Below are 56,239 nucleotides of genomic sequence, written 5' to 3'. Positions count from 1 at the left end.
TATTATTGCACGAAAAATCAATAAATAAACATCTCTATTTTTTCATCTAATCCCACTTTTCCTGTTACAATCTCATATGCCTGAATTTATTGGCTTTGATCCGTCAAGATTATTTGGTCAGGAAAATCGGGAAGCCGACAGAAACCAGGTAGAAGTAATTCTTATACGTGGATAAGATGGATTAGAAGACCTTCCCGAGGGCATTGTCAATACTATTGTCAATACCATGGACAAGGTTTTTGATGTCAAAGTTTTTGATCCTCGGTGGAGGACTGATGAAGATTTGGATGAAAAAGCCAGACGTCTGGATATCGTCGTTCAAGAAGCCATCGACGGAGGAAAACAACCCCTAGTCGTTGCAGTAAGCGCCGGCGCGGCCTTGATGATGGCTTACTTGCTCACGCCGGAATACCACCACAAAATCCGCCACGGTTATTCAGTTTCTGGTTTATTAAACCCTGATTTAAATAGCCTGGACTTATCCCATCTAACCACTACAAGCCCCGGTTTTGAACAAGTTGCCAGATTTTTAACTAAAAATCTCACTCAAGAGGTCATAGAAGCCCTTCACTTACCTGAAAAAATTAGTGCTTACAATTCTCCGGATGATACTGTTGTCCCTCAACAAGCCTCCCATCCGTCTTGGATAAAAAATGAAAATTTCCACAATATAGGTAGGGGGGATCATCTTGAGTCGATAGCCAGAGCCCTCATTCCCGACATTGTCAGCCAAGTTCGGGAGTTAAAACAAAACGCCAGATTTGATTAGTGAAATCATAATAAACAAGCTAATTAATCTCATTTTACCTCAAAGTCCCTATAGGTTTTAATCCAAATTTTTCCACTTCAGTCTCAGCGAATTACTTACCACCGAAACACTACTCAAAGACATCGCCATCCCTGCAATTCTTCAGCCAATCTTATCTGACTATTATGTCCCCATGGGGGATACCCATAGCACAAGTGACGGGATATGTTCCGGGGGTTTGAGGAGTGAATTCAAAAACATTAACCTGGCCTTTTTTAAATGACTGAATTTGGTTGTTTAGTCTTGGTATAGTAATGCTGCCCATACAGCCCCGACCGTCCTCGGTCGCTTCTACCTCCAACCTGACGGGCTGACCCGCCTTAACCGTCATCTGGATAGGGACAAACCCAAACGGTGGGCCGTAGGTGGCTTTTACTACTTGGACAGGACCAACCGACTCTGCTTTCTCAAAAGAGTGAGACAAAACAAATCCGCCGATAGCAATCGCCGCTAACAAAAAGAATATATAAGTAATTTTCATATTTTTTATTTGTTAATTAGAGTTTGATAATTATTTTTAAAGATTTTTGGTACAAAGTGCATCATGTCCAGACTGGTCAGTGTCTTTTTTGGCAGTCCGGCAATGATAATATTGTTGCCAAAGAACCCCTTAATAATGTCAAACTTTTTTTGAATTAGTTTCTCTGCCATCATCATTCTGGCCTCATCATAGCCAACGTAGGTCGAAAGGTACTCAACCCCATCAATAATATAGGTAGTCTTGGCCGGGTTAATTAGTGTATTCAAGGATTGGGGAATATTATTTCCATCATAAAAATAGAAAAGTTTTAGGTCTTCCAAGGGGGTTTCGGCAACCAATAGATCATTATTGGCTTTTGTCAAACCATCAAAGTTGGCTTTGTTAAAAATATGGTATTCATCCAAAATGGTTCCGGTCGGTGCTAATATGCCAACGACTTTTATTTTTGGTAGTCCAAAGAAATCGGGTATTTCAGAGCCGATGCCTTTAATAAGACCTTCTTCCTTCATCATTGCCGCCTCTTTAGCCCCCAAAACCACGCTCCCTTCTCCCGAAATATCCGATGAACCTTCAGAGAGTCTAATCGATTCGGCTAACACATCTACCCCCAAAAACAGTTTTGGGAAATTTCCGTCAAACGCAATCTTTGAAGAATTTTCGATAAGCACGCGGTTTATTATTGTTCTAACTTCCGGTTGTTCCTGAACATATGCCGCCAATCCGGATCTGGCCTCTACTTGCGTCCCTCCCATTTGGGAAGAAAATCTGGCAAATTCAATAAAAACACCCACAAAAACTATCACCATAACAAAGGGCGCCAAACGGGAAATCCAATTGAATTTACCGGGCTTGAAAAATTTCAGAGTCAAAGAATTGGTAACTACCGACACCGAGGACAAAGCCATGGCCAATCCGGCTAGTTCAGGTTTAAGAATTAGTCCCATAAAAGCCAATGCCCGCGCCGCAATCGGTATACCCAAAACATTATAAAAGAGGGCGAAAAACATATTTTGGCGAATTTTCCCGACGGTTTCACGGGATAAGCTTATAGCCGTTAAAACTCCGTTTAAGTCATTAGACATAATCACAATACCACCCGACTCCATGGCGATATCAGCCCCACTTGCCATTGCCATCCCCAAATCTGCCTGAATAAGAGCCGGAGCGTCATTTATCCCATCTCCCACCATGGCCACCTTAAGGCCCTTGTCTTGAAGTTTTTTGACCTCTTCTGCCTTATTCTGAGGCAAAACCTCTGCCAAAACTTTAGTAATTCCCACCTGTCGGGCGATAGCCTCAGCAGTCCGGCGGTTATCCCCCGTAATCATATAAACTTCTATGCCCATATTGGCCAATTTAGAGACCACTGAGGCAGAAGACTCCTTAACCTGATCAGCCACCGCAATTAATCCAAGCACTCTTTCTTTGTTGGCAATTACCATTGCCGTTTTACCGTCGTTCTCCAGTCGCTCCATATCATAGCCGGAGGTCAGCGGAATCCTGTTGACTTCAAGTAGTTTCCGGTTTCCCACAAAATAAACTTGACCGTTAACTATCGCCCTGACTCCATGCCCGGGAATTGCCAAAAAATCATCAACGGCAAAATTTATTGCTCCGTTGTTTTGTCCATAACGGACAATAGCTTCTGCCAAAGGATGCTCTGATTTTTGTTCAATCGAGTACAAAATTGAGAGTACCGACTGATCACCCGGGAGGCCTGCTTGACCGGTAGGCAGGTAGTTAATAAAGTCGGTCACCTCGGGTTTTCCTTTTGTCAAAGTCCCGGTTTTGTCAAAAACAATCGCTTTTATTTTTTCAGCCATTTCCAAAGGCTCACCCCCCTTGATAAGAACTCCGTATTCGGCCCCTTTACCTGTCCCCACCATAATAGATGTTGGAGTGGCCAATCCAAGGGCACAAGGGCAGGCAATAACGATGACGGCCACAAAAGCCAGAAGTGAAAAAGTCAGCGAAGCTCCGAGTAAAAAGTACCAGGTGACAAAAGTCAAAAAAGCAATGATGATCACCGTGGGTACAAAAATAGAGGAAATTTTATCAGCAAAACCCTGGATTGGGGCCTTGGAGCCCTGAGCATCCTCGATTAGTTTTACTATCTGGCTTAAGGCTGTATCGGCCCCGACCTTGGTAGTTTTAAATTCGAAAGAACCGGTTTTATTAATCGAAGCTGTGTAAACCTTAGACCCAATTTGTTTTTCAACCGGCAGGGACTCCCCGGTCAGTATGGATTCATCCACGGCAGAATAGCCGCTTATAACCTCACCGTCAACCGGAATCCTTTCCCCCGGACGAACCACAATTGTGTCGCCCACAACTACCTGTTCGACAGGAATGTCGATTGGTTGGCCGTTGCGCATTACCCGGGCTGTTTTTGGCGCCAATCCCATTAGTTTTTCAATCGCTTCCGAGGTTTTTCCTTTGGCTTTGGCTTCCAGGAATTTACCCAGAGCCACAAACGTGACCAAGAATGCGGCCACTTCAAAGTAAAGGTTTGGAATCTTGGTACCATTAAGTCCGACAGCCGATCCGGTTTCAACCAGGTATTTAACGAATTCATAGATACTATAAACAAAAGCAGTACCGGTACCTATCGCAATCAGGGAATCCATGGAGAAGGTCCGCATCTTTAGCGCCGACCAAAACCCGGCAAAAAAATTAGCCCCAACATAAAAAAGAACGGGGGTTGTCAATACCAGCGAAATTATCCCGGCATAAGGCATGATTACCGACTTTAGAGGAATTGCATTAGTAAAATCATAGGCCATAAATAAAATCATAGGAATACTTAGAATAAAACCCATTACTAATTTTTTAAGCCAATACCGGATTTCATGAGCTCGTTTTTCTTTTTGATTCGTTTCTTTTTCCCCGGGAAGTGACGCATGATAACCAGCCGATTCCACCCCTTTGATTAAATCCTCGACTTTAGTAATGGAAGGGTTATAAACAATTCGGGCTTTTTCTGAGGCAAAATTAACATTGGTCTCACTTACCCCCGGGACTTTTTTAAGCGACCTTTCTATTAATCCGGCACAGCTGGAACAGTGCATACCACTCAAACTTAACAGAGCCACTTGAGTATTAGAGACGGTAGCCGGTGTATCCACCTTTTGGGGTCCGTTCATAGCTTCCGTGGGCAATTCTGATGGTCCGCTACTTTTAACAGGAACTGGTTCGCTCCCCTGGGGAATTGCCGTATATCCCGATTCCTTTATATTAGCCACCAAATCAGTTATTTCAATTTTTGCAGGGTCGAAATCGACAATTACTTGTTTTTTTTCCAGTGAAGCGGTTACCGAATTAACCCCCTTTTGATCTTTCAGTCCCAAAGCAATCAATTTAGGGCACGTTGGGCAATGCATACCGGGAACCGATAAAATCACCTGCTTTGATTTTATTTTCGGCATCATTTTATTTAAGACTGGCCGTATAGCCTATTTCCTTAATGGAACTAATAAGTGCTTCAGTAGACGTTTTTCGTGGATCGAAACTTACCACTACAGTTTTACTATCAAGTGAAGCAGAAACTTCCTCAACCCCTTCCATTTCCATCAGGGTTATTTTTATCAACTTGGGGCAGGAATCGCAATGCATATCGGGAACGCTAAGGGTAATGTTTTCATTTATCATATGTTTTTTGTAATTAATTTAATAATAATTATCTTCCTCCACAAGTGCTGTTACCAGCAGATCCACCACCACACCCGCAACCCTTGGCCCCGGAGCCCACCGGTTGAGTATTAACATCGGTTCCGGTTGATCCGGATGCATCCACCACCTCCACCGTGCCGGTCACCATCCCCATCCAGCAGCTGAATTTATAAACCCCGGGCTTAGGAGAAGTAAATTCTTTGGTTGAAACCTGGCCGTCAACCAAATCAATTTGCCCATCAAACAATCCGCGGGAAATAATAGCGTTAGTACAGCCGCTGATATTGTTTGTTGAAACCTCCCATCGGGTGGGGGTATTAGCTCGAAGGCGGATGCGGTTGGGGGTATAACCGCTTGATGAAGCATCAATTTTGACGACCTGGGTGCCGTTAACCAAAGGAGGTAATTCACCCAAAGATTTACCCACCTGGGTAGTTGAGGGGCTAGAAATAAGATCATCTACATTAGATACCCCCAAAACCGAAAGCTGAGTGTTGATATTAAAAGCCGCAAAAAAGAGAACCAGCATTCCGGCAATCAAAGAAAACTGCCTGGCTGATTTAGGATTACTACAGAACTTAACACTGCTTAGACCTATTGCCAATAGACCAGGTACTGTACCCAAAGCAAATATCCCCATAATAAGTGCTCCCTGAAGTGGGTTACCGGAAGCCAATGCCAAAGCTTGGGTAGTAATTGTAAATCCACACGGTAAAAAGAAAGTTAATGCCCCCATTAAAAAAGGCCCGAAGCGGCCACGAAAGTTCGACTCATCCGACAACTTTCCTGTTAAAGATTTTGGCAGGCGGATTTGAAAACGCTGCAAGGCCTTAACCCCGATCATTTGTAGTCCCAACAAAACCATCACCAAAGAAACTGCGATAACCAGCATGGCCGAAAACACTGGTGATAACCGAAAAAAATTACCGGCTGCCCCCAAAATCCCCCCAAAAGCACCATAACCCACAACTCGGCCAAAATTAAAAAGAAAATGAGGCTCAGCCTTTTTTAAAGTTGAATCATTTTGGCTATATATCGAGAGCCATTGCTTACTTAAAGACAAAATTATACCACCCACCAAAGCCGCACAGCTAGAGATTCCGGCCAATAGTCCAAACAAAAAAAAGACGGGCAAAGAAGATTGCCCATTAACTGAAATCAGAGAAGAAAAACCAGTTTTAGACAAGAGTATATAACCAATTATAAAAGCTGCCGCAATAACTATTGGAGTATAGGAATTGGTGGTGGTTTCATTTGGAACAACACATTCGCCGTCAGCCGCCGCTCGCTTTGATTTTTTAAAAGGTATCGACGAAAAACAATATCCATCCTCCTTAAATATTTTATTCAGGTATTCCGGTGTAATTTTGCTATTGGCACGATGCTTAATAACCACCGCTCCCTCAGAAAGGGAAGCGTCAACTGCCTCCACCGAATCTTCTTTGATGATTTTCTTTTCAATCAATATCTCACAGGAGGCGCAATGCATCCCCTGAACGTAGTATGTGGAGGTTTGCAACGAAGTTTTTGATTTTAACATACTACATAGTGTAGTATGTACTAAAAATACTGTCAAGGGGTAAGTTTATTGACAGTGATCCGAAGGCGAAAAGGTGTTGTTTTGGGGGCTTACTACGCTAAGAAGAGGCTGGTTATTGGAAGTCATCAGTATCTCCACACATTTAAGCAAATGCTGGCAATCAAAAAAGATATTTGAGTTTTTTACCATTAATACTCCCGACAACATAACCACCAAAACAAGAGAATAATAGGCCATCGGAATCTTTATAAACTGTTTTTTTTGGCCAACCAATATTTTAATTCTTTCACTTTGGCTGTTAAAATAGCTGACTCCTGCCGCAGCTGGCTCAAAATTTCGGTTTTGAAATTTCAATAAAGCCGAAACCAACGGTAACTTGTTATTTATTTTATTTTCAGAAAACAAGTCGGAAGACACCTCAACCAAAGTCAAATAATTATCAATCAACCAATTTTTTAAAGGAATTATCGGCAAAATAGATTTAACAAAATTAGCCGTAAAAATTTTAAAGGGGTGTAGGTTATTTTTATGATTTACTTCGTGTTGAACTATGGCAGTAATTTCTTCCTGGCTGTGAGTTTTAAAAAGGCCTGAAGAAACAAAAATTTTTGGTTTTAAAAACCCGCAAGTAAAAACAAGACCATCGTCTGATTTGAATTTAAAAAACTGTTCGGTTGACTCAATTATTTCTAAACCTTTAAACAATAAGTGATTAGACGAAATACTCTTTAAAGACTTTATTAATGTTTTGCCGAATCGTACCATCAGCCCTATTAAAAAAATCCCGGGGACAACATTCAGCAAAAACAGTCGGGAGGTGATTAACCCCACAACATTATTGTCGAATTTAATGGCATCCAAGAAAAATATTATCTGCATTATTAGTGCCGGAACAATTTTTTGCGAGGCAGTAATCAATAATGCCGTATACAGCAACCCCGAAAACAAAATCAAAAAAAAGTAAACATTGGAAATAAGGTTTAATCTCTTGTAATTCATTCTTGAGACTCAAGATATTTTTTTAACAAAACCACATCTTCTTTGTTGTTTTTTACCACGTCCACAAAATTTGCAATTGCCGCTTCACCGTAAGAATTCACCAGCCCTCCGATAATCCCCGATAGGTTTTTTTTAATAAATTTTTCTTTGCACGAACACGGCGAGTAGAAATATACTTTTCCCGTCATTTTCCGCACCACAATTCCCTTATCGGCCAATCTTTTTAAAATTGTCATCACTGTAGTGTAGGCATAGCCATTTCCCAATTTACCTAAAACCTCTGCCGGTTTTAACGGTTTTTCTGCTCCCCACAAAACATCCATTACTTTGGTTTGCAGTGAACCAAGCATTTCTGCCCCCTTTTGTTTCATATACTACATAGTGTAGCACTAGATTTTAAAACTGCAACCAAGAGCTATAATTGCTTATGGCAAAAATAAAAATCACCAAAAATGGCCCTTACTTAGTCTCCGACCATTTACCATTAAATCAAGATATTGTTGAATACGACCAAGATGGAATTCCTCTAAAAACCAAAAAAGGAAAAATTATTCCCACCGGGGAAACATATGCCCTTTGCCGCTGTGGACAGTCCCAAAATAAACCTTTTTGTGATGGTTCTCATCATAGCACCAAATTTGACGGCACCGAAAACCCTGAGGCCAAAGAGAAGTATGACAATCAAGCCAATCAAATTACCGGCCCGGATTTAATATTAAAAGATACCGCTTCTCTATGCGCCGGTGCGGGTTTTTGTGATCGGGCTAGTGGTACCTGGAATCTAACCGAAAATTCCGATGACCCGGAATCCAAAAAAACCGCCATCAAAGAAGCTTGTTGTTGCCCCTCCGGCCGCCTGGTTGCCTGTGACCGACAAAACAACAAATCGATCGAACCAAAATTAAAACCTTCCATCGGAATTTCCAGTGGTGGTCCGCTTTGCATCAAGGGGGGAGTCCCCATCGAATCTTCTGATGGTTCCACTTATGAAATCCGCAATCGGGTCACCCTTTGTCGTTGCGGTAAATCAAAAAATAAGCCCTTTTGCGACGGCTCTCACTTCGACTAATTACCTCCTATCTTCTCTTTTCGATCAAAATTATTCTTCCTCTACCGTAAAAACGACATTAACAAAGCTTTTCCCTGCTTGTTCCTTCGTACTATTTTCGCCGATATTAACTGCCACGTTCATCTTCTCTTTGTTAAAGCCAAGCATAATTGCCCCGCTTATATTAACCTCGCTTTCTTTTTCCCATCCCTGCCCCGTTAGCCCTCCAATATATTTTTCCGCAATTACCGCCTGCTCGTCATCTGTGATATAAGAAACAGTGCTACTTTGTCCCGACGAAGAGGACATAATAATTTTGGCATCATTACTTACAATCAATTCTTTGGGAAAATTATCAGGTAACTTAGCCTGCCCTCCGGCTGAATACTGTGTTTGCCCTTCTTCTGTTTTTATGGTAATATCCTCGCCCTGCGAATCAATATCCACCTTTGCCCCTGTTTGTGCCTCGAATGCTCTTTCCGCCATTTCTTCACCGATTTTTTCATTAACCGTTTTTCCCGGGGTACAGCCAGAAAGGGCTGCTACCGACAATATAACCAAACCCAAAACAGTTACTTTTTTCATATCAATTTGTTTAATTACTAACACTAAATTATAAAAGTTAGCGGGTAATAGTCTTTGTTGGTCCTGCCTTGGCCGCTTGTGCCTTATAAAGGCTAAACATCACCAAGCTTGACACCACCACTATCACCAGTAAAAACGCCACCACTATCATTCTGGTTTTTTTATTTTCTTCCATCACCTTATTTTATCCCCCTCATCCCAAAAGTCAAAAACTCAAAAACCGCTATCCCTTGAAATCAGCCACTCTTTGGGCGATGGCCATGCTCACTTTTTTGTCCAAAACACTGGGGAGTATTCTGTCCACTGCCAATTCGTCTTTGCGCAAATAATCTGCCAGTACTTTTGCTGTCGCAATTTTCAGTTCATCGCTAATTAGTTTAATTCTATTATCCAGCACTCCCCGAAACAGTCCCGGGAAAACCAGTACATTATTTATTTGATTGGGAAAGTCACTTCTACCGGTCCCGACAATAAACGCTCCGTTTTTAACTGCCTCATCCGGCATTATTTCCGGAATTGGATTTGCCATCGCAAAAATTATTGGTTTATCCGCCATCGTTCCAATAAACTCCGGCTTCATTATTCCGCCGGTACTTACCCCGATAAATACATCCGCATTTTTTAATACCTCCTCCAGGCTGCCTTCAACATTTTCCGGATTAGTCATTTCCAGCATTTTCATTTTTTCCTCGTTTAAATCACTTCGGTTCTTGGCTATCGCCCCCTTAGAGTCGACCAAAATTATATTTTTAATACCGTATTTAACCAAAAGTTTTGTGGTTGCCATTCCTGCTGCTCCCGCCCCGGCAATAATTACTTTAATATGTTCCGGTTGTTTTCCAACCAGTTTTAAGCTGTTAATTAGTGCCGCCAAAACTACAATGGCCGTTCCGTGCTGATCATCATGGAAAACCGGAATGTCCAATTCCGCTATTAGCCTTTCCTCAATCTCAAAACACCGCGGCGAAGAAATATCCTCCAGATTTATGCCTCCAAAAGTCGGAGCAATTGCTTTTATTGTCTTAATAATTTCTTCTACATCCTGAGTTGCCAAAACAATCGGATATGCGTCTACCTCACCAAACTCTTTAAACAACAGCGCCTTGCCCTCCATTACCGGCAAAGCCCCCAAAGGCCCGATATTACCCAATCCCAATACCGCCGAACCATCCGATATCACTGCGATAGTATTACCCTTTATCGAATATTTACCTGCCTCACTTGGGTTTGCCGCCAAAAAAGAAGACACTGCCGCCACCCCCGGGGTATATGCGACTGCCAAATCATCCTTGGTTTTTATCTCCGGAAACTTGCTTCTAATTTCAATTTTGCCCCCAAACTTCAAATGTTGTTTTAATGCTTCTTCTTTATAGTCCATCGCGGAAATAATTTCTAACATACCCGGCCAAGACCGAGAAGATTAATTCTACCAATTCCCGGGCAATTAAATCCAACTGCCATCTACTTTGGTAATTCTTTTAATTTCCATATTCACATTTTACAGCAAAGAAACGATAAATTTAATCGTCACGACGTTGACCAAAGCAGGTGAGTCCGGGATTTTTCTGTCCTAATAACACTATTTAACAATATTTTTATTTCTATTTATCACAATATGGTCAATATTTATTGAATCAGGTCTTTCCAATATAAAAACAATTATTTTTGCAATTTCATTTGGATCCATAAAGCTTGAAGTATCTTTCTCTTGTCCGTTTTTTGAAAAAAATTCAGTCTTCATTCCCCCCGGATAAAACCCGATTACTTTAATATTATTTTTCTCTGCTTCCATTTCTTTTTTTAACCCTTCACTAAAACCGCTTACTCCGTATTTACTCGCCATATAAACCGATTCGCTCCCGTATCCACCGGTCATTAGCCCTGATGTCGACGACACATTTAATATCGTTCCTGAGTTTTGTGAAATCATTTTCGGCAAAATTAGTTGAGTCATATATATGGTTCCAAGTAAGTTAGTTTTGATGATATCTTCAACATTTTCCGGATCATGCTCCTCGAGCTTTTGGTGAGCGCCTATTCCGGCGCAGTTAATCAATATATCGACCTTATCTATCTTTTTTTCTAGTGCTTTAATTTGTTTATAGTCCCGCAAATCACAAATTAAGTCAGAATTCTTCCTTCCTACTACAATTACCCGACATTTCTTTTTTTTTAATTCTTTTACTATCTGTAACCCTAACCCGGAATTTCCTCCGGTTACAATCGCTGTTTTGTTTTTTAATTCCATAATACTTGATTTTATCAAACCATTTAATTCGTGCGGCGAACCATTCACGCAGTTAAACCTATTTTAACGAACTTTATCCGAGTTGCAACGCTCCCCAAATCATGGTTCCAGCCGCAACAAACCGAACGAAATAAACTTTTAAGGAGTGTTTTTCTAAAAGTGTTGGTTTCCAAATCGAAAGAATAAAAACAATAATCATAGAAATCGGTAGGGAAATAATCACCGAAGACAACCCGACATTGCTTTCATAAGCTTTGAAAGCGGCAAGATCGCCAACTCCACCAATAATGGCCAACACCCCTACTCCCAAGTAATCTTTAGTTTTAGTCCGTCGTAAGTCATGTTTGAATTTTGGATAAAGAAAGACAAAGGAAAAAATGACAGCCATAATGCTTATCCAAAGTATCGCCGTCCAATAAGTGGTTTGGTCTATGGCGCGGTTAATAAATATCGATTGGATGGAAAGAACCAACATAAAAAAGAGGCCCAAACCAATATTTTTAGCAAAAAATGACTTAATGGAAAACTTTTCATCCATTGAAGAAAAAAATCCTGCAATAAAAATAACAATGATTATACTCAATGATTTCAATGAAAAAGTCTCTCCCAAAACGAGAAACCCAAGCAGAGCTGTACTGTCAACCCGTAAATTGAAGAGTGGAGACATAACCGAAATATCTAAAACTTTTAGTGCGGACAAGTAAAGAGCATTTCCGAGCGCCAGGAACATAGCGGCAAGTAGAATATAGGTCCAGTTAGAAGGGATTCTTCCGCCGTAGATATAAGATACAATCGCCATAACAACACCACTAAAAAAGGTGACAAAAAATGAGAATTGATAAGTGTTTTTAAGTTTATATTCACCGATTAACTTGGCGACAATAGAATAAAAACCATAAGCGATAGCGGCAACCCAAGCAAAAAATATTGACGACACATTCAAATTATACCAGTCAAAACTACTCTGTTTGCCCCCTTTTAGCCCTATAACCGAGATTGCTTTCTTTTAAGAAATACAAACCCACCTATTCCGAAAACTACCAGACCGGCTATCGGTAGAGTGTAGTTTTTCCCGTCGGATTTATCAACTGTATTTTCAGTCAAAGTCGATCCAATGTCAGTGTTCTTGTTTGTCTCCGCTGTCGGCTTGTTACTTTCCCACAAAGCACTTTCACTTGCCACATCAAATGTCTTTATTTCTCCAAGCCCGGCACTGGTAGCCGACAGCATTTCCCCCGGATTGACCGATTTTTCATCATTTGTGACTTTAGACTTAAAAGCCACCCCCCCCTCAATCACCTTCAGAGTTGACATATTTTCTCTTTCTTCCAGCACAAAAGTCGTCCCCTTAATTCCCGCCACCGCCTGACCCATATGGACCTCCATCGTCCCGTCTTTCACCATTTTTTTAACATTCGCCCATATATTCCCGGCCAAAAGTTTTAATTTAGAATCTTTTTCCGGAGGAGTGTCCAAAACTATTTCTGACTCCGGCTTCATTTCAAAAGTGGTCATATCAGGGAAAGATATTACCGCCTTGCTGTTTTCTCCTGTTTTAATATGACAATCAACATATAGAACCCTGCCCATTTTCAGTACATCCCATGCCTCAAGGTCGGGAGGGCAGGCGATTTCTACCTGGCCTGATACATCAGACATTCTTATTCCCGAATCTCTGGGCGGTTCTCCAGCCTCCTGTTTTTCCTCTTCCGCCTGTACCACCCATTCACTAGTTCCAAACTCTACTTTCTTTACCCAAGGAACATTATTAGAAGAATTATTATCCACATGCTTGTCATTTGCCTCAGAGACGGACTCGCCCGATAGTTTTCCCTCAAAAGACAGTACTACCTGATTATCGATAACTGTTCCCTTGGCCGTGCCCACAAAAACAGAAGTACCACTACCCACCCGTATTCCGTTACCTGTTTTTCTTTCATAGGAGTTTTCATTGCTTTGAGTGAAATTTGCACTGATGACACCGGTTTCCTTGTCATAGTTCCCCTTCAAACTAAGCTCCATTTTGCCGACAAAGTGCTGACTACCGCTCTCCAAATCGATTGGTCTGGTATTAAAAAAATTAATTTCTCCGTCTTTTACCGGGACAATGATTGATGCAAAAAAAGTCTTATCGATTCTTTCAAACGGGTCAGCCTCGTCCGTCATCCGGATTTTGCCCCCCGCCAAAACAAAATTACCCTGTGGGTGATCAACCGCATGTACGGAGTTAGCAACCAGTACAGATAGCACGCTCAAAATTATCAACACCAATTTCTTCATATCCTCAAAAGCCATTGTATCAAATTAAACAATCAATTTTGAAGCCTCACCGAAAGTTACCACAGCCCTGATAATATATGAATCTATTTTTTGCTTCCCAAAAGTGAAACTATCTCCTCTGCCACCTCCTCTGCCGATTTATTTTCAGTTTGAACTTTAACCTCAAACTTTGGTGACCGATGAGATTTTAAACATTTATCCACTCTCTCGTGTACCCACTTAGTCACTTCCAAAGAATCATTTCTATTGCTATGCCTTTTTAGGATGGTTTCCCTGTCGGCCACCAGGCAGAAATGATAAACATATTTGTCTATAGCTTTTAAGCCAGAAACAATTTCATCAATGTACATTTCATTCCAAACACACAGAGGCATTATTAAATTTTTGTTGTACTCTTGCTTAAGGAGTTCAGCTGTTTTTACCGTAAGTATTCGCCAGGCCGGTAAATCTTGAAAATCTTCAGGAAAGCCCATTGGTTTGCCTATCTTTCGGAGCATATACCCCACCTCTTCCGCATCATACAAGAGACTGTTGGGGATCTTTTTTGCCAGAAGTTCGGCAACCGATGATTTACCAACCCCAAAAGAACCATTAATAAATACGATCATCGCCATTATTATACTAAAACCAACAGATCCTCTTCTTTTCTACAGCTAGAACTTTCTCCGCTCAATCAAATTATCTACTCTTTCCTTTATCACCCTAAACGAGTCTTCTGTTATTTTAATTTTTTCTAAATGTTCTTTTATGTTTCCATCAAGGTCAGCAATCTCCCAAATTTCAAAATTATCCGAATTAAATCCAAAATTTTCAACACAATATTGGTAGTACTTATTATCAAAAAATATGGTTAGGTCAGCCGAGTCAAGTAAAACCTTTGAGGTTTGCGCCCAATTAGATTTTTGAAAGGGCACTAGTTTATAGACTTCATAAAGTCTCTGCGTTAACCAAGAAATTGGTCGATTATTATTTTCGGACGCGCTTATGCCTGAGGAGATAACTGAGACATTGGGTAATTTTTTTGAGTTAAGATATGCCTCAGCCAATCGACTTCTGTAAATATTTCCCAAACATACGAAATGAATTATCATTAGATTATTATATCAGTGTGGCGAACCATCGATTTATAGTGAACCTGTTGAATTACGTAATTAAAACCTATTTAATGAGTTCAACTTTGGTAGCAACTCCTTGTAATATCTGATTTTTTCTAATTTTGTCATCGCTGCATATCTTGGAGAAGATGAAGGCAATGTCACAAAATTAATTTGAGGGAACTTTATTTTTATTTCTTTGAAATTATTCTTAAACAATTTTTCCGCCATCCGACTGGAAAAAAAGATCGTTTCTATATTGTTTTCCGTAATAATCTTATTTATAACTTTTACATTAAAAACCATATTGATCAAATTATTATCAGCGTTCGTATTTTCGCTTCGCTCACATTGAAGAATAATGTCAGTTATCGCCATTTTTAGCTCTGTAAATAGATTTTCCTTTTCTTTTTTGTTTGTCAATTTGATCCCGTAAACTTCTGTCATTATTATCCAAAATTGGTTTCTTTTCGATGTAAAAAACCAATCATATGATGGGTCATCTACTTTGGCTGTAAAAGTTCCCAAAAACAAAAACTGACAATTCTTAGGCACAAAGCTTCCAAACGGATGAGTTTCAACCATGGCTAATTATATCTTGTCGGTCTACTTATCATCCAACCCGTAAACACATTTTTACGGTGATATACTTCACTCGTCATGAAATGCTATTGGTTAATTTTTACTAGCACACTTCAAAGAGCACTGATTTATCGGGCTAGAATTTTTACATACGCTTTCATCAACACTTCTACTCCTCTGGTCATGATTGCTATCTGGAGTAAATATTATGCTTCCGGTGGAAAAGTTAGAGGATTCACTTATCAGGAATTACTCGGCTACTATATTGTTACCGTGATAGTTACCCTTATTAGTTCCCGGGTCCAAGTCAATGTTACTGATGATATAAAAGATGGCGAATTATCTAATTTTGTAATCAAACCTTTTAATTATTTTGCTTATCGTTTATCTTGGGAGATAGCCTGGCACACCGTTAAGTTATTGGTTTTTGCTGTTCCTCTCATATTAATTCTATTGATCGCCAAAGTTGATATTAAACTAGCCCCGGATATCTTAACTATCTTATTAGGTCTTGTTGCTGTCATCGGCTCTTATTTTCTCAGTTTTACCATGTCGATATTAATTGGAACACTGGCTTTTCATCTTACTGAGACAACTGGCATAAGCAACTTATCGGATATGATTAGAATTCTCTTTACCGGTTCCGCTTTCCCTTTAACATTTTTTCCATTAGTTGTTCGTCAGATCATTGACTTTACTCCACTTAAATACACTATCTATTTTCCAGTCCAGGTATTAATTGGAAAATATGCTCTCCCCGATATCTTAATTGGACTGGGCATTCAACTACTTTGGACCATTATTCTGTTTTTTCTTTATAACCTAAATTGGCAAGCAGGTATAAAAAAGTTTTCCGGAGTCGGGCTATGATTAAGCAGTTTTTAAAAGACGGTAAAACCCACCTAAAAATATTTCTTTCATTAGCCAAACACTCGATCCAAAGAGACATGGCCTATCGTTTGGACTTTATTAGTAACTTAGTTTCCAGTGTTGGATGGGTCAATTATTCTCTGGTTTTAATCTTAGTCTTAAACTCAGTTACTGGCGGTTTTGGCGGCTGGGACAAAAGCCAAATGTTGTTACTTATTGGTTCCTGGATGATTAATAACGGTCTGGCTTACTTTTTCTTTTATCGCAACATGAAACAGGTGGTAAATGATGTTCACAAAGGTGACCTTGATTATGTGCTTATTAAACCACTAGACAGTCAATTCTTCGTTTCTTTCCGCCGGGTTATTCTCAATGCTATGTGCGGGGTGATTGAAGGTTTCATTGTTGTTATCTATGCCTTGACCGCTATGAATGTTGCTCCATCACCTTTTGATGTTATAAAATATTTTATCCTCACCGCTGTTAGTTTATCCCTTTATTATTCCATTTGGTTCTTTGCCGCCTCTCTAAGTATTCACTTTATTCTTGCTGACAATTTATTTTATGCGGTACCCGATTTGGCTGAAGTTTCCAAATTTCCTGGTAGTGCTTATCCAAAAAATTTGGAATACGTCTTTTCTTCACTTATACCCATAATTTTGTTTACCACTTTTCCTGCCGAAGCTATCATGGGCCAACAATCTACTCTTAAATTTTTCTATGCCATCGTTGTTGGAATAATCTTTTTCTGTTTCACGCGGTGGTTCTGGTTTTGGTCGCTTAAACGTTATACTAGTGCCAGCTCATAACTATGCCAACTATTAAAGTAAATCATTTAGTCAAAACCTATCGAACCGACAAAAAGGAACCCGGTTTAATTGGCTCATTAAAGTCCTTTATCAAGAAAAAAACAGTTTCGGTCGAGGCCGTTAAAGATGTTTCATTCGAAATTGAAAAAGGTGAGTTGGTTGGTTTTATTGGTCCCAATGGGGCCGGCAAAACCACCACCCTTAAAGTCTTAAGCGGTTTACTTTATCCAACATCAGGACAAATCTCAATCTTGGGCTACACCCCCTGGGAAAGAAAACGGGATTACTTAAAAAGGATGAGTTTAGTTATGGGTCAGAAAAATCAACTTTGGTGGGATCTTCCTGCCCAAGAAACTTTTCAGCTTAATAAAGAAATCTATCAGGTTCCTTCTGATTCTTTTAACAAGACACTAAATCGTTTATTAGATATGCTCGAGTTTCGCCACCTCATGGACATCCCGGTTCGAAAATTGTCATTGGGTGAAAGAATGAAAGCCGAATTGATCGCCGCTCTGATTCATTCTCCTGAAGTTTTATTTTTAGATGAACCCACTATTGGGTTGGATGTCGTTATGCAGGAACGTATTCGTAGTTTTGTAAAAGATTTTAATCAGGAATTTAAATCAACTATTATCCTGACTTCTCACTATATGGAAGATGTTAAAGCCCTGTGTAAACGGGTGATTATGATCAATAAAGGCCAGATTGTTTTTGATGGCTGTCTAAAAGATCTGGTTAAAAAATATACTTATCATAAAACTTTTGAAATTACCTTAGAAAAACAAGTTTCAAGAAAAGAGCTCGAGCTGATCGGGGAAGTAAAAGAACTAAACTACCCTCGAGCTATTATCCAAGTTCCAAAGGAACTCGCTAAACAAAAAGCCATCGAAATTTACTCACATCTTCCGGTTGAAGATCTAAACATTAAGGAACCCGATTTGGCTGATGTAGTCAGAGCCTATTTTATGGCTTCATCGACTATTAAAACACTTTTCCCTTCCGGTCCAAACACCGCTTCGTGAACTTGTAGTTTGTTAATACTGGATTGCTTTCCGACCAATCGTTCTCGATATTCATTTACGATTTGTTGACATACGTCTAAATCCCTAATCCGGGCTATTGTCACATGTGGTTCATAGCGATCAAGAACATAGATATGGCCATATTCTTTTAACTTTTTCTGTTCATCCTTCTCCAATGTTTGGACAAAACTTTGATTTCGGTATTTTTCTCTTACCAACCCCTCCCGTAGGGGATTGAACAAATCCAGGGACTGGCAATGATAATCATATATCTGTTTATTGTCATTGAACTTAATCATAACTAATCCTGATTGATTGAAAAACAAATTCTCAATGGTCACGTCAACTTTACTCAAACTTTTCAGAAATTTTTTTGAGATTTCAATAATTTTTCGCTCATTCTTTTTGGGAGCGGCAAATAGGTAAAGTGGATGGTGAAGAAAATATCGTTGGTCATCTACAAACCAGTCTGAACCATACTTATCTCTGATTTCAAGTGAAATTTCCACTATGTCATCATGCAACGGATTCTCAATATTGAAAACGACATTTACAACAATGGTGTCATCCATGGCCAATTATACCTTGCCGACAACACGGGCGAAAAGTGTGAAACGATGCTCGAACCTTTTTTTGTTAAAAGCGAGGTGTACAATTAACTTAATTATGTGGCTTTTTTTTGCTTTACTTTCCGGTTTACTTTACACGGGGTCTAATTTAATCACAAGGCATATCCTCAAAAAAGATAATAACGATGCTTGGGCTTTTTCTTTCTTTTTTAGCGCGGTGGGGACCCTGGTTAGCTTGCCTTTTATGCTACTTCAGCCAAGATTTGGCACTCAGTTTCAATCATGGCTGATCATATTGGTGGTAGGGATTCTGATTGTGATACAAAATTTGCTAAATTTTGTTTCCTCAAAATATATTTCCCCATCAGTGGGTGGATCAATTACAAAGTTTAGGCTGGTATGGGTAATGCTACTGGGGATTATTATCCTTCATGAATCTTCCAATTTGTTTAAGATTATGGGAACTTTATTGACGGTAATATCGGGAGTTATTATTATGAAAAAGTTTTTGAAACCAAAAGATATGCGAGGTGTGGCATACGCTTTTGGGGCCACAATATTTTATGCAACGGTTATTATTTTATACAAATTTTTATTTTCTTCATTCAACTCTCAGAGTCTGACGTTTTTTATTTTTTTTATACCAATGGTAATAAATTTACTGATTATGCCAAATTCAATCAAAAGGATTGGTACACTGGCCAAAGGTAATTTTAAGATGGTATTTGTAGGTTGTGCCCTGGGCGGACTAGCAAATCTGGCAATGAATCAGGGGTTATCCTTGGGAGAAGCCAGTAAAGTGTTGGTGATAATTGAGAGCTTCCTCGTGATTACATTAATAGGTGAGCATTTTTTATTGAACGAACGTGAGAATCTCGTTACAAAGATAATCGCGGTTATCTCTGCAACTGTCGGCGCCATATTGATTAGAATAAGTTAACTAAAAAATCCCTAAGACCCCGGGGGGTTGATTGAGCGGCGAACCATTGACTTGTAGTGAGCCTGCCGAACTACATAATTAGAACCTATTTTATTTTGAAAACACCCCTTCAAATGTTTTAATAATAAATCCGGAAGGGGATATAATTTCTATCACCCTATGGTCGTTAAGTTTTAAAGTGTTGAAAATACTTTTTAACTCATCAATCGTATAGTGTTTCACTATTCTGCTTACCAAATCATTAGCCAGTGCTTGTTTTAATTTAGCCTCAGTGTTAATTTTTTCAGCAAGTTCCTTATCCTTAAAAACATATACACAATGAGGCTCGTCAATAAATTTGGATGCTAAAAGATATCTTCGTCGGTAGCTTTCTGAAACCAAAGGTTCAAGAATCCACACTTTCCCTGTCGGTTTCAATATTCTATTAATCTCCACTCCCAATTCTCTCCACGATTCTTTGTGAATGTTAGTTAATGTGAATCGAAATATTGCCAAATCAAAATATGCCCCATCAAAATTTGTTCCCTGAGTAATATCTTGAAGCGAATATCGAACTTTTGAGTTTCTTGTCATATTCGCCCGGACTATGTTCTCGGCAAGATCTATCGCTTCAACCTCATGGCCCTGTACTGCAAGTTGTTCCGCCAAGGCTCCGTCACCCGTGCCTATATCTAAAATTGGCCCATGGATATTATCTAGTAAGGTTGTTGGCGGTAAATTTGGCACGGAAGGAATTTCTCCTGTCTTATATTTTTGCCAATATTTTTTATTTTCTTGGTTAAGTTTTATCATTTGTCTTACTGCAGCAAACCAATGACTTGCTGTTAGTCAGCGAAACTACGCTGTTAGAACCTATTATATTAACAATATATCGTAAGTTTGGATTTATAATAAATCCACATGATACTAAGCGGCAACCAAATTAATAAATTACTGGATAGTGGAGAATTAAAGATTCAGCCGACCCCGCAAGTCAAAGAAGCATCTATAAAAATTCATTTTTCAGAAACATTTGTTCTTAAACCCAAAGAGTTCCGGATAACAAATTCAAAAGAGAAAGTTTCATTACCTGCCCATATCGCTGGGTTTTACGATGGTTGCGCCAAAATATCAAAACAGGGAATGATGACCCACCTGGGAAGCATGTTTATCGACCCGGGGTTTGAGGGCACTATTACTCTGGAAATGTTTAATGCTTCCGACAATGAGATTTCCATCAACGAAAACGACCGGGCGGGCCATATTGTTTTTATGGAAGTCAAGCCTTAAGACGGTATAATTTTTACGGCAGATTCTTCAATTTTAATTTATCCACATACCAATATCTATTTTTTCGCCAATTATTTGTTCAAAATAACTAGCCCCGATTGCAATTCCGACAGATGTCAAAAATAAGTGTTTGAGATTTGATTTCTCCCACAACTCTAACAATTCTTTGCCGGTGTTTGTTTCGTCGACTATTTTCTTTTTTATTTCTATGCTATTTTTTATATGACCCTCATAAATAGTTACTAATTTTTTTGCAAGCTCCTTGTCAATTTTCATCTCTTTTAAATAGGCTTCTACCTCGATTTTATTTATAAATCTGATAAGATATTTGTCTTCTTTCGGGTCCAAAGTAACTAGTTCCTTTTTGATTTCATCTTTAAGACCAAGGCGGTCAATTTGCCGTTTCTCAATTAAATTTAAAAACAAAAATGAGTACCGCTTTCGGTAACTATTCAGGATATCCGAACTCCCAATTCCAATACTTCCGCACCCCGCATATTCAATGTGTTGAAATTCTATTTCTGTATCCTTAAAATCCAAAAATGGCTTTATGTGTGAGTCTAAATAATTATTATATGCTTCCCAAGAAACTATTCTCCCGTCTAATGTATAGTTCAATAAATAGCACAGGGTAATAATTTTTAGTTGATTTGTCGTCAGTTTGCCGATGGTAGCAATTGCCTCATTAAAAACAATTCTTTTCAAGTCATCATCGTCGTTGTTTATTCTTTGAATAATTAACGATGACAAATTGTTGTGTAATTCCAAAGAAGACGACCGGCTTGCAGAAATTGATGCAGTTTTAGAAATATATTGAAAGTCGGGAGAATCAATAATCTTTTTTAAATCATTATTTTGTTTTATTATTTTTCCTAGGTTTTCTGAAAGAGTCCGAAAGTATGATTTTTGATTTTTTTCTATTTGTCTTTTTGTTTGATCTGGTAGTTCGTTAAAAACAGAGCTCATAAGTTGCTTGGCTACCTCTTCAATCGAAAAGAGGGCAACTTTGTGGTTATTAACAGTAATATCTCTACCGGCTTGTAGATTTGTCGACTCATCACCTGATTTTTGGTTACTTATCTTTGCCATATTTGTTTACTGTAATATTCTCGCCCTGAATATTCTTACTATTTTTGCCCCCTTTTTGATTGAATGTTTTGTTGCCAACTGAAATATTACCTCCCGTCTTGATATCTCCACCAACACTTATGTATGGATTTTTTCTATCATTTCTCCCAAAAAGCCATTTGAAAAGTCCTGAAATCCAGGCGATTACCAATGTCATAAGAAAAAGAATTACGGCAACTAATCCTTGATTATTGTTCAGCCAGTCTATCTGTTCCTTATTTATCATTTTTGACTACTTTATTTTTATAAAACAACTTCACTAATGTTCTGTTACCGGGTCTCAAAAAACGTCTATAATTCATGGCCAATTATACAATGTCCGGCATTAAGCAGATTTATCCGCCGAAGCGTGCTTCAGCGAGCGTAGGCGAGCAACCATTGACGCAAGTTAGAACCTGTTTTATACAACTGTCAGCTGCTAATGTGGCCCAACTATTTCTTTAGTCATTTCCGGCAGTGACCTAAAATGTGACCATGCAGTATCAAACATCTCTGCTCCGTGCTTCCCCCATTTGATATATTCTGGAATTTCCACAGGTGACACGAACCTTACCTCATCGATCTCCGCATTTTCTGAGGAAGGTATTCGTTCCCGTCTCTCACCTGCTCTACAAAATGCGCATAGTTGAAAATATGGGCTTTCCACTGCTGACAATTTTTGGACCTTAAAAGCACCGAGTAGCTGAATCTCTGCGGGCACAATACCAGTTTCCTCTATGGCTTCTCTGGTTACTGTAGCCTCGAGTGATTCATTTTCCTCACTTCCTCCTCCGGGAAACCGCCATTCATCGTTCTCGTGTTGTATCAAAACATTACCAAAGTTGTCAAAACATATAATATGGACTAAAGTTCGGGGTTCAAACAAATGTTCATTCCCACCCTCTATCCATTGATATAAATATCTTTTCCCTCTCCACTCAACCATCTCCGGTTGACCGGAACTAGTTTCTTTCATTTAGATATAGCAGTGATGGCAAGCTATCCAACACCAAATATTTTAACCCCTTTTTATCTAGAAGATGTTTTCTGTCCATTAATATACATTCGACTCTCAATACCTTACAAAATGCATTAAGGTTATCTATTGCATCATCTATAAAATAGACCTTACCTTTTATGCCTATTTTTTGTAATACTTTGTTATAAAAACCAGTATCACTTTTGACAAAACCGACCTCGTCGGAGATAAAATACCCTTTACAAAATTGGTTTAAACCTAGCAAATCCAAAGTATTCCGCCTACTCGGTCTACCATCCGATAGGATGTAAATTTGACTATCTTTCGCATAATGCGTCAGAGCATCACCTACTTCAGGGAAAAAACTATGGGTAAGTGTTTGGTACTTATCAGTTGCAATTTTTTCACCTATAAATTCCCCATTAGGAATGTCTAACTCTTTAGTCAAAAAGCGACTAAAGTGTTTAGTTGTAAATTCCAGTTCGGCTTTAAAGTCCTTAAAGCTCAAAGACCTATCGTAAAATTGGCTGATCCTTAGATAGCCTTTATATTTTTTGCTAATTAATCCGGGATCAAGTTCTGCATATTTGCTTATTATCTTTAAATCACTCTCAAATTCTGAAATATTACGATAGCCCAAAGTTTCCGCAAAATCCAAAAACAGTGTATTCATTATTCACTTGTAGATAAAAAGTTTTCGATAATTTCAGAATTTTCTCTGAATTCCTGTCTTAACTTATTTAAATCACCTCGTCTGGTTGGGTGATCGATATGATACACGCCACAAGCCAATACCGGTACTATAAACGCGCCTGCAGCGACGGCTACCATACCCAAAAAAGTATCTTCTAGCCCATATCCAATTAGCTTATTATCAAAACCACCTATTGCCCGAAAGAAGCTGTTGGGTATAGAAAAGTTGTGGCCAATTACCATCGATGGTAAATCGTAGTTACCTATTCTCCTGCCATAGCTTAAAGTTTTAAAATAATTAGTCTCAGATAATATTGAAAAAATGTCTCCTCTCTCCATATAATTACTGGGGTAATAGCCCATAGTGTCCTTATCAATGTATTTAGTCACTCGTAGATCGTTTTGATAATTTGGCAAAAGCACACCTTGCTGGATGGCCTCATAAGATATTCTTGGGTCATCGAAATTTACGTTTTCTTTAAAGCTTACCAGGACGGACTTGTTGAACAATTTATGTCTGATTAGGTGTTCATATAAATAGTTTGGAGTCAACACCACATCCCCGTCAACGAACAATAGGATGTCATTTGAAGCCACAGAAGCACCCACATTCCTCGCTTGAGCACTACCGGTATTTTTTTCTTTTCTAATTATTATCGGTCGATGCAACAATTCACCCTGGACTTGAATTAATTGTTCTGTAATTGGTTTTTTCGAACAATCGTCTACAATTATTACTTCGTAGTTAATTTCATGGTCCTGTCTTTCAAGGGACTTTAGGGTTTTCAAGACTGACTCACTCAGATTATAAGCGGGAATTATTACAGAAACAGAAGGTAGCCTTTGGATAAAATTTACTGGAGACGGATTCGGATCACATATTTCATGGCCAGTAATTAATTTAAAAAATTCCGCTAGTCCGGAGTAATCATTTGAAACAGAGCATATCTGATAATAATAGGAGGTGTTGGTTGTTTGACCAAGACTCAAGTTTGTTTCTTTGCAGAAACTAATAATTTTGTCATTTAACACCCCCATTTCATCGATAATCTGTTCTGTGGCAATATTTGCTGTCTTCTCCACCAAGTCCGAATACCCCAATTTGTTTTTTAGTATTTTGTCTAAAACTTTAGATTTATATTTAGCTATCCCCAATAACGAAATCTCAAATTGATGTTTGGAAATTAAAGTGTCACCCAGGTAAACCAATTTAAAATTCTCCTCATCTACAAAAGTCATCTCTATTACGTTGCTTATAGCCGCTTTTTTTAGCCCCATTGTCGACAACATACCAATGACCAAGCCAATATACTTCGACTTCATTTTGGCTTCTCTATATGTTTCCATTGATTTCGCTTTTATCTTTTGACCCAAAAATACATCATTTTCATCACATCTTAATCGCACATCGTTATCAAAATACAGAGTTAAAACCCTTTTTGTTCTGGGGAAGCCGAATTCACTGGCTAAGTCTTTTAGCAATCCTTTTACCTGTTCATTATCACTGAAAGGACAAATATCTCTGATTATTTGGTCAGTACCGTCTTGGGTTCTCATATGTATAAAGCTTTAATATTTCTATCATTACCATACAAATCTTTGTATTGATCTATGTTTAGCTCCAAATATTGATAATTATCCTTGGAAAAGAAGTGTTTAGGGAAAAATTTATTGTCTGTTTCCAAATCTATTGCACTTTTCCATAGACATCGTTTAATACCTTCATATCCAGTATATTCTTTCTGTTTAACTCTTATATCTGTAATATACATACTTGGTTCACACTCAAAGAAATACTCAAAAGTTCGATCAAATGGAGTTAGCGTCTCTTTGACAAAAATAATCTTTTTGGGAATACACTTTTCGACATTTAGTTCCTCCGCCACTTCCCGTTTGATCGCTGTAACTAGTGATTCTCCTGGATCGGCATGTCCCCCGGGAAACAATAAATAAGTATTACCCGATGCATTTATTTGTTCTACCACCAAGTATTGGTTTTCGAGCCTAAACACCGCTCTAACCACGGTTACTATTTTTGTATTACTGTTCATATTCCAACCATTTAGCAAATATCGGAATGGATGCCCTCATTTTATCAATTTCTTTAGGAGGATACAATAATTCTATTGCCCTAATAGTGCCTTCTCTGTCGTCTGGGACATGCACCAAATTAGCAGCAAAAAGTTCTATGCCAATTCTTCTAGTCGTATCGGGATCTAACTTACCGGCCTTCCAGTCGTCCATGCTTTCTTCACCAATAGGAGCATTCTGGCAAAAATTTCCCCTTATCCCGCTGCCAGTCCTAATACTACCTTTAATTCTATTCAATGATTCGGGCGCATTTCTCGCCGCTACCAGCACCACGTAGACATCGCCACCACTAAAATGATCTTGGATATATTTTAAATATTGTTCATTTCTTTCTTCTGGATATAGCTTCCGCACCTCCCCTGGCTTTACTTTTTTCAGGCAAAAAGCAAACAGCCCTACTGTTTGCCCCGTGGATTCTTCCAGTTCTCTTTCAATATATTCCATAATAGGCAAATCAAGAAGTGACTTGGTGGCATCCGGTTTAAACAAGACCATCCCAATACAATTCCCTATCTCCTCTGGCGATAAAGACGGTTCACAGAATCTTTTCATATCACTAAACCGGTTAGAAAAATCATCGGGTCTTATTTCCATAATTCTAGCTTTTTAATGTATTTTATTATACTTTCGTCTGATCCCTGAATAGAGTAGCACGGAATGTTTGTTGTCAGTCTCCGCACGTATTGGATCCGTCTATCAGCGTTTTTTTGAGTATCCAAAGATGGCACGGACACACTGCCATTCTTTACTCTCCTGGATATGGCTCTGATCTTCCTCCCCAACTCTTCGTACAGGTGCCATTCAAATTTTTCTGCGGTCCACTTCTCGGCACTTTCTATTGCGCCGTCAATTGCAAAACCATAGACAAATAATCCCAGAGGGAGGGGAGTGGCAAAGTTGCACTCAACCTTATAATAGGAATCAGAGTTAATGCTTGTTCTTTTCTCTCTCCAGTATGCTTTGTCAAGAAATTGAAAAGCAATACCCCCCATCGCTTCCATTGTATTTAGATCTATCAGCGTTTTTTCATCAGAGTAAAAATCTCCTCCCTGTTTAGTCAACTCTTGAGCCAGTCTTGTTTTACCCATACCTGACGCTCCGCCCCAAAAGACTACTACTCGGTTTTTGAATACCGCCGCCGCCGAATGAATACAATATACACATCTTTCTTGTCTGGCTCGCTCAAGTGCTAATTCAACTAGAGAAATGATATCTTTTTCCGACAAGTCCCTTGCTCCAATAATTATTTTTGGATAACTATCGAATTGAAAAAAAATATCCTTATCCACAAAGTGTATAGCCGCATCAGCTGCCTCACCTGTAAGAATTTTTAACCCAGGGATATATTTTTGTATAAATGAATTGCCTAGCACCCGTTCCCTTAAATCTCCATTATCAAAAACGATTTTTAACGTTACCCCTCCGGAATAAACTAATGATGAAAACTTGTCACCTAGCATTTTCAAAATATTTCTCTAATTCTCTGGATTTGTTTTCCCAATTCCAAGCCTCGGCTTTCTTTCTTGCTTCTTTACCCAATCTTTTGGCAAAGCTTGTATTACTTAGTATCTTCTCTATTTCTGATGCTAAAGACATCGAGTCTTGTGGTTCCGCTAACAATCCGTTCACGGTGTGGGTTATGAACTCAGGCATACTACAGCTATTTGTAGTTACTGTCGGTACTCCGCAAGCAGCAGCCTCTAGCATTGTTGTTAATACGCCTTCTCTATCAAAAGACGGAGCCGCCAGTAATTTAGAGCGGTTATACAGCTCAAGAACCTGATTCTGTGGTACGTATCCTACAAAATCAATATACTTTAATAATTGCAGTTTCTTCATTTGTTCTTCTAGCTCTTCTCTCTGGTTACCTTTTCCGGCAATGACAACCTTGGGTGAATAGTTTTTGCCAACCAAGATTTTTATCGCCTCAATCAGATAACTTACTCCTTTGACCGGAACTAATCTTCCGAAATATAGAACATCTATATCTTTGATGATATCTATCGGATGGAAATAAGAAGTATCAACACCGTTGGTAAAGACATCGTATTCCAATCCTCCTACCAAGTTTGACCACTTTTCCCCAATGTACTTTGAAACGGATATATATTTTACGTTTGGAAATGAATACCAAACCTTATCAAAATATTCTGCTTCAGCCGGCACACCATGTAAAAACATAACTGTCGGATAACGAATATTGGCAGCCAGAATATCCACGCGGTAATGTACGTTTAATATATCAAAATCATTTTTTTCAAAATAAGATTGAGCCAATCTCCCCGCGTGTACTGCTTCGTAGTCCCATCTCAATTGGTTGGTCCCTGGTTTTTCGTTATAAATCCATTTTAAGGCACGAGGAATATCAAGGTACACTGTTTTGATGGCAGAATTTAACTTTAAAAAATCTCTGAAATATTCAGAATCACCCTCCGGGTGGCGGGCCGTGACAATGGTTACTTCGTGATTATGTTTAGCAAAATACTTTGCCATCTCTAAAGGTACGACTTCGCCGCCGCCAACATAATAACTAATTCTTGGTTGATAAATAGCTATTTTCATATCAAATTTAAAATTAACGCGCTGATTTGCGCTCTTCCGGTCGGGCTAGAAGCCCAACTGACATACTTGTCAAAATCATTAATATCTACCAGCCTCCGTTCGAAGATTTCTGGGTTAGGAGTAAATGCTGGTAGTTCATCTAATATTATTACATATCTCAGCTGAATACTAACTTTTCCCTCAAGGCCTGGATTTCCCGGGTCTTCTACTTTCATCCAACCTATTAGTTTGGATTGAAAATTCTTTTCAATACCTACCTCCTCATACAACTCTCTTTTCAGTGCCTGTTCACATGTTTCATGATCTTCCGGATGTCCGCCCGGTATACCCCAACCCCTCTTATTTTTCACCAGTATTAACTTTTTTATATAGATACAATAAGCACTTACCTGACTAACTTTTAGAGATGGATCTGGCAAACCCAAAAACCAACTTAATTGAATCTTTCTACCATCGAAGACGAAGAATTCTGTAACTTTAGGCTCTATATTCTTCATTTACTCGGCTCCATTAATACTATTTTAAACCCACCAACAAAATTTGCTACTGCTTTTTTTGAAAACCATCCAAGCGGCAAGAATAACACTCTCAAGACTTCGTATAACATCTTTGATCTTCTTGGTAAGGGAATGTAGCCCGATTTAATAATTCTAAAACCAGCACCCTTGTAGATTTCTAGTAGTTGTCTTTCATTGTAGTGGTGAATATGTCCATATTTTCTTTCGCTTTCTTTCCATGAGTCACTTATTCCTAGTTTCCGAATCACTTGGTTATCTAAAAAGGAATCCTCCATCGGTACTTTAATCAGCACCTTTTTTCCCAGTCGGTGAATTATTTTTAGTAATTCCACGTCATCGCTTATGTGTTCTAGAATATCGACACCAACCACAAGGTCAAATCTGGTTTTGGAATGATATGTAAGAATATCCTCGCATATCCACTCTATCCGTTTCATTTTATCGCGCTCTCTGGCAGCCAGAATCATTGTTTGTGATATGTCTACGCCTACCACTTTAGTAGGCTTAAGATAATCTTTTAAAATTTCTGTTATTCCACCAGACCCGCAACCAATATCTAATAAAGAATTAATTTTAATTGGTCCTAAAAAATCCAATATTTGTTTAGCTTTCAGCTGCGCCTGCTCTAGGTGTAAGCTAGGGTGCTTATGTATATATTCCTCTTGGTAATCCATCTTGCCCGCATATTATAAACCAAAAACAGCAAGATACTTATGTAATTGATTACAAAACCAAACTATATCTGACTTTTTCTCCTTCATTAGGTTCCGCATAGACAAAATATCAACTCAACCGGGCAACCATTTACGCAGTTAGAACCTATTTTATGAACCTTTCGGATCACAATTTAGATTCATTTGCCCTAGTATCGTCAACAACTTAGTATAATCGTTCTATATGATAACAAAAAGTGACTTTTCAAAAATGGGAATTGGTACTTGGGGAATTGGTGGCTTTATGGAGGCTGACGTTAATAACGATGATTCAGGTCAGATTGACGCATTATCTTATACCCTTAACAAAGGCGTAAATTATGTCGAAACAGTCTATATGTATGCTCAAGGCAAGGCTGTTGATTTATTGTCACAAGCTGTTAAAAAGTCAGGTGTCGATAGAAATAACATTTTTGTAACCCTATCTGTGTATCAGAAGGATGCCAGCACTATTGAGGAGGCGGAGAATCGTGTAGATGATTTCTTGAGTACACTTGGGACAGACCATATTGACAGTGTTCAGTTTACGATGGGTCTTGTCAGGGGTTTAGGGTTGGAAGCTATAAAAACGATGATTGATAAACTTATCGGTGAAGGTAAGACTAGGTTCACTAGCCTGACAAATTCCAGCCCAGAGTTTCTAAAAACATACCATGAGGCACTAGGTGACAAGCTATTTGCTCATGAAGGTGCTTTTAATTTCGAAGTTCGGGAAAATGAAAAACTTGGCGTGACTGGTTATGCTCAACAAAATAACATTCTCAATGTTATCTACCAGCCCTTGCGAAGGAATATGACGGCATCAAGAAATTGGCCTTTATTAGTCGAGCTCTCTCAAAAATACGGCAAAAGTCAAAATCAAATCATTCTTAATTGGGTAGTATCAAAAGGGTTTTTCCCACTGGTCAAATCAAGCACTAAAAACCATGTCGATGAAAACCTGGCATCGTTTGATTTTCAGATTGAGCAAGAAGACCTCGACAAGCTAAATAGTTTTGAAATTCCAAACTATAATGCTCCGAAAATTGATTGGTACGATACCGGAGAGGGAGTGAAAATTCACCAACTTTCAAACATGTTTGATGAACTTTGTCCCCCCGAAAAATAGACGATAAACCGTTGAACAGTTAGAACCTATTTTATGTCTATACCATACAATCTAGCAACAACCCAATATAAGTAAGGTCTATAATATTCATATATTAAACGAGCTGTTATCTAATCCAAAAATTACGGCCATTCTTGGTGCAATAGGAGGAGTTATTATTGCCTTGATTGCTAAATTCGGTGAAGGTTGGATTAATGAGTTTTTTGAGAATAGAAAACATAAAAGAGCTGTAAAAATACAAGCCGCAAAAGATGTAAATTCTTTTTGTATTGAGGGTATGCACAAGGGTTTCAGGATAAGAGCAACAAGTGAACAACATATTAAGTTTAGAGCTACACAAATCGAGGCCATCGATATCGAGGTTGGAACCAAATTAAGGAGATTTATAGATGCATGGTGTCAACACAGAAATTTTCTAAAAAAAGCCCTACTTATGACAGTTAATGATGAAAGGATTGCAAAAGAGTACAGGGATAGTGCTCAGAAGTTAGGCGAGGAACTACTTGAAGTAGCAAGAAAGTGGGGGAAGTAAGGAGATAGGTACTTACCTCCAATTTTCATTAATATATCGATGTGCTTCTTCGCTATTTAATTTCACCTTGGATTTAAACCGTCTAATATAAAAATCCCTATCTTTTCCTACATAAACTTCATGGTTACATCTTTTGGCTCTTATTATACAAATATCTTTTTCATTCTTTTGTTGGAATTCCAGCGTTATGTACGGATAAACTCCGCCACCCAAAAAATTACTGATAAGATTATCCAATTGAAGCCCAAAACCATCTCTATTTTGCTTTTTTCCTAAAGTTTTAAAGTCGTTATCAAGTCCTAGAATACACCCTTCATCATTCACCCCAATTATAACCTGTCCTCCTTTAGTATTTAGAAAAGCGGCCATCTCTATAATAACCTCAAGCTCAAGTTCTGTGTTCACTTTACTTTGGTGGTAATCCCACCTTAGGGAAGATTTAAACTCCATACAACGATCTTCCTCCCCTTTGATGGTATCGTTCTCAGTTTCTGCACTCTGATTATCGCTTTCAGTCAATGGATTTTCCTGGCCTTGTCCGGTACTGAACGCGACAACCTTGCCGTAAATTTCGTCGACACTCTCCACTCTACATACAGGTCGTGTTGGAATCGGGCGGTCATCTCGCAAAACATGCTCTTCAGTTATACTCTTCTCATTGGCGGTAGAAGGATAAGGTTGATACTCTCGGTCAGACCTCAATTCAGCATTGTGGCCATCTTTGTCAGTCATGAATATGGCCATATATTTCTGTGATAATTCGTAATGCTTTACTAGTGGTTTTTTTACTACTTTCTTCTATGTAGGACTGCTTTAGTGTGACCAATCTCCCTTCGAACCAGTTAACCTTATCAACGTCTCTGTTTTTGACTAACCAGTCCTCCAATTCCCCGATAATCTCAAAGTTTTTGTTCTCTAATCCGTTAAAATATCCAATAACGGTTCTCCATAAGTAATTCACATAGGTCCACAAAACTTCCTTTTTCTCATCATCTTTTAATATTTCAACTGAATAATTTAAAAGACCGATAAATTCATTTTTGTACCGATCGTCACCCATTTTCATTAGTGGTTGTGCTAAAGACATTCCATCCATTTCTTCTTCAACAGAAGACACTGAATGACAAACCCCCGATTCTGGTACTGCGTATTTTTCTGCTTCTGTTGACCATGCCTTAATCTGTCCGATTCTTTCTTTTATCGCTCTATCATCTTTAAATACTGCAATTAATACATCCATTGCTACTTTATTAACTTCTTCTGACCCTAAATCCTTTTCGAGTTCATCCTTGATCTCTAAATCACTTTGGTCCACCATTTCCCCTAGTGTTTCAACCGCATACCTTCTGTCCTGGTTGCTCAATCCACCGTCTATAGCAAAAGACAATAGTATCTCTTTTGCTGAACCAAGTTCGCAACCTTTCTCCCGATAGTCTCGAACTAAATATATATATGAGTCCGGTAAAAAATACCTAATATCGCCAGTTTTATCAGCATAGGCTTGGTTGACCCACGCCAAATCTTTATCTTCTATTTGATCAACAACTTCACTTATTGCCTGCCTATCGTCGGAATAGGCAAATGGGATAAAGTTGATAATCTTTTGTCTGTATTTATTAAGGTTTAATCCTAATACTATTGCTGTCCTTACCACGTCTCCAAAATATGACGCCACTCTTGAAATATTGTACTGATTAGCCCTACCGCCTTCACTCTTTTGAATTTTTACTACAATATTTTTAGGATCAATCTTCTCAAGCCCTTCATTTATTACCAATTTTTTTAATCGTTCCTTTTCTTGCTTCGTCCATTTCGATGTGATCAGTTTCTGGTTTTGGACAAAATACTCAAATACTGACGGAAAATATTTTTTGTCACTATCGGTCCCCAAAAACTGTCGAAATTCTTTAAGAATTTCTCCATCTCTGTCACGGTTCTGTACATGATCCTCAAGGTCCTCTATCTTAGTTACCAGTCTATTTTTGACAGCTGTCTTATAGACAGCCTCGTCTCCGTACCTAGTGCCATATATCACCTTTTCTGCGAGCCTTTTACAACGTTCATTGATACCACTAAGCCGTTTATAAAATTCCGTTACATTTTCTGTGGTTATCAGCCAAGAAAAAAGATCACTATAATCGTATGCTAATCCCCATTTATCCCCGTCACTTTCCCTAATCCTTTCAATCAGTTCAAAAATATACTCTGGGTAATTTATTCCTGTAACTAAAGCTAGTCTCTTGAGAAAATATGACCGTCCCTGATCATATATTTCACCCTGTTCAAAGGAGTTTTTAATAATTTGCTTAAGTTGCCCAATAATCTCGGTATCTGTAAACTCTTCGATTCTTTTAACAATAACCTCATCTGAGTTTTTGTCTTTACTATTAAAAATACTTTCCTTATCTAGGAACTTTTTCAGGAAATGAGAACTATTAACCAGGTGTTTTAAAAATACTTTTACCCCTTCTTTTGATGTAATTTGGTAAAATCCGTGTCGCGAGTAAATATCCGTTCCTTTCTCTACAATTCCCTTCACTAACAGATTGATTGTTGTCTCATCGTTAGGATTAGTCTCCGAGCAAAATTGAATAAACGCCTCCCTCACCAGGTTATCCTTGTGGCTAAGACATCTCCCCAGTCTTGGTATGAGACCCACGTCATGATAAGTTGCCAACGCTGTCAAAGCGTGTCTCTGGACCACCCCATTGTCATTACCATCGTTGGCGAGGTCAACCAACTTTTCTTTCCACCATTCTTTTTCACTACCGGCGATGAGAGGGGAATTGCTTTCCATTAATCTGGCAACTATATCTACTGCCGTTCCTTTTCTCACCAAGACATCACTTTCTGTTCCACTACCATTTTGAACATCAACCTTGAGCTTCTCATAGCTGTCTTTTCCGCAAAAATTAGGCAACCCGACTCTGGTCCAAATTGGCAACCATACCTTTTTACCCTGATAAGTATCATAAACCAGGTCAAAAATATATTTTTTCTCTTTTTGGGATAAATCTTTAGATTCAACAGAAGTAATCGCATTACAAAAACCATCATCAACCAACTCTTTATTGCCCTCCACCAGTTTTAACAGCCAATTTCGGACCTCAATGCTTTTGTCGCTGTCTAATAAGAACCTAATTACCCCATACCAAGAAAAGGCAATCGCCAATACATTTTTATCATCTTTAACCAAAGCAAATTTTTCCAACTTATCGATAAAATCGTCCTGTCCGAACAAAAAGTTAGCTACTAAAAATTCGGAAATTGTATGGTGGCAAAAACCGATCACATCTTTTTCATCCCTTTTGTCTTTTTCTATTAAACCAGTCCGCTCTAAATCTTCCGAATTGATTCCAAGGCCGTTTAGTATTCCACTAAATCCAGTCGGGTCAAACTCATTAACCTGGTGCAGTTCCACGACCAAAGCGAGCTGTGTTAATTTATCTAAAAATTCACCGCCACCAGACACTTTTCTAAGTAGATATCCGTAAAAGTCATATTTACTAAATGTGCCCTTTAGCCTCGTTTCCTTTAGAAAATCAACCAAAAAGTTTAAAAAAAAGGGAATTGAAATCAAGTTAGCAAAAGAATCCAGTCTCCAAAACTTCTCGGAGATCTTGTCAGCCAATTCCGCATCCACCACAGTTACCAGTCTCTCTTTAATTTGGTCTTTATCTAATAAATCGTCAAATGATTTTGGCATAAAAAAAGCTACCCTATATGGTAGCAATCAGATTATACGGAACTACAGAATAATTAACAATATAATGAAGTACATCACGACGATTGAGTAGAGGATACCCCATAGTTAGGAGCCTCTATATGATCGACTTAAATACTTCCTCTTCTGACACTACCAAAACCTTGGCTACTTTGGCCGCTGTTTAGGCCGAAGGGTTTCGGTCACCTTTCTCGATGTAGCCAATGAAAGTTTGTTACCAGCTTCGAGTGCCATTCATTGATACGCCACCATGAAACCTATGGTACACGGAACAACAAGGGGAAATAGAAATTTGGCGGCGAACTGTTGATTATAATGATGAGTTTATCGAACCACGCAGTTAGAACCTGTTTTATGACTCAAAGCCGTTTGGCACCTAAATTCACAACCTTGGATAGTTGGCAACTACTAAGTTGAAGGTTCGAAAATAGCAGAATACTTTTCTTCTCGGTCGACGAGTTCTGCTCTGATCCAAGACTCGAGAGGGTCCAAAGCCCCCCCTTGTTCCTTATGTTGAAGACGAGAAATATCAGCCAACCTTTTTTGGTGTCGAGTCTCAAGGGAGTAAAGCATAACCAACCAACGATTACGGTTAGTTTCAGGAGAACTTTTTTCCAACCGCTCCCGAAAGTGATCAGCGAAATCCGGTAAAATAGTGACATTTTCGGTTTCCATTAATCTCGTAGCCAGTTCTAATGAACCTTGGTCACTATAAGAAGAAAGATTAACCTGGGATATAAAGGCGGTATGTTCTTCCCTGGCCGCTTTGAATAATTCAGGATCAATAGGTCTTTTAAATGGCTTAGGATCGGAAACAAGGCCAAGTTCCGGGGCAAATACTTCTTTGTACACATCATCCATGCCATGCATTCCAAGCATTAACAGAACGGCGGTCTCTAGTTTCCTTCGATCATCGTTAACAGATTCCTCCGGGCGAGTAGGTGGATAAACATTTCTCATCCAAAATTCCAACCGAGTAAGTAACGCCAAGGTTCTCTCTTTGTAAATATGAGGCAGATTATCCCGAAATTGCCCGGCCACTTCTGGTGGATGCACGATAAAATCACAGCCTTCCGGCCCGAGTTCACCAATACCAAGTCCGACCAGACGAGGAATCATCACAGCTCCACCTAGCTGGATGCGATCACACCTATGGACAATATTTGCTGTGCGGTGCTCAGTCCTTGGATTTGAGGCAGAGGCTATATCATAAAGAATGCGATTGCCGAGTTCATCCGGGATATTTAAGTCGCGAAGAAATTTTCTACCAAGAAAAATTGGTCCGAGTATTTCCAAATCCTTCTCGTTAATTTTAGGTAAAGATGGTTCGGCGTATCTACCTAAATCATGTCCGATGATAGCCAGAGCGACTTCTAACTCTTCAACTTTAGTGAGTGGATTTCCGGAGGTGCGGTATTGACCAAAAATCTGGAGGGCTAGGTTCAAATTTTCAACAATATGGGATTTTTCATGCCCGGGAGGTTGGCTTCCCAGAGACGCCTCATAGGCTTCAATACAAGTATCTAAGATAGAAGGAAAACGCTGTTGATTCGCTTGGGCAAAACTATTGATCACCTCCTGAGAAGCCGGGCTAAAGACAACTTCTTCATTAGTCATGCTTGCTCTGAGTCGGTCAGTAATAGAGATAAGCTGGTCTTGATGTCCGGGACCTTGCCCAATTAAAAGTCGATCTTTAGAACTCATAGTAGATATCGGTATTGTAACATTAGAAAAATTAAGCGGTGTGCGTTTGAAAATTTTTCTACTGGTCGAATCTTAAAGAATATCGAAGAGGACTTAACCGTTCATCGGTTTGTGTTCCCACCGCTATCGAACAACTGGGTAATCTTTCTGGTTCATACACTGTGTATTTTATTATTATCCCAGGCCCTGTCCCCCCCGAAGATACATCTTCTGGAGAATGACCTCGGAGACTTCTATTACGTCTCTTTTCTGCCCCAGGAATACCAACAATCACCGGGCTGAAACATGCTCTTCCTATCATGCCTGATCTGGCGCTGGGCGTAATATGATTTTTTCCGGCAATATTTCTAATAACCCATGTTTCTCCGCCCGTACCCGTCAACCCGCTTCGGTTTATAGGGGAAGAGACAACATATTCACTACCACTTGGGGTTACACCAATCGAAAATAAATCATTTTCAAACAAATCTTGGGCCATTTTTTGAAGTACTAAACGTCGTCTATCTTCGGGGGGATACCTACCTCCTTCTTCTAAACAGGCTAAAATAATTTTTCCTTGGGCTTCTACAACCCTTTCGTCATCTGTTCCTTCACTTCCAAACCATTCGCTGGGTACATCGTCTCTATCGCTATAAGCCATGCGAACATACCTTTCTGCAGTTTCTGTGTCAACTCCAGAAACGGCCATAGCGTCACCGTAAATTAATCGTGCCATTTCTGTTATTCTCTGCCACCCCGTGTCGTCGATTTTACGTCCGCAGTCGACCCAACTGTCCTCCATTGTTCTTACCAACAACAGAGGGTCAGAAACTTCCGAACCTTCTTCATCTACTCCCATAACTTATTATATCAATGAAATCTTTAAAAAAATCTAATTCACTCAATTTTGCCAATTCATCTTTGGAAATCCAAAACTTTATTATTTTTTAATCTATTTTTGTATCATCCAAGAACTCGGAAATAAATTCGATGATGGTAGTAGTATACGATTTAATAATGTTCACATCATATGTAAAGCCCAATTTAGTTAAAGTCAAGGTTAGTTCTGTTATTAGTTGAATTGGATCGTAAATGGGTCTAACTACAATAACTCCCGAATTTATTGCTACAGAGAGAAAATTATCTACATGACTTCCAATTCTGGATAAAGCATTTCCCTGTTTCTTGTTGAATGGATACAATCGGCAATATCACCCAGAGGACTGTCTTTGGCTAAAAATTCTCTGATATCAAATAGCATCAACTTTATATCCTGTCTAGTACATTTACCGCCACATATCCGTTCAATTATCGATTCTAAATCCTGTTTGCTTGAATATTTCATAGCTTACTTACCTTTTTAGCGGACCTTGTCCGTCGAAGCAGGATGGTAAAATGCGATTTTAAATTGGCGGTAACGTACAATTTCTTCGAAATTTACGTTCCAGCAGCGTTGAGTTAATTAGGCGAGACGTAAGAACGTTAATTTTACTTCGTAAAATATTACGTTCACGTCTCAGCCACATTAATTTGCAAAGCAAATTTTACGTGGCGGAGAGGGCGGGATTCGAACCCGCGAGCCCTTTTGGAGCGCAGACTTTCCAGGTCTGTGGAATGAACCACTATCCGACCTCTCCTCACTTTGTATTTTATCGACCCAGCGGCGTGGATACCACTACTTCGCCCGTCCGAAGCTCCGTTCGAGCGAAGGAGGGTCCGACCTCTCCTGATTTATACCTGATTACTGGTCAAAATACTTCATAGTATACCATTGAAAAGCCCCCAAACTCACCTGCTTTTTTTCTGTAACTCCTCAAGTTTTATCCTGGCTCTTTTCAGCAAAACTTTTTCCGAATCATATGCCAATTTTTCACAAGCATCATCATACTGTAGCCACTCCCGATCCAGCACCATTTCTGTATCGTAATGCTTGAGATTGCTTTGCCCCGCGTACTCCATCAAAAAAAACGTTACCTTTTTTATAATTTTTTTCTTTCGGAGCTTGTCCCAGATTATGTAATTATTTGAGCCAATTTTCGAGACAATTTTCGCCTTAACCTGTCCCTCTTCCTCCACCTCTCTTAATGCCGCTTGTTTTAAAAACTCATCTCTCTGCAAATGGCCTTTTGGGAACTTATGAATTGCTTTTTGCCCGTTTTTTTTGGCCCCGCTTATGGTTTTTATCAAAAGCCACAGAGTCTTTCCGTTTTCAATTTTGTAGACCAAGCCCCCCGCCGATCTCTCGTCGTAATAAAGGTTATCTTTAATAATTGTTATTTGATCTTCCATAATATTTTTAGACTTTTAGACTTTATACTGTTTGAGTGTACCCGAGAGGATTTGAACCTCCAATCACTCCCTTCGGAGGGGAGTGCTCTATCCAGTTAAGCTACGGGTACGGTGCTCTATTATACCCCACCTCTTAGTCCATCAATTTTACGCTTAACTTTCCGTCCTTTTCATCGGCCACCACCCCCATGCTTTCTCCCTCTTCGCTGTCAAGTAACAGCATGGCGATTGGGTCCACCAACTCGTTTTGTATTAACCTCTTTAAAGGTCTGGCCCCAAAAACCGGGTCATACCCATTTTTCGCCAAATATTTTTTGCCCTTTTCTGTTACTGTCAAAACGATATTTTGCTCTTTTAACCTTTTTATTAGGTTGGCAATTTGAATTTCCACGATCAATTCCAGTTGTTTTTCCGACAGCTTGTTAAAGATTATAATTCTGTCAATTCTATTCAAAAACTCAGGTCTGAAAACTTTGTCCACCATCTCTTCCGGTAAATTCGAAGTCATGATAATTACTGTATTGGAAAAATCAACCGTCCGTCCCTTGCCGTCCGTCAGCCTTCCGTCATCAAAAACCTGCAAAAAGATACTAAATATTTGGGGATTGGCCTTTTCAATCTCATCCAATAGCACAACTGTGTACGGTTTTCTTCTCACCGCCTCCGTTAATTGTCCGCCTTCCTCATACCCCACATAGCCGGGAGGGGACCCAATCAGCCTTGCCACCGTGTGTGCTTCGCTGTATTCCGACATATCAATCCGCACCAGTGCTTTTTCGTCATTGAACAATTGTTCAGCCAACGCCTTGGCTGTTTCTGTTTTTCCCACCCCTGTCGGGCCCAAAAACAAAAAGGTGGCCGTCGGCTTATCACTTTCTCCCAAATGTAGCCTCGATCTTCTTACCGCATTGGCTACCGCTTCTACCGCCTCATCCTGGCCAACTACCCGCTCCCTGATTAATTTTTCCAGATTTTTCAGTTTATCGGTTTCCGACTTAAGCATTCTCGAAGCCGGTATCCCGGTCCACTTTGATACCACTCTGGCAATATCATCCTCATCCACTTCCTGTTTTACCAGCCGGTCCTCTTTGTCGACAGACTGCCATTTCTTTTCTGCCTCTGCCAGCTTCTTTTGCACCTCCGGAATCCGGCCGTATTTTATTTCTGCCGCCTTATCAAGCTCCAAATTTCTTTCCGCCTGTTCCAGGTCCGATTTAAGTTTGTCCTGCTCTTCCTTTTGATCCTGTACTTTTTTCAAAATGTCTTTTTGATTGCTCCAAAGAGATCTTAGTTTTGTTAATTTCTCCTTTTCTTCAGCCATTTCCTTCTCCACTTCATCCAGTCTTAGTTTACATTCTTCACTTTTTTCTTTTTTTAGCGCTTTGGCTTCAATTTCCAGTTGCCGCACCCTTCTTTCCAGGCTGTCTATTTCTACTGGGGAAGATTCCATTTGAATTCTTAGGGCCGATGCTGACTCATCTACCAGATCAATTGCCTTGTCGGGCAAAAACCTGTCCCGGATATACCGGTCAGACAGCTTTGCCGCCGCAATCAGCGCTGCATCGGTAATTTTGATCCCATGGTGTATCTCATATTTTTCTTTTAACCCTCTCAAAATCGAAATCGTGTTTTCCACATTTGGCTCACCCACCATTACCGGCTGAAATCTCCGCTCGAGGGCCGAGTCTTTCTCAATATATTTTCTATATTCATTCAAAGTTGTTGCCCCGATAACTCTCAAGGTTCCCCTCGCTAGTCCCGGCTTTAGCATATTACTTGCATCTACCGACCCCTCTGCCCCTCCGGCCCCCACAATCGTATGCAGTTCGTCGATAAACAAGACCACCTTGCCCTCACTTTTTACCACTTCATCAATTACCGATTTCAGCCTCTCTTCAAATTCTCCCCGATATTTTGCTCCCGCCAAAAGGGATGAAATCTCCAAGGTAAGTATTTTTTTGTTTTTCAGCGACTCCGGCACATCCCCGCTCACGATTCGGTTTGCCAGTCCTTCCACTATTGCTGTCTTTCCCACCCCCGGATCTCCCACCAAAACCGGGTTATTTTTCGTTCGTCTGGAAAGCACCTGCATCACCCGCCTGATTTCTTCTTCTCGCCCAATTACCGGATCCAATTTTCCACTTCGAGCCAGCGCCGTCAGGTCGGTCGTATATTTTTCCAATGCCTTATAGCTTTGTTCTTTGCTTTCTGAATCCACTGTTTTTCCTCCTCGTAAATTTTCTATTTCCTGTCTTATTTTACTATCCTCAAATACTGCCCACAAAAGCATTTCCTGGCTGACAAAACTATCGCCCCGTTTTTGGCTTTCTCTTACCGCTTCACCAAGTTTTTGTTGCAACAGTCGGGATATTTGTGGCTCATTTCCTCCTTCAACTTTTGGTAACCGATCCAAATCTTCCGGCTGACTCTCTTTTAGGATTTCTTTAGCCGGTCCGTCAATATTTTGTAGTGCCCACTTCAGGTGGGGGATATCAACTTCCGGATTCTTCCTGGCTCTGGCCTCATCCACTGCCCGCTGCAGTGTCTCGGCCGCCAGTTGAGTAAATTTGGGTTGTTCCATAACCCTATTTTAAAAACAATTAGCAGTCTTGTCAAGTGATTGCTAATATTTTGTTTAGGCTTCCTAATATCCGAAAACACAAAACACCTTTTTTTTATTTTTCAGCAGGGAGGAACTGCTTTACCTTTCCCTCAATAGTTCTTACAGTCATTGTCGTCACTCCAATCACTATCCCGGCCAGCGCCGCATTTCCGGCTGATTCAAGAAAATTCCCGCCGCGGACCATATTGTCAATTCCCGGAATTACCGTCGAGCCTATCGCCGACAAGCCTACGCCCAAAGCCAGCCGCATCCCTCCGTTATCTATCAGATTGGAGCTATGGCCCATTGCTGCCAACGCCCCACCTCCAATCACTGCTGCGGTCACCGCCCCGGCAAGTTGTACGGAGTCGCTGCAATTTGGAATAACCCCACCAATAGCATTTCCGATCACCCCCGCCCCGATTGATCCGGCAATTACATCCATATTTCCTATAAAGGTCCCTATCGCTTCGGGGACCAATGCTTTTCTTGCATCTATAGTTATCGGTTCCGTCGGTTCATAAATTCCGCTACTAGATACAGAAGTTCTTGATTGCAAACACGCCTTTGGAAAAAATAATCTTAGGCCGAGTGTAACTAAATTCTGCCTCTCTGTCTGGACTGTCAACCCTCCCTGTCTATCCACGCTACCCCCGGAATTCTCTGTGCGTACTATCGATGTAGTCGCTACCCGCTCTCTCCCTCGGCTATGCCACTGCCCCGTCTCCAGACCTGTATTATTATCGACTCCACCAATTCTCGTCCCTCTTCCTACCGTACCTTCGGATATTTCTACCCTTTCCCCGCGTCCATATACCTCCGTTTGTCTACCACCTCTTTCCATCGAAATTTGTTCCTCAACTGTATGTACCGTGTGACCTACTCTCTGTGCCGAAAATAGTCCCGTATTAATGCGGCCACCCCTTCTTCCTGCCCTTAATTGCGCCCTCATCTCATCTTCATCTCTTCGGACATATACGTCTGCCCCGGGATTCTCTTCAGCAATCTGCATCGCCCTGCCGACAGTCTCGGTTGGCATACTTTTTTGTGCCGCCTCCGCTTGTTGTCTTTGTCTATATCTCTCAGCCGCAGTCTCTGATTTAGTAGCCATCGTTGCCTCCCCCCGATTCAGCAGTCATTTTCTTATTTTCTAATAAACAGATTATTTTCTTATATGTATCTCCACATGTGCATGCTCTTCCACAACATGCCCCGTAACGCTACCGTCTCGCACGGTAATTCCACTTACATCTACACTTCCACCCTCTGCCCGTACTATTCCCGAGCTAGTCCCGGTTGAATAACTGATATCTCCCTCCATCCCTCTTGTGGTGACCATGTCCGCGATACGTACGAGTGCACCAACAATTCCCCCTACTATAGGTAAACTTGTAAGCCCCTCCCTCTCTCTTCGTGATGGTACATTAGTCATAATTATATTTTGTTAAATGTTAATAAATAATAATTTATTATTTTTCTGCTTTTTGCTTATCAAAATAGTCATCAGTCATCATGTGTCCAAGTTCCGAGACAAGGGCGGCTGTCGATACCGCCACGCCAACGATGGCAGCATTACCAAGCGTTTGAAAAGTATCGCCGGGGACCACTACGGCCTCTCTAACTATCGGAACCTGGGTTGCCGCTATACCGCTTAATGTCACCCCCAACACTGCCCGTCCCGCCAAAGCGGGTCTACTATCTACACCTTCACCGTCTTTGACAGACCCTTTTGACAGAGTCACCACCAACGCCCCCGCACAAAGGGCTCCCGCTCCTCCTCCCAAAGTACTACCAATACCTCCAGCGCCAAGCCGGGTTAAAATGTCACCAGTCATTACTCCTGCTCCGACTGATGACGTTACGGTATCAAGATGTCTTGCCACCCCCGTAAATTGATTCACTACATATGCTCCCTGTTGAAATTTTGTTTGGACATCGACAGCGGCTAGTCTCGTCCGGAGCACCAACCCGTTCCATCGTCGCTGGTTTTCCGGTAAAGCATCGATATCCCCAAATTCTACCTTTACTTGCGCCTTTTTCGCTTCACCCAATCTTCCAAGTGCATCCATTATTCTTCCCATATTATGCCTCCCCCCCTGCTCGACCACCGGCACTATTTCGGGCGGCTATCTGGGCAGCAGTAAATCCACTTAACCCTGGATCTGTAATAATGACTGACGACCCCTTGCCTCCGGTCATCGCTTGCATTAATGTTTTTTGACCAAATAATTCTGGCCCAAGCTGGTCCTTTTCAGCAGCTTGACCTGCCAATCTTGTCAAAGTCAAACCATATTCCCCTGTTCTGATGCTCTGTAGTTGTACTTTCTGCACATTGGCTATACCGGCTAAACCACTATCCCTAAAATTGTCATAAAATGCTGCAACAATCTCTTTCTGCACCGTTTCGACACCGCCGCCTTTTGCTGATGTCAATTGTTCAAACTGTATTTTACCGAAAGCGGCCGTTATGGCACTTTTAGTTAAGCCACTTACTGCCTTCCCGACTTCGTCTAGAGCGTACTGACCACTATTTCTGGGATCGGGTGGGTCACCTTGTCTAGGCACTGGTTTTGGTAACTTTTGTATTGCCAATGGTAATCTCGCCGCCGGAACATCGTATGTTACCAACACATCAGGTTGAACCTCTACATCTCCATTTTTACCTCCAACTAATGCCCTCATTCCATCTTCAGCGGGATTGATAAACTTTTGTCCCAAAGTGACCACTGCCACTGATTCTATCCAGGGAAGCCTGAATCTTATGCCGGTAGCTGCCACCGGCACATTTTCGCGAACCGGAACATGTTCCTCTATTCGTGTTTTTATCGACCGACCACCTCTTTTATCAGCATCGGGAACTCCGTATCTTTTTCTAAACGCTGCAAACTGTATGGGATCATCCAATACTTCTCTCATAGTGCGGTCAACTGCTATCGTTGCTCTTTGTCCGTTGTCACCCATTATGTCCATCACTTCTACCGCCTGCATTCCTATTACAACCGACTCTACTTTTCTCGGATCCAAGTCAACACTAAATTTTCCGGTTATATTATTTCGTCTAAGGTAAACCTCGCCTTCATTAACTCGATCCGTTGTCGCTCTGGCAATTTGTGCCGCTACTGCTGCACTGGCGGCCACTCCGCCTGCAATTACAACCGGACTGTTAAATAATTGTTCAATTGACGACATTTATTTTATAAATTGTTAATGCCAGCCCGGATCGTTTTTCCGTCTGGGCAGGGGATTAAATATATCTAGAACCGATCCAATCAGCGATCCTCTTTTCTGCGGGGCAACCGCCGCCGTTTGAGGTCTTGGGGCATTTTGTATGGCTTCTACCGTTTCCTTAACTTGTGGCATACACAATAAGTTCTGGGGGATAGGAATCGAACCGTTTTTAGGACCAAGAACACTCTTTGTGAGTGCTGCTATCTCCGGATGTGCAAGCTCCAATGCTACTCTTTGGGCCGCATCTGCAACCACCCCAGAAGTAATTTCCGGATGGTCGGGATCTCCTTCTAGATCTCTTAAAATCTTCAATATATTGGCTGCCCCTGTAAGATCAGCTATGTTCCCAACCCCTCGGCTCACACTAATGGTTACATCACCGTTAGCCGGTTGTTGTTGCCCGCCGTTTGTTTCTGCCGGTTGCCCGCCCCCACTATTTCTATTACCGATCACCCCCGCTCTTAGTAGATATTGTTCAGCTGAGCCTGGCATATGGTTATCTAAACTCTAACTAAAATATTAAAATCAGGTTCTACCCCCTTGGGTATATCAATTCTTAGTGTTCCACCGCTAGTTTGATCAAACACTGTACTCAACGACACTCTGTTTCCCGCGACTGCCCCTTCAACTGCTCCGGCCCCCACACCTTGAGCGATATGAAATTTAAGTGGGTCTCCGCCTTGTATTCCCGGAACCAGTGACAAAACGGAAACCCGGTTCGGCTGTCGGTATGTAACATTCACCCCACTATCATTAGTAGTTAAATCCAATATGGGGAAAACTTCCGGAAATTTTGTAACTCTTTTAAAAACTAAACTCCCGCCTGGTTTCTCGGCCCCTGCACTTACACTCTCCCTTGCCAGTTGTATCGGACCAATTCTACCACCAATTTCTTGACCCAAAACTGTTGTTCTTGCCTCCAGGCCCAAGCTTATCCCTAGCGACCTTTCCCTATAATAAACATTTGTTAAACGGTCCTTGATCATTTTATACTATTATATATACGTTTATTATTTGTATATACGTATGCCGTTGACAAATATAATTTTTATATTAAAATCAACATAACTACGTATCAAATAGGTACGAAATAGTATCACACTTAAAAAGTACAGTCAATACAATACGTGCCAAGCATCGCTGAAAGAATAAAAGATTGGGCAAATGGAAATCAATCTGCCCAACCACCGGCCGCCCCGTCAGGAGGCCCATCACCCGGGGCCCCCGCATTAGTCCTACCCCCGCCAATAAAAGCTCCCCCAGCCGTTGTCCGTCCTTACCACCATGAACTGGCCGTTCAGGCAAAACTTGGTGCTGAGTTCACCACCGGTGGTATTGACATTGGAGGCAAATTATTTACTTTTGTCATTACAGATCCAAATGATCCGACAAAGACCAATACATTTACCTTGTTGGAAGTTTCGGCTGATGCCCTAAAAGGCACCGGCTTCAAAGCTCGTGGAGAGATGGGACTTTTATTAGCTGCGACAGGTGCCGAAAATGTACAAAAAAGATTTATGGCCAACGGCGTTCTAATGACCAGCCCCGATACTCCGCGAGGTCAATACGGCATTGTAAATCCCCGGGTTATCGTAGGTAATCTTTCTGTGGGAGTACAGCTAGAGCTCACGACACAGGGTCTCGGTGCTCGCGTCAATCTTCTCACTTCCAGCAACGGTTCAGGCCTTCTCCAGGCTCACGCTGATTTTTTTAGGGATACAAGATTCGCTCTCGAAGTCGGTGCTCGTGCCGGCTTCTTATCCGCCTCTGCCGAGGAAGTCGGTGAACAATTCGCCGTACTCACGAATGAAACTGCCATCGCCCGAATCGTTATGGATTAGCCGGTGGCTGAACAATCTTCGGTATATCTCTTCTCCAGATCAAAAAACATCGTATTCCGTTACGTTCACATTACTCGATCGTCACTATCCCGGGGCCTTTCTTTCTCTCTTCTCCTTTTGTTTGTTTGCCACCGCCGGCTGCCTGTCTCAGCGTTACTACTCCTCCCTGTACTTTAATCGCCTCAGTAGGAACAAACACGCTAAAGGTCATAATTGGGCTTGTCCCCCTTACTCTACCTTTGCCATCTAAATCCGGTTGGTTTAATACCATATCACCCCCAATTAAATTAAAAGTCTCATCAAGTCCAGCGATTCTAGTAATTGGGGGTTCTACCTGATCTGCCGTTCCGGCTTTGGTATCCCATGTTGCTCCGGACACTCCTATCACTCCGGGTTCGACCGTTCTCGAAACCGCAGCATACCCACTTGCCCCAATAGATCTTGTTGATCCGCCGCCACAATCGATTCTAATGCTACCAGGCTGAACGGTAATCCCCCCGATTGCTTCTTTTAACTTTCTTAATCTCTCCCCTAAATTCATATGCCGATTCTAGCACACTTTGTTTAAGTCAACCACACTTTATGGGTTATTACATTCCGCTCTTTATCCCTGCCGTTCTAATTCAACAATATACATTTCTCGTCTTTTCCGAAACTCATCTTTGGCCCACCGAAAATAATATTTTTTATCAGAGTCCGACCACAGAGTATACTTCTTTTTAAAAAATTTAATAAGCCACCTCACCCACTTTTGGCTTTCCACATCGCGAACCAAGGCCAATTTTTCAAAAAAATCCACATGCCTTTTTAGATTCCACCTCTCGAGTCTATCCGCATCTTTTAAAATTTTTGTCTCCAAATAAGTTCTAAAGGGCATGTGTACCGTCATGTCCCTGGGGTGGTTTCCGATTATCCAAAATACTTTTCTCAACCTTTTGTTCTCCTCTTTCCCCAGTTTTACCTCTCTTTTGTAAACTTTTGCCGACCCCCACCCGTCCCATATTTGGTTTACCAAAACAGATACAATGCTGTCCGGCATCCTGGTTGATTTCCACACATCATGCCAGCAAATCGCCACCAATAGTATTTCAAAATTAATTCTTTCCACTTTTACCTCTTTCGATTCCAAAAACCCATCAATGTTTTCCAAAATATTTTCAACGTGTTTTTCGTCGTGTGCCGGGTCAATGCTCTTTTTCATCCTCTCTATACCCTCCCGGCACAGTCTCATCGATAGCGGGGAAATTTCTATCCTGTATTTTTTAATAAACTCATTTAGTCTTTCCATATTTTTCCTCAAACCTTTCGGTTAGCGAATAACAGCACCCGCAAAAAAATTGTTTATAAAAACCCGACGTTTTCATTTCCCTGTTAATATTTTCTATCTTCAAAAACTCCACCCCCCCTTCTCCTCCGATTTCTTTGGCCATTTTCTCGATTGTTATTCTGTTTTGATATTTACTAGATAAAAGTGTTGTAGAAAATTGTTCAAAGCCATTTTCTTTGGCGTATTCCGCCGTTTTTATAATTCTCAAATACCAGCAATTTTTACACCTATCCCCATCATTTTTTACTCTTTCAAAATACTCATCTGGTTTCCAGTCGGGGACAATTAGTTTAATTTTATTTTCCAGAGCAATTTTTTTGACCGCCGCCAATCTTGATTGATATTCTGCTCTCGGATGGATGTTTGGGTTGTAGTAAAACAGGGTTACGTTATTACCGACGGTGGCAATGATTTTCAAGGCACAATCCGCACAGCAGGTATGAAGCAGCACTTTCATAATCATCAGAATAACTTCGACCCAAAAATCAATGTCCCGATTATCGCCGACATTATCGCCGTAACCAGTACTGCCCCCGCCGCCAAATCCCGGGTTGTCTTTGTCGCCCGATAATCCAATCCCTCTTTGTCTCTAATCACATTTGCTAGATCCTCAATACTGGTGTTGATAAGCTCGGCCCCCATTACCATCCCAAAAAGCAAAAATATTACTATCCACTCCCATACCACCAAATCAAACAATATCCCAAAAAATATCACGCTTAATGCAGTTAATCCGTGAATTTTCATGTTCCTTTCCCGAAAACCCTCAACAATTCCGTCCCGGGCATATTCAAAACATTTAAAAAACCTTTTTGTTCTTTTCATAGTCTAATTCTAACTTATTCCGGTGGAATTTAATCAACAACAACATCTCAAAGACTTTTCGCCTTCGCGAAATTGGCGAAACGTAAGAACGTTTATTCTACTTCGTAGAATATTACGTTCACGTTTCAAGCAACGTTTGAATTATAGGCAAAACGTATAATTTTGTTTCACAAAATTGACGTTTCAAGCCACGTTAATTTGCAAAGCAAATTTTACGTGGCGGAGGGTACAGGGGTCGAACCTGTTATCCGTTGCCGGAACTGGTTTTCGAAACCAGCGCATTACCGTCCTGCCCACCCTCCTCTGGTGCGCCCGAGAGGGCTCGAACCTCCAACCGTTGGTTCCGCAAACCAATGCTCTATCCAATTAAGCTACGGGCGCAAATTGCCTGAATTATACCAAAAAAAGATAAACCTGCCCTATTGTGTTTTTTGCCTTTTCTCAAGCGGTAGATGGTTGCCAAACCACTTTACAGTTTTATCCATCGCCGAGGGGGGATTCTCCGTTAAAGGAATTTTTCTTTTCATAATGTCCAAGAGCTTTTCTTTGTCGGCAGGGTTAATCACAAACGATATTTGCCTTGGAAACCGAAGTTTTGTTTCAATAAACATCATCTCGCTATCCAGGCTGTTTTTAAACCAAAACCTTTCCAAAACATCCCATGTATAGTTCAGTTCTCCAAAATACAAACCCCGGTTGGTAATCTTGTAATTTACATTTTGCGGGGGGACAGTAGAAAGAACATAATAAAGAAACAAAATAGAACACAAGGCAATAATCAGCATGCTTTCGCCGATTAAAAAAAGAATAATTCCCACGATTACCAAAATAGAAATTGCCGTTACCCAAAAATCCTTATCCCTATTTTTAAAAGCTCTTTCGGCCGCCACCCATTCAAAAACAGTTTTCTCTTCGCTCGGATCGGTAAAAATATAGTCGTCCTTTTTTCCTTTCATAGCTACACTTATTCTAAAGCATTTTTCCAAAATTTGATATACTAGAACGCACTGTGGGTATCCAGGAAGGATGCGGCGAATGGTAAGCCACGGGTTTGCTAAACCCGCGTCAGAAATGGCATGAGGGTTCGACTCCCTCTCCTTCCGCAGCGTAATGCCGACAAAGTCGGCAAACGCTGCTGAAACATTTAAATTTCTGAAAGAAATTTATTACGTTTCGCCTTCTCTCGCTTCGGGGCACAATATTCGCAGTATTGTAACAAAAGATACCATTGGTTAGAATAAATTATGAAAAAAGAAGACCAAAGAGTTTTAGTCGTCGCGGGTGTCGTTATTAACCAAAATAATAAATATCTTTTAATTCAAGAAAAAAGCTATAAGTATATGGTCTTTGGAATTTCCCTGCTGGACATGTCGACGTAGGGGAATCTATCGAACAAGCCGCTATTAGAGAAGCAAAGGAAGAAGTTGGTTATAACGTTGAATTAATTAAGAAAATTTGTGTTATCCATAACTCAGCTAATGAGCCTGTAATACACGCTTTTGAAGCAAAAATAATAAGTGGAGATTTAAGTTATCCAAAAGATGAAATTCTTGACGCTAAGTGGTTTTCTTTTGAAGAAATAAAAAATATGAAAAGTGAACTACGAAATAGTGGGTGGATTATTGAGGTACTTAATATTTTTGAAAAAGGTTGAATTGTTATAGGGAAGGAAAGTTTTCATACCCCATGGAACACCCCCGGGTATCCTCCAAAACATCATGAAGCAAAGCAGCACTAATAATATCCTCATTATCGGTATATTCTGAGACAATCATGGCCACTTCAATTGGATGAATGATAAACGGAGTAACACCATCTTTGCGGTATTGGCCATCATGTTGAACAGCAGCCAATCTTAAAGCTTTTCGAATTTTAGGAGATAGAATCATATTATTATTTTTCAAAAAACTCTCTGGTGGTTTTTGTTAAATTCTCAAAGTCCTCATAGTCATGTGTATTATTGCGTGGAATTTTCACTAGGTGGCAATCAAGTGGACTATTTTCTTCCAGTGTTTTTGTCAATTCATCAAAACTATAAACCGGGTCGAATTCATTTTGAATAAACATTGTCGGGACAGCAAGCGTCCTTAAGCACTCATTTATTTCTTCAAGCTCTCTTTTACCAGCCCGATAGGGAAATCCGCAAATCACCATTTTCTTTGTGTGTAGGGTTCCCTCCATAATATTTTTTAAAGCCAATACCGATCCGATTGATTTGGCAAAAACAAAACAATCTTTTATATCTTTTGCGAGTTTGGCTAATTTTTCTGATTCTTTATTTAGGTTTATCCATTCTTTTCCGGATTCCCAATGATCGTAATACAAAATATCACCCTCGGAAAACGAATCAAAGTTGAATTTTACCTTTTCAATCCAAGTTTTATTATTAAGGCTATTCCCGGCCAGGTAAATTATTTGCATATTAGAATTCACTTTCTGATAATTTCCCTCGAATTTCAATTTCAGTCATATTTATTCCAAGACAGCGAAATCTCCGACCGTGAGGTCGGAGATGAAGCTATTAATAACTAAGCATTGCTCGACAAAAGCGGAACACAAAACCCCGATCGTAAGATCGTGAGTTTTTTATAGGTCAATTATAACTCAATCCATAATATATTTTGAAACCACTCTTAGTCCACAATAAACTACAAAATCCAAACTTTAATCTAACGATTCTTCTTCTACTCATCGGATTTTTACAAAAATCTTTGTCTGGTAAGTTTAGGTACACTGGAATTATGTTGGAGTTAGAGTTGATGGATTGGCACCCTGTGTGATTTTTGGGACCGGAATGTTCTAATTTTGTTTTGTAGCCATTAATAATTAAGGATTGTTTCCATATTTACCACCCGTTTAGCAATCGCTTCACCGATTTCACCCCATTTTAAATACTTATTAAGCTCTGCAATTTTCACAAATTTACGTTCGTTCAAAAGCCCTGTTGCCGGGTCAACCGTTTGAGATAATATTTTTTTTATTTTGCAATAAAATCGGGCCTGGTAAAAAATAACACCGTCGGAAAAAACTACTTTTTGAACCCCCAGGGGTTTAATTCGCTCAACTTCAATATCGACTTCTTCTATTAACTCCCGTTTTAATGTTTCAATCGGGGACTCGTTTCCTTCCGGTGTACCCCCGGGTAAATTCCAGTTTGTTTTCCCTGGTGCACGGTATATCAGGGTTTCTTTGTCGTCATTTACACAAACGCCATAAGCTTGTTTTATTGGTTGAAATTTTTTCAAATCATCCGCCGGAATCCAAGTATAAGTTACCTTCTGGCTACTCCATTCAACGACTGATGAAATTTTCATTTTTTACATCCTCCCCACGTACTCGCCGGTATTTAGAAAATTATTTTTATAATCAGTCACTAATTTTTTAGTTAAATCCTTTGGCTTTAAATTATTCGGAAGCTTATCCATATCCAACCACGTACACCAAACAGAATTATCGGTATGTTGAGGGTCAAAAAGATGTTCCAATTTTTCTGACTTATCAATATTTCCTAATATAAACAATTCCACACTATGCTCGTTTTCTTCGGGGAGAATAAAGTCACGGATATAAAGAATTTTATTAAACGCAAATGTGGCCCCGTCGCACTCTTCGGCCACTTCTCTAATACAGCCCTCCAGCACCGTTTCTCCGTATTCTAAATGCCCACCAATATAATGATAATAATCATGTTTTTGTCGGTACTGAACCAAAAGCTTGCCGTCTTTGATAACAACGATTCTCAATCGAACATTTATTTTATGATTTTCCATATGCACCATTATATTCCTGCCACTTTTACCAACCAGTCACGTATAGCAATTTTTTGTGGACAGAGAGGTTCACACTTACCACATTGTCTGCAGTTAGAAGCTTTCTGCAAATCGTCAAGACTGCCATACTCTTTGGCACTGGTTTCGTGACAATCAAACATTTTCATCTCATTATAGATTTCAAAATTACGGGGGATATTTACCCCAAAAGGGCATGGAAGGCAATATTTACAACCGGTGTAGGGAATGGGCGAATATTTAAAATAAGACGGGCGATATTTCATAGTAGTTCAGATTATACATATTATTTCTGGTAAATTCGATTCAAAAAGGTTAAAATTCACCCAATTATGTCCTACTTTAAAGATTTACCGTCACTGCCTGATTTTCCGGTCTTAGAGCAAGAGCTTGTAGAGTGGTGGTATCACCATGATTTTGTCAACCGATATCTCCACAAAAACGATGCTTCGGAAAAAAATTTCAGTTTTATTGACGGCCCCATCACCGCCAATGGCCCCATGGGAGTTCATCACGCCCGGGGGCGGACATTAAAGGATGTTTTTCAGCGTTATAAAAATGCCTGTGGGTTTGCGCAGCGTTTTCAAAATGGTTTTGATTGCCAGGGCTTATGGGTCGAAGTCGAAGTCGAAAAAGAAAACGGTTTTAATTCAAAAAAAGATATCATTGACTTTGGTCTGGATAAATTTACCACCTCCTGTATCGAAAGAGTCGATAAATTCAGTAATTTGCAAACAGAGCAGTCAAAACGTCTTGGCATGTTTATGGACTGGGAAAATTCCTATTACACCAATTCAAAAACCAACAATCTTTATATCTGGTATTTTTTGAAAATTATTCATCAAAAAGGCTGGCTAGCCAAAAATAAAAGTGCTACTACCTGGTGTCCTCGCTGCGAAACCGGTCTTTCTCAGCATGAAGAAGCCGACGGCTACAAAGAAGTCACCGACGACTCAGTCTATTTAAAATTTAAACTGTTAAATCGGGACAACGAATATGTCTTGGCCTGGACCACCACTCCCTGGACTCTTTCTGCCAATGTGCTTCTGGCCATCAATCCCGGCTTTGAATATGTCAAAGCCAAAATTGATAATGATGTCGTCTACCTGGCCCGCTTGGCCGCCGATCGGTTAAATATCACCGACTACAAACCTATTGATGCCAATAGTCTTGTCGGCCTCGAATACGAATCACTCTACAAAATTCCCGCCCAGGAAAATGTTAAACACTCCATCGTCGTCTGGGACCTAGTCGACCCCAAAGAGGGAACCGGGGTGGTTCACATTGCTCCTGGTTGCGGCCAGGAAGATTATCTCTTGGGTAAAAAATTGAAATCAGCCATGATCGCTCCCCTCGACGAAAGAGGCTATTTTGTCGAAGGTTTTGGGGACTTAACTGGCCTTTACGCTCACAAAGTAAACCAAATCGTTTTCGACTATCTCAAAAAAACCAATTCACTTTACAAAACTGAATCGATCACTCACCGCTATCCTCACTGCTGGCGCTGTCGCACCAAGTGTCTCTTTAGACTCGAAGATAGTTGGTATATCAAGTCCGATGAAATCCGCCCTCTCATGAAAGAAGCCGCCAAAAAAGTTAATTGGCACCCCAAATATGTCGGTCGCCGCATGCAAAATTGGTTGGATTCAATGGAAGATTGGATGATCAGCCGTAAACGTTTTTACGGTTTGGCCCTGCCTTTTTATGAATGTTCCTGTGGTGAGTTGACAGTTGTTGGCAGCCTAGAGGAGCTAAAAAAACTCGCAGTTGATTCTGAGCAAGCGAAGCGCGTCGAAGAACTTCCTTCCCTTCACCGTCCCTGGATCGACCAGATTAAGATTATCTGTCCCAAGTGTAAAAAAGAGGTCACTCGTATTCCCGATGTTGGGGATTGTTGGCTCGATGCCGGAGTCGTCCCTTTTTCCACTCTAAAATATCTTGAAGACAAAAATTATTGGCAAAAATGGTTTCCGGCCGATCTGGTTTTAGAAATGGTCGAGCAGGTCCGCTTATGGTTCTACTCCATGCTTTTCTTTAGTGTTGCTTTCGAAAACACCTCCCCTTATTTAAACGTGGTCGCTCACACCGAAGTCAGAGACGAAAAAGGCGAACGGATGAGCAAAACCAAAAAAAATGGTATTCCCTACGAAAATGCCATAACCAAAATGGGGGCCGACGCCATGCGCTGGCTGTATTGTCAGCAAAAATCCCACACCAACGTCAATTTTGGTTACAACATCGCCGATCAGGTCAAAAGGGATTTTATTTTAATCCTTTGGAACTCCTATCGTTTTTTCACTCAGCATGCCAATCTGGAAAATTGGCAGCCGGATAAAAATTCGTTAACTCCCCAAAATTCCGGCAATGTTATGGACAGCTGGCTTTTGTCCCGGCTAAATTCCACCATTTCCAAAACGTCCAAAAGTCTGGATAAATTCAATACTTCGGCTGCCACTAAAACCATCGAGAAGTTTGTCAACGACTTGTCCACCTGGTATATCAGGCGCAGCCGCGACAGATCCGACAATCATGAAATCCTATTTTTCTGTTTTGATAGTCTTTCCCGTCTTTTATCACCCTTTGTTCCATTTTTGTCGGAAATTATCTTTCAAAATCTTCACGGTTTTGACCTGGCGGCCTCCATCCAAAGTGTTCACCTACAGGACTGGCCGGAGTCAAAAAATGACTTAATCAACGCCACTTTAGAAAAACAGATGGAGTCTGTCAGAAATATCTGCCAACTGGTTCACGGCCAGAGGCAAAAGTTTAACATTAAACTCCGTCAGCCGCTTGCCAAAGTTACTGTCGACTCAAGCCTCAAACTGGATCAGGGGCTGATAGATGTCATCGCCCAGGAAACCAATGTCAAAAAAGTCATCTTTGCTCCCCAAACGGAATTGTTAAATGTAGTTTTGGATACCGCTTTGACCCCCGAGCTTATTTCCGAGGGCGAATATCGTGATCTTATTAGGTCAATCCAGGTATTAAGGCGTGGAGCCGCTCTAAAAATTGACGACCGGATCAAAATTTTTTCACCCTCCTGGCCAAAATCCTTTGAGTCCCAAATCTTGAAAAAGACTCTCGGTGTTTCTATTGAAAACGGTGACACCCTAAGAATAGAAAAGGTTGAAAAATAGAAACTTATCTCCTCTCTCTTAAGTTCGAAAATGTACTTCATATTTACTTAATTATTCAAATTAGTTAAGCTTCCTCATGACTATCGGTCTTTTTTTGGGAACACTTTTCTTTTCCCTCGGCTTGGATAAAATATTTTTGTATCTACTAAACAAATTCAGCTCAGTCAACATATTTTCAAAGTCATCTTGGGAGGCGATTCCTTCGTTTTCCCGGCAATTAGCTCAGGCCAAGTCAATCGACATAATTGAATACGGCTTACTTGTTCTGGTAATTGCCATTTTGTTTGCCTTTACTCTAATTTTTATTAAACATCGCCAGAGAAAAGCACGCCTTTATGATTGGTTATATTTTGGGGTTTCTCTTTTATTTTTTGCCCAGGTGAATTTTGTGGATTTTTCCGGAACCTTGGTCCTGGCTTTCTTTGTCCTATTTCAATTTATGTTTTGGACGATGCTAATGTCAAAAGGGGAGGACAAAGAAATCGTATTTAATCCCAAGTTATTCACCAATGGCATTTTTCTTGGTCTGGTTATGATGCAGGTGATTCAAAAATTCAACTACTCACTGATCTTGCCGCTATTTGTCCTGGGCTTTATGCCCTTACTTTATCATTTATTGCCTTTTCGTTTTTTACAAAATCCCAGTCATCTACTGTTAATTTTTTTGGTAATAAAACCC

Annotated in this window: 65 protein-coding genes and 5 tRNA genes (2 of these 70 only partly in view); 15 read left to right on the top strand and 55 right to left on the bottom strand. The window is 40.2% G+C overall.

What is annotated here, in order from left to right; genetic code table 11:
- Positions 1 to 28, top strand: partial view of a hypothetical protein gene (locus tag WC841_03790; protein ID MFA5828448.1) — the end only. 608 nt of this gene lie to the left of the window's left edge; 28 of the gene's 636 nt are visible here — the last part of the coding sequence; its start codon lies off the left edge, out of view; it ends in the stop codon at positions 26 to 28.
- 198 nt (positions 29 to 226) lie between these two features.
- Positions 227 to 769, top strand: a complete 543-nt coding sequence (locus tag WC841_03785; GenBank protein ID MFA5828447.1) for a hypothetical protein — start codon at positions 227 to 229, stop codon at positions 767 to 769.
- A 151-nt stretch (positions 770 to 920) separates the two neighbouring features.
- On the opposite strand, the gene WC841_03780 is transcribed toward WC841_03785, so the two are convergent.
- Genes WC841_03780 through WC841_03755 form a run of 6 tightly spaced genes read right to left on the bottom strand, consistent with a single transcriptional unit; the run spans position 921 to position 7,868 of the window.
- Positions 921 to 1,289: a cupredoxin domain-containing protein gene (locus tag WC841_03780; protein MFA5828446.1), complete on the bottom strand. Its 369-nt coding sequence runs from the start codon at positions 1,287 to 1,289 to the stop codon at positions 921 to 923.
- Positions 1,290 to 1,294: 5 nt separating this feature from the next.
- Entirely contained in the window at positions 1,295 to 4,714 is a 3,420-nt protein-coding gene (locus tag WC841_03775; GenBank protein MFA5828445.1) for a heavy metal translocating P-type ATPase, read from the bottom strand.
- A 4-nt stretch (positions 4,715 to 4,718) separates the two neighbouring features.
- A complete protein-coding gene (locus WC841_03770; GenBank protein ID MFA5828444.1) occupies positions 4,719 to 4,937 on the bottom strand; it encodes a heavy-metal-associated domain-containing protein in 219 nt (72 codons plus the stop codon).
- Positions 4,938 to 4,965: 28 nt separating this feature from the next.
- Entirely contained in the window at positions 4,966 to 6,498 is a 1,533-nt protein-coding gene (locus tag WC841_03765; protein MFA5828443.1) for a sulfite exporter TauE/SafE family protein, read from the bottom strand.
- A 45-nt stretch (positions 6,499 to 6,543) separates the two neighbouring features.
- Entirely contained in the window at positions 6,544 to 7,497 is a 954-nt protein-coding gene (locus WC841_03760; GenBank protein ID MFA5828442.1) for a M56 family metallopeptidase, read from the bottom strand.
- Positions 7,494 to 7,868 carry a BlaI/MecI/CopY family transcriptional regulator gene (locus tag WC841_03755; GenBank protein MFA5828441.1) on the bottom strand — a complete coding sequence of 125 codons (375 nt, stop codon included), beginning with the start codon at positions 7,866 to 7,868 and terminating at the stop codon, positions 7,494 to 7,496. Before WC841_03755 ends, WC841_03760 begins: the two co-directional genes overlap by 4 nt.
- 56 nt (positions 7,869 to 7,924) lie before the next feature.
- On the opposite strand from WC841_03755, the gene WC841_03750 reads away from it, so the two are divergent.
- Positions 7,925 to 8,566, top strand: coding sequence for a CDGSH iron-sulfur domain-containing protein (locus WC841_03750; protein ID MFA5828440.1), 642 nt, complete (start codon positions 7,925 to 7,927; stop codon positions 8,564 to 8,566).
- Positions 8,567 to 8,596: 30 nt separating this feature from the next.
- Here WC841_03750 and WC841_03745 read toward each other — a convergent pair whose 3' ends face one another.
- From WC841_03745 to WC841_03705, 9 genes are all read right to left on the bottom strand, one after another.
- Entirely contained in the window at positions 8,597 to 9,130 is a 534-nt protein-coding gene (locus WC841_03745) for a hypothetical protein (GenBank protein ID MFA5828439.1), read from the bottom strand.
- Between the two features lie 37 nt (positions 9,131 to 9,167).
- Complete coding sequence (locus tag WC841_03740; GenBank protein MFA5828438.1) at positions 9,168 to 9,305, bottom strand: hypothetical protein; 138 nt, start codon at positions 9,303 to 9,305, stop codon at positions 9,168 to 9,170.
- Positions 9,306 to 9,353: 48 nt separating this feature from the next.
- Positions 9,354 to 10,508: an NADP-dependent malic enzyme gene (locus tag WC841_03735; protein MFA5828437.1), complete on the bottom strand. Its 1,155-nt coding sequence runs from the start codon at positions 10,506 to 10,508 to the stop codon at positions 9,354 to 9,356.
- A 201-nt stretch (positions 10,509 to 10,709) separates the two neighbouring features.
- Positions 10,710 to 11,378: an SDR family NAD(P)-dependent oxidoreductase gene (locus tag WC841_03730; protein ID MFA5828436.1), complete on the bottom strand. Its 669-nt coding sequence runs from the start codon at positions 11,376 to 11,378 to the stop codon at positions 10,710 to 10,712.
- Between the two features lie 73 nt (positions 11,379 to 11,451).
- Entirely contained in the window at positions 11,452 to 12,315 is an 864-nt protein-coding gene (locus WC841_03725) for an EamA family transporter (GenBank protein ID MFA5828435.1), read from the bottom strand.
- 47 nt (positions 12,316 to 12,362) lie between these two features.
- Positions 12,363 to 13,658: a FecR family protein gene (locus tag WC841_03720; protein ID MFA5828434.1), complete on the bottom strand. Its 1,296-nt coding sequence runs from the start codon at positions 13,656 to 13,658 to the stop codon at positions 12,363 to 12,365.
- 83 nt (positions 13,659 to 13,741) lie between these two features.
- Positions 13,742 to 14,266 (bottom strand): AAA family ATPase, encoded by a 525-nt coding sequence (locus WC841_03715; protein MFA5828433.1) that lies wholly within the window; start codon positions 14,264 to 14,266, stop codon positions 13,742 to 13,744.
- 45 nt (positions 14,267 to 14,311) lie between these two features.
- Positions 14,312 to 14,749: a hypothetical protein gene (locus WC841_03710; protein ID MFA5828432.1), complete on the bottom strand. Its 438-nt coding sequence runs from the start codon at positions 14,747 to 14,749 to the stop codon at positions 14,312 to 14,314.
- A 60-nt stretch (positions 14,750 to 14,809) separates the two neighbouring features.
- Positions 14,810 to 15,337, bottom strand: coding sequence for a hypothetical protein (locus WC841_03705; protein ID MFA5828431.1), 528 nt, complete (start codon positions 15,335 to 15,337; stop codon positions 14,810 to 14,812).
- Between the two features lie 75 nt (positions 15,338 to 15,412).
- On the opposite strand from WC841_03705, the gene WC841_03700 reads away from it, so the two are divergent.
- The 3 genes from WC841_03700 to WC841_03690 are packed head-to-tail and all read left to right on the top strand — an operon-like array spanning position 15,413 to position 18,035.
- Positions 15,413 to 16,204 (top strand): ABC-2 family transporter protein, encoded by a 792-nt coding sequence (locus WC841_03700; GenBank protein MFA5828430.1) that lies wholly within the window; start codon positions 15,413 to 15,415, stop codon positions 16,202 to 16,204.
- Entirely contained in the window at positions 16,162 to 17,013 is an 852-nt protein-coding gene (locus WC841_03695) for an ABC-2 family transporter protein (protein MFA5828429.1), read from the top strand. The genes WC841_03700 and WC841_03695 overlap by 43 nt, the downstream gene beginning before the upstream one ends.
- Before the next feature lie 2 nt (positions 17,014 to 17,015).
- A complete protein-coding gene (locus WC841_03690; GenBank protein MFA5828428.1) occupies positions 17,016 to 18,035 on the top strand; it encodes an ABC transporter ATP-binding protein in 1,020 nt (339 codons plus the stop codon).
- On the opposite strand, the gene WC841_03685 is transcribed toward WC841_03690, so the two are convergent.
- A complete protein-coding gene (locus WC841_03685) occupies positions 17,972 to 18,607 on the bottom strand; it encodes a DUF1045 domain-containing protein (protein ID MFA5828427.1) in 636 nt (211 codons plus the stop codon). The genes WC841_03690 and WC841_03685 overlap by 64 nt on opposite strands.
- 94 nt (positions 18,608 to 18,701) lie before the next feature.
- On the opposite strand from WC841_03685, the gene WC841_03680 reads away from it, so the two are divergent.
- A complete protein-coding gene (locus WC841_03680; protein MFA5828426.1) occupies positions 18,702 to 19,544 on the top strand; it encodes a DMT family transporter in 843 nt (280 codons plus the stop codon).
- Positions 19,545 to 19,634: 90 nt separating this feature from the next.
- On the opposite strand, the gene WC841_03675 is transcribed toward WC841_03680, so the two are convergent.
- Positions 19,635 to 20,336: a class I SAM-dependent methyltransferase gene (locus WC841_03675; GenBank protein ID MFA5828425.1), complete on the bottom strand. Its 702-nt coding sequence runs from the start codon at positions 20,334 to 20,336 to the stop codon at positions 19,635 to 19,637.
- Positions 20,337 to 20,444: 108 nt separating this feature from the next.
- Between WC841_03675 and WC841_03670 the strand changes: the two genes are divergently transcribed.
- Positions 20,445 to 20,813: a hypothetical protein gene (locus WC841_03670; GenBank protein ID MFA5828424.1), complete on the top strand. Its 369-nt coding sequence runs from the start codon at positions 20,445 to 20,447 to the stop codon at positions 20,811 to 20,813.
- A 33-nt stretch (positions 20,814 to 20,846) separates the two neighbouring features.
- On the opposite strand, the gene WC841_03665 is transcribed toward WC841_03670, so the two are convergent.
- From WC841_03665 to WC841_03615, 11 genes are all read right to left on the bottom strand, one after another.
- Positions 20,847 to 21,902 carry an LPO_1073/Vpar_1526 family protein gene (locus tag WC841_03665; protein ID MFA5828423.1) on the bottom strand — a complete coding sequence of 352 codons (1,056 nt, stop codon included), beginning with the start codon at positions 21,900 to 21,902 and terminating at the stop codon, positions 20,847 to 20,849.
- Complete coding sequence (locus tag WC841_03660) at positions 21,886 to 22,167, bottom strand: hypothetical protein (GenBank protein ID MFA5828422.1); 282 nt, start codon at positions 22,165 to 22,167, stop codon at positions 21,886 to 21,888. Before WC841_03660 ends, WC841_03665 begins: the two co-directional genes overlap by 17 nt.
- A gap of 192 nt (positions 22,168 to 22,359) precedes the next feature.
- On the bottom strand, positions 22,360 to 22,896 hold the full coding sequence (locus WC841_03655; GenBank protein ID MFA5828421.1) for an NUDIX hydrolase: 537 nt from the start codon (positions 22,894 to 22,896) through the stop codon (positions 22,360 to 22,362).
- A complete protein-coding gene (locus tag WC841_03650) occupies positions 22,883 to 23,572 on the bottom strand; it encodes an HAD family hydrolase (protein MFA5828420.1) in 690 nt (229 codons plus the stop codon). The genes WC841_03655 and WC841_03650 overlap by 14 nt, the downstream gene beginning before the upstream one ends.
- Positions 23,572 to 25,149 (bottom strand): glycosyltransferase family 2 protein, encoded by a 1,578-nt coding sequence (locus WC841_03645; protein MFA5828419.1) that lies wholly within the window; start codon positions 25,147 to 25,149, stop codon positions 23,572 to 23,574. Before WC841_03645 ends, WC841_03650 begins: the two co-directional genes overlap by 1 nt.
- Positions 25,146 to 25,643, bottom strand: coding sequence for an NUDIX hydrolase (locus WC841_03640; protein MFA5828418.1), 498 nt, complete (start codon positions 25,641 to 25,643; stop codon positions 25,146 to 25,148). Before WC841_03640 ends, WC841_03645 begins: the two co-directional genes overlap by 4 nt.
- Positions 25,633 to 26,277: a hypothetical protein gene (locus WC841_03635; GenBank protein ID MFA5828417.1), complete on the bottom strand. Its 645-nt coding sequence runs from the start codon at positions 26,275 to 26,277 to the stop codon at positions 25,633 to 25,635. Before WC841_03635 ends, WC841_03640 begins: the two co-directional genes overlap by 11 nt.
- Positions 26,268 to 27,143 (bottom strand): hypothetical protein, encoded by an 876-nt coding sequence (locus tag WC841_03630; GenBank protein MFA5828416.1) that lies wholly within the window; start codon positions 27,141 to 27,143, stop codon positions 26,268 to 26,270. Before WC841_03630 ends, WC841_03635 begins: the two co-directional genes overlap by 10 nt.
- A complete protein-coding gene (locus WC841_03625; GenBank protein MFA5828415.1) occupies positions 27,133 to 28,245 on the bottom strand; it encodes a glycosyltransferase family 4 protein in 1,113 nt (370 codons plus the stop codon). Before WC841_03625 ends, WC841_03630 begins: the two co-directional genes overlap by 11 nt.
- The gene (locus tag WC841_03620) at positions 28,242 to 28,742 is read right to left on the bottom strand and encodes an NUDIX domain-containing protein (protein MFA5828414.1); all 501 of its coding nucleotides are present in this window, start codon (positions 28,740 to 28,742) and stop codon (positions 28,242 to 28,244) included. The genes WC841_03625 and WC841_03620 overlap by 4 nt, the downstream gene beginning before the upstream one ends.
- Positions 28,739 to 29,437 (bottom strand): class I SAM-dependent methyltransferase, encoded by a 699-nt coding sequence (locus WC841_03615; protein ID MFA5828413.1) that lies wholly within the window; start codon positions 29,435 to 29,437, stop codon positions 28,739 to 28,741. Before WC841_03615 ends, WC841_03620 begins: the two co-directional genes overlap by 4 nt.
- 223 nt (positions 29,438 to 29,660) lie before the next feature.
- On the opposite strand from WC841_03615, the gene WC841_03610 reads away from it, so the two are divergent.
- Together WC841_03610 and WC841_03605 are read left to right on the top strand one after the other, a co-directional pair.
- Positions 29,661 to 30,584, top strand: a complete 924-nt coding sequence (locus tag WC841_03610) for an aldo/keto reductase (protein MFA5828412.1) — start codon at positions 29,661 to 29,663, stop codon at positions 30,582 to 30,584.
- 163 nt (positions 30,585 to 30,747) lie between these two features.
- Positions 30,748 to 31,116 (top strand): hypothetical protein, encoded by a 369-nt coding sequence (locus tag WC841_03605; GenBank protein ID MFA5828411.1) that lies wholly within the window; start codon positions 30,748 to 30,750, stop codon positions 31,114 to 31,116.
- Between the two features lie 12 nt (positions 31,117 to 31,128).
- Here WC841_03605 and WC841_03600 read toward each other — a convergent pair whose 3' ends face one another.
- The 15 genes from WC841_03600 to WC841_03530 all read right to left on the bottom strand — a co-directional run bounded on the left by WC841_03600 (position 31,129) and on the right by WC841_03530 (position 45,628).
- Positions 31,129 to 31,848 (bottom strand): ATP-binding protein, encoded by a 720-nt coding sequence (locus WC841_03600; GenBank protein ID MFA5828410.1) that lies wholly within the window; start codon positions 31,846 to 31,848, stop codon positions 31,129 to 31,131.
- A complete protein-coding gene (locus tag WC841_03595) occupies positions 31,841 to 34,822 on the bottom strand; it encodes a HEAT repeat domain-containing protein (GenBank protein ID MFA5828409.1) in 2,982 nt (993 codons plus the stop codon). Before WC841_03595 ends, WC841_03600 begins: the two co-directional genes overlap by 8 nt.
- A gap of 426 nt (positions 34,823 to 35,248) precedes the next feature.
- A complete protein-coding gene (locus WC841_03590; protein MFA5828408.1) occupies positions 35,249 to 36,544 on the bottom strand; it encodes a hypothetical protein in 1,296 nt (431 codons plus the stop codon).
- A 58-nt stretch (positions 36,545 to 36,602) separates the two neighbouring features.
- A complete protein-coding gene (locus tag WC841_03585; protein MFA5828407.1) occupies positions 36,603 to 37,382 on the bottom strand; it encodes a hypothetical protein in 780 nt (259 codons plus the stop codon).
- 285 nt (positions 37,383 to 37,667) lie between these two features.
- Entirely contained in the window at positions 37,668 to 37,868 is a 201-nt protein-coding gene (locus tag WC841_03580) for a hypothetical protein (GenBank protein MFA5828406.1), read from the bottom strand.
- A gap of 204 nt (positions 37,869 to 38,072) precedes the next feature.
- Positions 38,073 to 38,160, bottom strand: a tRNA-Ser gene (locus WC841_03575).
- Between the two features lie 151 nt (positions 38,161 to 38,311).
- On the bottom strand, positions 38,312 to 38,812 hold the full coding sequence (locus WC841_03570; protein MFA5828405.1) for an NUDIX domain-containing protein: 501 nt from the start codon (positions 38,810 to 38,812) through the stop codon (positions 38,312 to 38,314).
- Between the two features lie 36 nt (positions 38,813 to 38,848).
- Positions 38,849 to 38,922, bottom strand: a tRNA-Arg gene (locus WC841_03565).
- Between the two features lie 23 nt (positions 38,923 to 38,945).
- Positions 38,946 to 41,393 (bottom strand): AAA family ATPase, encoded by a 2,448-nt coding sequence (locus WC841_03560; protein MFA5828404.1) that lies wholly within the window; start codon positions 41,391 to 41,393, stop codon positions 38,946 to 38,948.
- Positions 41,394 to 41,487: 94 nt separating this feature from the next.
- The gene (locus WC841_03555) at positions 41,488 to 42,525 is read right to left on the bottom strand and encodes a hypothetical protein (GenBank protein MFA5828403.1); all 1,038 of its coding nucleotides are present in this window, start codon (positions 42,523 to 42,525) and stop codon (positions 41,488 to 41,490) included.
- Between the two features lie 51 nt (positions 42,526 to 42,576).
- On the bottom strand, positions 42,577 to 42,846 hold the full coding sequence (locus tag WC841_03550; GenBank protein MFA5828402.1) for a hypothetical protein: 270 nt from the start codon (positions 42,844 to 42,846) through the stop codon (positions 42,577 to 42,579).
- A gap of 37 nt (positions 42,847 to 42,883) precedes the next feature.
- Positions 42,884 to 43,495 (bottom strand): hypothetical protein, encoded by a 612-nt coding sequence (locus tag WC841_03545; protein ID MFA5828401.1) that lies wholly within the window; start codon positions 43,493 to 43,495, stop codon positions 42,884 to 42,886.
- Between the two features lies 1 nt (position 43,496).
- Positions 43,497 to 44,603, bottom strand: coding sequence for a hypothetical protein (locus WC841_03540; GenBank protein ID MFA5828400.1), 1,107 nt, complete (start codon positions 44,601 to 44,603; stop codon positions 43,497 to 43,499).
- Between the two features lie 15 nt (positions 44,604 to 44,618).
- Positions 44,619 to 45,134: a hypothetical protein gene (locus tag WC841_03535; protein MFA5828399.1), complete on the bottom strand. Its 516-nt coding sequence runs from the start codon at positions 45,132 to 45,134 to the stop codon at positions 44,619 to 44,621.
- 8 nt (positions 45,135 to 45,142) lie between these two features.
- Positions 45,143 to 45,628 (bottom strand): hypothetical protein, encoded by a 486-nt coding sequence (locus tag WC841_03530; protein ID MFA5828398.1) that lies wholly within the window; start codon positions 45,626 to 45,628, stop codon positions 45,143 to 45,145.
- A gap of 141 nt (positions 45,629 to 45,769) precedes the next feature.
- On the opposite strand from WC841_03530, the gene WC841_03525 reads away from it, so the two are divergent.
- Positions 45,770 to 46,483 carry a hypothetical protein gene (locus WC841_03525; protein ID MFA5828397.1) on the top strand — a complete coding sequence of 238 codons (714 nt, stop codon included), beginning with the start codon at positions 45,770 to 45,772 and terminating at the stop codon, positions 46,481 to 46,483.
- Positions 46,484 to 46,553: 70 nt separating this feature from the next.
- Here WC841_03525 and WC841_03520 read toward each other — a convergent pair whose 3' ends face one another.
- The 7 genes from WC841_03520 to WC841_03490 form a co-directional block, all read right to left on the bottom strand.
- On the bottom strand, positions 46,554 to 47,024 hold the full coding sequence (locus WC841_03520; GenBank protein ID MFA5828396.1) for a hypothetical protein: 471 nt from the start codon (positions 47,022 to 47,024) through the stop codon (positions 46,554 to 46,556).
- Positions 47,025 to 47,087: 63 nt separating this feature from the next.
- Positions 47,088 to 47,771: a hypothetical protein gene (locus WC841_03515; GenBank protein ID MFA5828395.1), complete on the bottom strand. Its 684-nt coding sequence runs from the start codon at positions 47,769 to 47,771 to the stop codon at positions 47,088 to 47,090.
- The gene (locus WC841_03510; protein MFA5828394.1) at positions 47,755 to 48,267 is read right to left on the bottom strand and encodes an epoxyqueuosine reductase QueH; all 513 of its coding nucleotides are present in this window, start codon (positions 48,265 to 48,267) and stop codon (positions 47,755 to 47,757) included. The genes WC841_03515 and WC841_03510 overlap by 17 nt, the downstream gene beginning before the upstream one ends.
- Before the next feature lie 5 nt (positions 48,268 to 48,272).
- Positions 48,273 to 48,635: a diacylglycerol kinase family protein gene (locus tag WC841_03505; protein MFA5828393.1), complete on the bottom strand. Its 363-nt coding sequence runs from the start codon at positions 48,633 to 48,635 to the stop codon at positions 48,273 to 48,275.
- Positions 48,636 to 48,852: 217 nt separating this feature from the next.
- Positions 48,853 to 48,937 (bottom strand) — tRNA-Ser (locus WC841_03500).
- A 2-nt stretch (positions 48,938 to 48,939) separates the two neighbouring features.
- A tRNA-Arg gene (locus WC841_03495) sits at positions 48,940 to 49,016 on the bottom strand.
- A gap of 38 nt (positions 49,017 to 49,054) precedes the next feature.
- Positions 49,055 to 49,591 carry a hypothetical protein gene (locus WC841_03490; protein MFA5828392.1) on the bottom strand — a complete coding sequence of 179 codons (537 nt, stop codon included), beginning with the start codon at positions 49,589 to 49,591 and terminating at the stop codon, positions 49,055 to 49,057.
- A 64-nt stretch (positions 49,592 to 49,655) separates the two neighbouring features.
- On the opposite strand from WC841_03490, the gene WC841_03485 reads away from it, so the two are divergent.
- Positions 49,656 to 49,738, top strand: a tRNA-Ser gene (locus WC841_03485).
- Positions 49,739 to 49,879: 141 nt separating this feature from the next.
- Complete coding sequence (locus tag WC841_03480) at positions 49,880 to 50,014, top strand: hypothetical protein (GenBank protein MFA5828391.1); 135 nt, start codon at positions 49,880 to 49,882, stop codon at positions 50,012 to 50,014.
- A gap of 279 nt (positions 50,015 to 50,293) precedes the next feature.
- Here the strand turns inward: WC841_03480 and WC841_03475 are convergent, their stop codons facing one another.
- The 5 genes from WC841_03475 to WC841_03455 all read right to left on the bottom strand — a co-directional run bounded on the left by WC841_03475 (position 50,294) and on the right by WC841_03455 (position 52,689).
- Positions 50,294 to 50,524: an HD domain-containing protein gene (locus WC841_03475; protein MFA5828390.1), complete on the bottom strand. Its 231-nt coding sequence runs from the start codon at positions 50,522 to 50,524 to the stop codon at positions 50,294 to 50,296.
- A gap of 4 nt (positions 50,525 to 50,528) precedes the next feature.
- Positions 50,529 to 51,056: a hypothetical protein gene (locus WC841_03470; protein MFA5828389.1), complete on the bottom strand. Its 528-nt coding sequence runs from the start codon at positions 51,054 to 51,056 to the stop codon at positions 50,529 to 50,531.
- A 398-nt stretch (positions 51,057 to 51,454) separates the two neighbouring features.
- The gene (locus WC841_03465; protein MFA5828388.1) at positions 51,455 to 51,949 is read right to left on the bottom strand and encodes an NUDIX hydrolase; all 495 of its coding nucleotides are present in this window, start codon (positions 51,947 to 51,949) and stop codon (positions 51,455 to 51,457) included.
- 3 nt (positions 51,950 to 51,952) lie between these two features.
- Positions 51,953 to 52,405: an NUDIX domain-containing protein gene (locus WC841_03460; GenBank protein ID MFA5828387.1), complete on the bottom strand. Its 453-nt coding sequence runs from the start codon at positions 52,403 to 52,405 to the stop codon at positions 51,953 to 51,955.
- Between the two features lie 8 nt (positions 52,406 to 52,413).
- Entirely contained in the window at positions 52,414 to 52,689 is a 276-nt protein-coding gene (locus WC841_03455; GenBank protein ID MFA5828386.1) for a 4Fe-4S dicluster domain-containing protein, read from the bottom strand.
- A 66-nt stretch (positions 52,690 to 52,755) separates the two neighbouring features.
- Between WC841_03455 and ileS the strand changes: the two genes are divergently transcribed.
- The gene (gene ileS, locus WC841_03450) at positions 52,756 to 55,560 is read left to right on the top strand and encodes an isoleucine--tRNA ligase (protein ID MFA5828385.1); all 2,805 of its coding nucleotides are present in this window, start codon (positions 52,756 to 52,758) and stop codon (positions 55,558 to 55,560) included.
- Positions 55,561 to 55,636: 76 nt separating this feature from the next.
- On the top strand, positions 55,637 to 56,239 hold the 5' portion of the coding sequence (locus tag WC841_03445; protein ID MFA5828384.1) for a glycosyltransferase family 39 protein. 1,626 nt of this gene lie beyond the right edge of the window; only the first 603 of its 2,229 coding nucleotides appear in the window; its start codon is at positions 55,637 to 55,639; its stop codon lies off the right edge, out of view.

The organism is Candidatus Shapirobacteria bacterium (assembly GCA_041659325.1).
Taxonomy (GTDB): domain Bacteria; phylum Patescibacteriota; class Microgenomatia; order UBA12405; family UBA12405; genus JBAZYN01.
Note: the sequence above shows the minus strand (reverse complement) of the source record. Positions and strands in the feature narration are given on the sequence as shown.

Bases quoted from the DNA above. Each gene is read 5' to 3' on its own strand.
- WC841_03785 (MFA5828447.1), top strand. From the start codon at position 227: ATGGACAAGGTTTTTGATGTCAAAGTTTTTGATCCTCGGTGGAGGACT.
- WC841_03780 (MFA5828446.1), bottom strand. From the start codon at position 1,289: ATGAAAATTACTTATATATTCTTTTTGTTAGCGGCGATTGCTATCGGC.
- WC841_03775 (MFA5828445.1), bottom strand. From the start codon at position 4,714: ATGCCGAAAATAAAATCAAAGCAGGTGATTTTATCGGTTCCCGGTATG.
- WC841_03770 (MFA5828444.1), bottom strand. From the start codon at position 4,937: ATGATAAATGAAAACATTACCCTTAGCGTTCCCGATATGCATTGCGAT.
- WC841_03765 (MFA5828443.1), bottom strand. From the start codon at position 6,498: ATGTTAAAATCAAAAACTTCGTTGCAAACCTCCACATACTACGTTCAG.
- WC841_03760 (MFA5828442.1), bottom strand. From the start codon at position 7,497: ATGAATTACAAGAGATTAAACCTTATTTCCAATGTTTACTTTTTTTTG.
- WC841_03755 (MFA5828441.1), bottom strand. From the start codon at position 7,868: ATGAAACAAAAGGGGGCAGAAATGCTTGGTTCACTGCAAACCAAAGTA.
- WC841_03750 (MFA5828440.1), top strand. From the start codon at position 7,925: ATGGCAAAAATAAAAATCACCAAAAATGGCCCTTACTTAGTCTCCGAC.
- WC841_03745 (MFA5828439.1), bottom strand. From the start codon at position 9,130: ATGAAAAAAGTAACTGTTTTGGGTTTGGTTATATTGTCGGTAGCAGCC.
- WC841_03740 (MFA5828438.1), bottom strand. From the start codon at position 9,305: ATGGAAGAAAATAAAAAAACCAGAATGATAGTGGTGGCGTTTTTACTG.
- WC841_03735 (MFA5828437.1), bottom strand. From the start codon at position 10,508: ATGGACTATAAAGAAGAAGCATTAAAACAACATTTGAAGTTTGGGGGC.
- WC841_03730 (MFA5828436.1), bottom strand. From the start codon at position 11,378: ATGGAATTAAAAAACAAAACAGCGATTGTAACCGGAGGAAATTCCGGG.
- WC841_03720 (MFA5828434.1), bottom strand. From the start codon at position 13,658: ATGAAGAAATTGGTGTTGATAATTTTGAGCGTGCTATCTGTACTGGTT.
- WC841_03715 (MFA5828433.1), bottom strand. From the start codon at position 14,266: ATGATCGTATTTATTAATGGTTCTTTTGGGGTTGGTAAATCATCGGTT.
- WC841_03710 (MFA5828432.1), bottom strand. From the start codon at position 14,749: ATGATAATTCATTTCGTATGTTTGGGAAATATTTACAGAAGTCGATTG.
- WC841_03705 (MFA5828431.1), bottom strand. From the start codon at position 15,337: ATGGTTGAAACTCATCCGTTTGGAAGCTTTGTGCCTAAGAATTGTCAG.
- WC841_03700 (MFA5828430.1), top strand. From the start codon at position 15,413: ATGAAATGCTATTGGTTAATTTTTACTAGCACACTTCAAAGAGCACTG.
- WC841_03690 (MFA5828428.1), top strand. From the start codon at position 17,016: ATGCCAACTATTAAAGTAAATCATTTAGTCAAAACCTATCGAACCGAC.
- WC841_03685 (MFA5828427.1), bottom strand. From the start codon at position 18,607: ATGGATGACACCATTGTTGTAAATGTCGTTTTCAATATTGAGAATCCG.
- WC841_03680 (MFA5828426.1), top strand. From the start codon at position 18,702: ATGTGGCTTTTTTTTGCTTTACTTTCCGGTTTACTTTACACGGGGTCT.
- WC841_03675 (MFA5828425.1), bottom strand. From the start codon at position 20,336: ATGATAAAACTTAACCAAGAAAATAAAAAATATTGGCAAAAATATAAG.
- WC841_03670 (MFA5828424.1), top strand. From the start codon at position 20,445: ATGATACTAAGCGGCAACCAAATTAATAAATTACTGGATAGTGGAGAA.
- WC841_03665 (MFA5828423.1), bottom strand. From the start codon at position 21,902: ATGGCAAAGATAAGTAACCAAAAATCAGGTGATGAGTCGACAAATCTA.
- WC841_03660 (MFA5828422.1), bottom strand. From the start codon at position 22,167: ATGATAAATAAGGAACAGATAGACTGGCTGAACAATAATCAAGGATTA.
- WC841_03655 (MFA5828421.1), bottom strand. From the start codon at position 22,896: ATGAAAGAAACTAGTTCCGGTCAACCGGAGATGGTTGAGTGGAGAGGG.
- WC841_03650 (MFA5828420.1), bottom strand. From the start codon at position 23,572: ATGAATACACTGTTTTTGGATTTTGCGGAAACTTTGGGCTATCGTAAT.
- WC841_03645 (MFA5828419.1), bottom strand. From the start codon at position 25,149: ATGAGAACCCAAGACGGTACTGACCAAATAATCAGAGATATTTGTCCT.
- WC841_03640 (MFA5828418.1), bottom strand. From the start codon at position 25,643: ATGAACAGTAATACAAAAATAGTAACCGTGGTTAGAGCGGTGTTTAGG.
- WC841_03635 (MFA5828417.1), bottom strand. From the start codon at position 26,277: ATGGAAATAAGACCCGATGATTTTTCTAACCGGTTTAGTGATATGAAA.
- WC841_03630 (MFA5828416.1), bottom strand. From the start codon at position 27,143: ATGCTAGGTGACAAGTTTTCATCATTAGTTTATTCCGGAGGGGTAACG.
- WC841_03625 (MFA5828415.1), bottom strand. From the start codon at position 28,245: ATGAAAATAGCTATTTATCAACCAAGAATTAGTTATTATGTTGGCGGC.
- WC841_03620 (MFA5828414.1), bottom strand. From the start codon at position 28,742: ATGAAGAATATAGAGCCTAAAGTTACAGAATTCTTCGTCTTCGATGGT.
- WC841_03615 (MFA5828413.1), bottom strand. From the start codon at position 29,437: ATGGATTACCAAGAGGAATATATACATAAGCACCCTAGCTTACACCTA.
- WC841_03610 (MFA5828412.1), top strand. From the start codon at position 29,661: ATGATAACAAAAAGTGACTTTTCAAAAATGGGAATTGGTACTTGGGGA.
- WC841_03600 (MFA5828410.1), bottom strand. From the start codon at position 31,848: ATGACTGACAAAGATGGCCACAATGCTGAATTGAGGTCTGACCGAGAG.
- WC841_03595 (MFA5828409.1), bottom strand. From the start codon at position 34,822: ATGCCAAAATCATTTGACGATTTATTAGATAAAGACCAAATTAAAGAG.
- WC841_03590 (MFA5828408.1), bottom strand. From the start codon at position 36,544: ATGAGTTCTAAAGATCGACTTTTAATTGGGCAAGGTCCCGGACATCAA.
- WC841_03585 (MFA5828407.1), bottom strand. From the start codon at position 37,382: ATGGGAGTAGATGAAGAAGGTTCGGAAGTTTCTGACCCTCTGTTGTTG.
- WC841_03580 (MFA5828406.1), bottom strand. From the start codon at position 37,868: ATGAAATATTCAAGCAAACAGGATTTAGAATCGATAATTGAACGGATA.
- WC841_03570 (MFA5828405.1), bottom strand. From the start codon at position 38,812: ATGGAAGATCAAATAACAATTATTAAAGATAACCTTTATTACGACGAG.
- WC841_03560 (MFA5828404.1), bottom strand. From the start codon at position 41,393: ATGGAACAACCCAAATTTACTCAACTGGCGGCCGAGACACTGCAGCGG.
- WC841_03555 (MFA5828403.1), bottom strand. From the start codon at position 42,525: ATGGCTACTAAATCAGAGACTGCGGCTGAGAGATATAGACAAAGACAA.
- WC841_03550 (MFA5828402.1), bottom strand. From the start codon at position 42,846: ATGACTAATGTACCATCACGAAGAGAGAGGGAGGGGCTTACAAGTTTA.
- WC841_03545 (MFA5828401.1), bottom strand. From the start codon at position 43,495: ATGGGAAGAATAATGGATGCACTTGGAAGATTGGGTGAAGCGAAAAAG.
- WC841_03540 (MFA5828400.1), bottom strand. From the start codon at position 44,603: ATGTCGTCAATTGAACAATTATTTAACAGTCCGGTTGTAATTGCAGGC.
- WC841_03535 (MFA5828399.1), bottom strand. From the start codon at position 45,134: ATGCCAGGCTCAGCTGAACAATATCTACTAAGAGCGGGGGTGATCGGT.
- WC841_03530 (MFA5828398.1), bottom strand. From the start codon at position 45,628: ATGATCAAGGACCGTTTAACAAATGTTTATTATAGGGAAAGGTCGCTA.
- WC841_03520 (MFA5828396.1), bottom strand. From the start codon at position 47,024: ATGAATTTAGGGGAGAGATTAAGAAAGTTAAAAGAAGCAATCGGGGGG.
- WC841_03515 (MFA5828395.1), bottom strand. From the start codon at position 47,771: ATGGAAAGACTAAATGAGTTTATTAAAAAATACAGGATAGAAATTTCC.
- WC841_03510 (MFA5828394.1), bottom strand. From the start codon at position 48,267: ATGAAAGTGCTGCTTCATACCTGCTGTGCGGATTGTGCCTTGAAAATC.
- WC841_03505 (MFA5828393.1), bottom strand. From the start codon at position 48,635: ATGAAAAGAACAAAAAGGTTTTTTAAATGTTTTGAATATGCCCGGGAC.
- WC841_03490 (MFA5828392.1), bottom strand. From the start codon at position 49,591: ATGAAAGGAAAAAAGGACGACTATATTTTTACCGATCCGAGCGAAGAG.
- WC841_03480 (MFA5828391.1), top strand. From the start codon at position 49,880: ATGAAAAAAGAAGACCAAAGAGTTTTAGTCGTCGCGGGTGTCGTTATT.
- WC841_03475 (MFA5828390.1), bottom strand. From the start codon at position 50,524: ATGATTCTATCTCCTAAAATTCGAAAAGCTTTAAGATTGGCTGCTGTT.
- WC841_03470 (MFA5828389.1), bottom strand. From the start codon at position 51,056: ATGCAAATAATTTACCTGGCCGGGAATAGCCTTAATAATAAAACTTGG.
- WC841_03465 (MFA5828388.1), bottom strand. From the start codon at position 51,949: ATGAAAATTTCATCAGTCGTTGAATGGAGTAGCCAGAAGGTAACTTAT.
- WC841_03460 (MFA5828387.1), bottom strand. From the start codon at position 52,405: ATGGAAAATCATAAAATAAATGTTCGATTGAGAATCGTTGTTATCAAA.
- WC841_03455 (MFA5828386.1), bottom strand. From the start codon at position 52,689: ATGAAATATCGCCCGTCTTATTTTAAATATTCGCCCATTCCCTACACC.
- ileS (MFA5828385.1), top strand. From the start codon at position 52,756: ATGTCCTACTTTAAAGATTTACCGTCACTGCCTGATTTTCCGGTCTTA.